Annotated in this window: 36 protein-coding genes (1 of these 36 running past the window's edge); 20 read left to right on the top strand and 16 right to left on the bottom strand. The window is 36.0% G+C overall.

Annotated elements, in window-relative coordinates:
• The 8 genes from AVL50_RS31930 to AVL50_RS31895 form a co-directional block, all read right to left on the bottom strand.
• Positions 1-1085: the 5' portion of a hypothetical protein gene (locus AVL50_RS31930; RefSeq protein ID WP_062622020.1), read on the bottom strand. The gene continues 529 nt to the left of window position 1, outside the view; 1085 of the gene's 1614 nt are visible here — the first part of the coding sequence; the start codon lies at positions 1083-1085; its stop codon lies beyond the left edge, outside the window.
• Positions 1086-1099: 14 nt separating this feature from the next.
• The gene (locus AVL50_RS31925) at positions 1100-2821 is read right to left on the bottom strand and encodes a RagB/SusD family nutrient uptake outer membrane protein (RefSeq protein ID WP_062622013.1); all 1722 of its coding nucleotides are present in this window, start codon (positions 2819-2821) and stop codon (positions 1100-1102) included.
• An 18-nt stretch (positions 2822-2839) separates the two neighbouring features.
• The gene (locus AVL50_RS31920) at positions 2840-5926 is read right to left on the bottom strand and encodes a TonB-dependent receptor (protein ID WP_062622103.1); all 3087 of its coding nucleotides are present in this window, start codon (positions 5924-5926) and stop codon (positions 2840-2842) included.
• Positions 5927-6485: 559 nt separating this feature from the next.
• Positions 6486-9731, bottom strand: a complete 3246-nt coding sequence (locus AVL50_RS31915; protein WP_062622101.1) for a glycoside hydrolase family 2 TIM barrel-domain containing protein — start codon at positions 9729-9731, stop codon at positions 6486-6488.
• A 106-nt stretch (positions 9732-9837) separates the two neighbouring features.
• Entirely contained in the window at positions 9838-11340 is a 1503-nt protein-coding gene (locus AVL50_RS31910; RefSeq protein WP_062622011.1) for a family 16 glycosylhydrolase, read from the bottom strand.
• Entirely contained in the window at positions 11324-12730 is a 1407-nt protein-coding gene (locus tag AVL50_RS31905) for a sulfatase-like hydrolase/transferase (protein WP_062622009.1), read from the bottom strand. Before AVL50_RS31905 ends, AVL50_RS31910 begins: the two co-directional genes overlap by 17 nt.
• 128 nt (positions 12731-12858) lie before the next feature.
• On the bottom strand, positions 12859-13698 hold the full coding sequence (locus AVL50_RS31900; RefSeq protein ID WP_062622007.1) for an AraC family transcriptional regulator: 840 nt from the start codon (positions 13696-13698) through the stop codon (positions 12859-12861).
• A 328-nt stretch (positions 13699-14026) separates the two neighbouring features.
• Positions 14027-18154 carry an ATP-binding protein gene (locus AVL50_RS31895; RefSeq protein ID WP_062622006.1) on the bottom strand — a complete coding sequence of 1376 codons (4128 nt, stop codon included), beginning with the start codon at positions 18152-18154 and terminating at the stop codon, positions 14027-14029.
• A 257-nt stretch (positions 18155-18411) separates the two neighbouring features.
• On the opposite strand from AVL50_RS31895, the gene AVL50_RS31890 reads away from it, so the two are divergent.
• Positions 18412-19311, top strand: a complete 900-nt coding sequence (locus AVL50_RS31890; protein ID WP_062622004.1) for a family 16 glycosylhydrolase — start codon at positions 18412-18414, stop codon at positions 19309-19311.
• A gap of 33 nt (positions 19312-19344) precedes the next feature.
• On the opposite strand, the gene AVL50_RS31885 is transcribed toward AVL50_RS31890, so the two are convergent.
• The 3 genes from AVL50_RS31885 to AVL50_RS31875 all read right to left on the bottom strand — a co-directional run bounded on the left by AVL50_RS31885 (position 19345) and on the right by AVL50_RS31875 (position 20788).
• The gene (locus AVL50_RS31885) at positions 19345-19593 is read right to left on the bottom strand and encodes a hypothetical protein (RefSeq protein WP_062622002.1); all 249 of its coding nucleotides are present in this window, start codon (positions 19591-19593) and stop codon (positions 19345-19347) included.
• Between the two features lie 221 nt (positions 19594-19814).
• Positions 19815-20249, bottom strand: a complete 435-nt coding sequence (locus AVL50_RS31880; protein WP_062622000.1) for a GNAT family N-acetyltransferase — start codon at positions 20247-20249, stop codon at positions 19815-19817.
• Positions 20250-20341: 92 nt separating this feature from the next.
• Complete coding sequence (locus tag AVL50_RS31875) at positions 20342-20788, bottom strand: hypothetical protein (protein WP_062621998.1); 447 nt, start codon at positions 20786-20788, stop codon at positions 20342-20344.
• An 871-nt stretch (positions 20789-21659) separates the two neighbouring features.
• Here AVL50_RS31875 and AVL50_RS31870 point away from each other — a divergent pair.
• The 14 genes from AVL50_RS31870 to AVL50_RS31805 all read left to right on the top strand — a co-directional run bounded on the left by AVL50_RS31870 (position 21660) and on the right by AVL50_RS31805 (position 45562).
• Positions 21660-26573 (top strand): 2-oxoacid:acceptor oxidoreductase family protein, encoded by a 4914-nt coding sequence (locus AVL50_RS31870; protein ID WP_062621997.1) that lies wholly within the window; start codon positions 21660-21662, stop codon positions 26571-26573.
• Positions 26574-26590: 17 nt separating this feature from the next.
• The gene (rsxC, locus tag AVL50_RS31865) at positions 26591-27934 is read left to right on the top strand and encodes an electron transport complex subunit RsxC (protein WP_216639116.1); all 1344 of its coding nucleotides are present in this window, start codon (positions 26591-26593) and stop codon (positions 27932-27934) included.
• The gene (locus AVL50_RS31860; RefSeq protein WP_044210841.1) at positions 27927-28943 is read left to right on the top strand and encodes an RnfABCDGE type electron transport complex subunit D; all 1017 of its coding nucleotides are present in this window, start codon (positions 27927-27929) and stop codon (positions 28941-28943) included. Before rsxC ends, AVL50_RS31860 begins: the two co-directional genes overlap by 8 nt.
• Positions 28940-29623: an FMN-binding protein gene (locus tag AVL50_RS31855; protein WP_062621993.1), complete on the top strand. Its 684-nt coding sequence runs from the start codon at positions 28940-28942 to the stop codon at positions 29621-29623. The genes AVL50_RS31860 and AVL50_RS31855 overlap by 4 nt, the downstream gene beginning before the upstream one ends.
• A 2-nt stretch (positions 29624-29625) precedes the next feature.
• Positions 29626-30264, top strand: coding sequence for an electron transport complex subunit RsxE (rsxE, locus tag AVL50_RS31850; RefSeq protein ID WP_062621991.1), 639 nt, complete (start codon positions 29626-29628; stop codon positions 30262-30264).
• On the top strand, positions 30261-30842 hold the full coding sequence (locus AVL50_RS31845) for an electron transport complex protein RnfA (protein WP_062621989.1): 582 nt from the start codon (positions 30261-30263) through the stop codon (positions 30840-30842). Before rsxE ends, AVL50_RS31845 begins: the two co-directional genes overlap by 4 nt.
• A gap of 4 nt (positions 30843-30846) precedes the next feature.
• The gene (locus tag AVL50_RS31840; RefSeq protein WP_156152505.1) at positions 30847-31041 is read left to right on the top strand and encodes a hypothetical protein; all 195 of its coding nucleotides are present in this window, start codon (positions 30847-30849) and stop codon (positions 31039-31041) included.
• Between the two features lie 18 nt (positions 31042-31059).
• Positions 31060-31917, top strand: coding sequence for a ferredoxin-NADP reductase (locus AVL50_RS31835; RefSeq protein WP_062621988.1), 858 nt, complete (start codon positions 31060-31062; stop codon positions 31915-31917).
• 303 nt (positions 31918-32220) lie between these two features.
• A complete protein-coding gene (locus AVL50_RS31830) occupies positions 32221-33087 on the top strand; it encodes an RnfABCDGE type electron transport complex subunit B (protein ID WP_062622099.1) in 867 nt (288 codons plus the stop codon).
• A 305-nt stretch (positions 33088-33392) separates the two neighbouring features.
• Positions 33393-35177 carry an ATP-binding protein gene (locus AVL50_RS31825; protein ID WP_062621985.1) on the top strand — a complete coding sequence of 595 codons (1785 nt, stop codon included), beginning with the start codon at positions 33393-33395 and terminating at the stop codon, positions 35175-35177.
• A 126-nt stretch (positions 35178-35303) separates the two neighbouring features.
• A complete protein-coding gene (locus AVL50_RS31820) occupies positions 35304-37091 on the top strand; it encodes a hypothetical protein (protein ID WP_062621983.1) in 1788 nt (595 codons plus the stop codon).
• A 172-nt stretch (positions 37092-37263) separates the two neighbouring features.
• Entirely contained in the window at positions 37264-39051 is a 1788-nt protein-coding gene (locus AVL50_RS31815) for a hypothetical protein (RefSeq protein WP_062621981.1), read from the top strand.
• Positions 39048-40796, top strand: coding sequence for a hypothetical protein (locus AVL50_RS31810; protein WP_062621979.1), 1749 nt, complete (start codon positions 39048-39050; stop codon positions 40794-40796). Before AVL50_RS31815 ends, AVL50_RS31810 begins: the two co-directional genes overlap by 4 nt.
• An 83-nt stretch (positions 40797-40879) precedes the next feature.
• The gene (locus tag AVL50_RS31805; protein ID WP_062621977.1) at positions 40880-45562 is read left to right on the top strand and encodes a caspase family protein; all 4683 of its coding nucleotides are present in this window, start codon (positions 40880-40882) and stop codon (positions 45560-45562) included.
• A gap of 199 nt (positions 45563-45761) precedes the next feature.
• On the opposite strand, the gene AVL50_RS31800 is transcribed toward AVL50_RS31805, so the two are convergent.
• The 3 genes from AVL50_RS31800 to AVL50_RS31790 form a co-directional block, all read right to left on the bottom strand.
• Complete coding sequence (locus tag AVL50_RS31800; RefSeq protein WP_062621975.1) at positions 45762-47012, bottom strand: NAD(P)/FAD-dependent oxidoreductase; 1251 nt, start codon at positions 47010-47012, stop codon at positions 45762-45764.
• On the bottom strand, positions 47013-47321 hold the full coding sequence (locus AVL50_RS31795; RefSeq protein ID WP_062621973.1) for a 2Fe-2S iron-sulfur cluster-binding protein: 309 nt from the start codon (positions 47319-47321) through the stop codon (positions 47013-47015).
• Between the two features lie 69 nt (positions 47322-47390).
• Positions 47391-48569, bottom strand: a complete 1179-nt coding sequence (locus AVL50_RS31790; RefSeq protein WP_062621970.1) for a cytochrome P450 — start codon at positions 48567-48569, stop codon at positions 47391-47393.
• A 339-nt stretch (positions 48570-48908) separates the two neighbouring features.
• Between AVL50_RS31790 and AVL50_RS31785 the strand changes: the two genes are divergently transcribed.
• Complete coding sequence (locus AVL50_RS31785) at positions 48909-49199, top strand: hypothetical protein (protein WP_157491773.1); 291 nt, start codon at positions 48909-48911, stop codon at positions 49197-49199.
• Between the two features lie 92 nt (positions 49200-49291).
• Here the strand turns inward: AVL50_RS31785 and AVL50_RS31780 are convergent, their stop codons facing one another.
• Together AVL50_RS31780 and AVL50_RS31775 are read right to left on the bottom strand one after the other, a co-directional pair.
• Complete coding sequence (locus AVL50_RS31780; RefSeq protein ID WP_062621967.1) at positions 49292-50908, bottom strand: calcineurin-like phosphoesterase family protein; 1617 nt, start codon at positions 50906-50908, stop codon at positions 49292-49294.
• 675 nt (positions 50909-51583) lie between these two features.
• Positions 51584-52426, bottom strand: a complete 843-nt coding sequence (locus tag AVL50_RS31775) for an AraC family transcriptional regulator (protein WP_062621965.1) — start codon at positions 52424-52426, stop codon at positions 51584-51586.
• 166 nt (positions 52427-52592) lie between these two features.
• Between AVL50_RS31775 and AVL50_RS31770 the strand changes: the two genes are divergently transcribed.
• From AVL50_RS31770 to AVL50_RS33240, 4 genes are all read left to right on the top strand, one after another.
• Positions 52593-53714 (top strand): Zn-dependent alcohol dehydrogenase, encoded by a 1122-nt coding sequence (locus AVL50_RS31770; protein WP_062621963.1) that lies wholly within the window; start codon positions 52593-52595, stop codon positions 53712-53714.
• The gene (locus AVL50_RS31765) at positions 53707-54522 is read left to right on the top strand and encodes an alpha/beta hydrolase family protein (protein WP_062621961.1); all 816 of its coding nucleotides are present in this window, start codon (positions 53707-53709) and stop codon (positions 54520-54522) included. The genes AVL50_RS31770 and AVL50_RS31765 overlap by 8 nt, the downstream gene beginning before the upstream one ends.
• 50 nt (positions 54523-54572) lie before the next feature.
• Positions 54573-56939 carry an FdhF/YdeP family oxidoreductase gene (locus tag AVL50_RS31760; protein ID WP_253764346.1) on the top strand — a complete coding sequence of 789 codons (2367 nt, stop codon included), beginning with the start codon at positions 54573-54575 and terminating at the stop codon, positions 56937-56939.
• Positions 56940-57489: 550 nt separating this feature from the next.
• A partial coding sequence (locus AVL50_RS33240) for a hypothetical protein (protein WP_157491771.1) occupies positions 57490-57671 on the top strand: 182 nt, incomplete at its 3' end.

Genomic DNA, 57671 nt, shown 5'->3' with positions numbered 1-57671 from the left:
TAATCATAGTTAGATGTTTTTAATAAATCTTCTTCTGATCCAGTCAATACCTCATCCGTAAATTCTGGAGCTAATGCCGCATCTTGAGATTCTAATGAATTACCTGTGTAAGTCACTGTCACTGCATCATCACTGTAAACTAACTCTTCACCAATTTCTAAAATTAAATTACTAGGGTTATCCGGGCTTACAAAAGCTGAAGTGATTTCTGGTGTTAATGTAGCACCTTTAGCAGTTTTGATTGTTACGCTGTAATCTGAAGCTTTTGGAGAGTTCGCATTCAAACCTCTTGAATACACCAAGTTGATTTTCTTGTCCTCATCTGCAGTTACCGCTTCTAATACTAATGGCTCATCTGATCTAACACATTTCACAAAGTCAACCACTACTAAAGTGTCTTGGCTCATTGGTTGTGTTCTTACGAATACTGGAGCAAAACTGTATACTTTATCCAAAGTCACGTACTTCACGTCAAACGTATTATTCACAGGATCCTCAGCTACTAATTCAGCACCGTGTAACTCACCGCGAATTTCATTTGGATTACCGATGGCATCATAAGTAAAACGTAATACACTGCCGAAAGGAATTTCTGTTGGTGTTGCTGGTTCCATAGAAACTGCTTCTCCAAGTGTTCCATCAGCCATTAAAATATTGGCTTTGATCTCTGTCAATTGTACTGCAGGAAGAACAGTTACTACAATTGTTGTATCAATTTTGTTTGTTTCTCTTGCTACAGTTTCAGAACCTACAAAAGCGTTGTTTTTAAAAACTTGACTTAAGGTTACATCATAAGAACCTGCTTTGTGGAAAGTACCTCTTACTTGAGCATCTTGAGGATTACCTTCTAATGTAACATCTTCATCAGGGAAAACCCATTGTCTGCTTTCAATACCTTGTGATACATCTGCAAAATCAATATGCTGATTGATGTTGATGGTATTTTCATTAGAAGCTTGTGAAATTCTAAGTACACTATGACTTGGTGTATTTACGGTCGGATTGTTCAACTCCTCACCACATGCCCCCATTAAAAGGGCAAGTGATGAAAGGATGAATAATTTTATATAATTCAAATTTGTCATGATTGATCTCTTTTTTAGATTGCGTCGTTAGCTTGAACTTCTGCAGCTGGAATTGGGAAGTAGTCGTGCTTGTCAGAACTATAGAAGTTCCAGTTGTTGACAAAGTCAGGACGGATTCTAGCTTCAATGTAAAGTGGTGCTACTGGAGGAGGAGCTTCTCCTAGTTCGTCACTTAATCTATCGAAGATTTCGATTCTTAAGTCCTCATCATTGTGGTGACTTGTGAACACGTCTTTGATAATACCCCATCTTACTAAGTCTCTCCATCTTGAATTTTCGAATGCCAACTCTGTTGGACGTTCTACCATACGAAGGTGAGTTCTAACGTTTTCTAAAGTAGCTGGTACAATTGTTCTTGCGCCATACAATACTTGAGAAACGTGCAATTGAGGAATACCACCGTCATTGTTGATGTACTCTTGCAATGTAACTACACCTGCACGAGATCTTACTTTGTCAATGTATTCGATCGCTGTATTGATGTTACTTTCACCTTCTAGCACTGCCTCAGCATACATTAAGTATACATCTGACAATCTCATGTGTTTGTAGTGAATTGATGATCTGTTTTCTGGATCTTCAACATCCAAATGATACCAGTTAGCGTATTTTTTCACATATGATGATTCACCAAATCCCCATCTTCTTGGAACATCCGCTTTCAATTCTGAAGCTGGCTTGTTGTAGTATAAACCTTCAGCATCTCTACCTGCTATAGTAGCCGTGTATCTTGATGAATGTGCATTAGAACCTGCAACTGAATCTGATACTAATAGTTCGTGTGCCCAGTAAGTAGGCAACATTGCTTGCCATCCTCCAAGTGAGTAAGGACCATACCAACGTGCTAGTTTTGAAGATTCACCACCGGCATTGTTAGGACCATCATCTACAATACTTGCATCTTGAGCACCTGAGTTGATTGAACCATCAAATGGCACTTCCATGATTGACTCTGAGTTATAAATTACATCATGTCTGAAGTTTTCAGCATAGTTAGAAGCTAACTGATACAAACCTGAGTCAATTACTTTTTTGAACTCTGTTGCTGCTTTTGTCCACTCTTTGTTGTACAAGTAAACTTTACCTAATAAAGTAGTTGCCATTCCCCAAGTTGCTTTACCTAACAACGTCTCAGGTCTTGTCAAAGGAAGCCGCTCAATTGCATATTCCAAATCTGGTAAAATTACTTGGCTTGTTACTTCAACAATCGTTGAGAAAGGAACATTATGATCTGTAATTTTTGAAGATGTTTTGATCACACCACCACCAAAAGTATGTGCTACTTCAAAGTAGAAGAATGCTCTTAAGAAACGTGCTTCTGCTAAGATTTCTTCTTTTCTTTCTTCAGAAAGCTGATCCATTGTTGGGATATTATCAATCACCTGATTGGCTCTGAAAATACCATTGTAACACTCAGCCCACTTGTTGAAAACTGGTAAACTGTTGTCTGGAATAATAAATTCAGTGTAAGGGAAATGTTTTACCCAGTCATTTGTTCCACCTAAATCACTTCTGATCATTTCATAAGTTAAATGACCACCACTGATTGATTGGTATTGTAAGGCAGCATACACAGTAGTTAGTGCCGCTTCAGCATCTGATTCTGTTTCCCAGAATGTTGCTTCTGTGATAGCATTAGGGTTTTTTCGATTTAAAAACTCATCATGATTACATGATGTTAGTCCAAACATCCCTGCTATCAATTGTACGATTAATATCTTCTTTAAAGCATTCATTGTAATACTTCTTTTTAATTAAAAACTAAGTTGAGCACCAATTAAGAATTGTCTTGATACAGGGTAGTTACCTCTGTCAACACCTCTCATTGAGATTCCTTCTCCACCAACTTCAGGATCGTAACCAGTGTACTTTGTGAAAGTGAATGGGTTCACTGCTGACACGTATACTCTTGCTTTAGCAATTCCTGATTTTTCGCTGATCAATCTACCCAAATCATATCCTAAAGTGATTGTTCTGATTCTGAAGTAAGTACCATCTTCTAACCATAGATCAGAGTAAGCTCTTACGTTTTCACTTTGATTATAAGTTACTAATGGAATATCAGAAGTAGGGTTTTGAGGGCTCCACATTCCTACTAGGTCTGAATGTCTACTTTCTGAGTAAGCATATAATTTTGATCCGTTAAGAATTTCAGCACCGTATGAGTAGTAACCTTGGATGAAGAAATCAAAGCCTTTGTAAGCTACTGTTGCTACAATACCTGATTCGAAGTCTGGCATACCTGATCCAGCATAAACTCTATCGTTGTCTGTAATTTCACCGTCACCATCTTGATCAATGTATCTTACATCACCTAAACGAGCACTTGGGTTCACATTTTCTTGGTAATGCTTCAATTCTTCTTCTGTTTTGATGATTCCATCAGTCTGAACTAAGAAGAAAGCACCAGCCTCATATCCTTCTGCCATGAAAGTAGTGTAATCCATTGAGTTGTTTGTCAATGATGGACGACCACCTGCATAACCTCTTGATACTCCATTCAAGTTATTTACAACGTTTTTGTTCTTCGTGAATGTCACACCAATATTGTATGATAAGCCATACTCTGTTTGGTTCTTGTAGTTCAATGCTAATTCAAGACCTGTGTTTGTCATGTCACCAGCATTCAATGTGTAAGTTCTGTAAGAAGAAATCTCACCGCCTTCTCTTGTCAAATTCACACCTGCAGACAATGGAAGTTGCTGACCTAAGATCATGTCACGCTTCTCGTTTTTATAAACGTCAGCAGTAAACTGGATTCTGTCATTCCACATTGTTACGTCAATACCGATGTTTTGTGCCACTGAAGTTTCCCATGAGATATTAGGGTTGGCAAATCTTCTTTGAGTAAGACCTGGTGTTAAGTCTTTGCTGTAACCGTATAAGTAGTTCACACCTTGCTCAATTACTGGAGAAGCAATGTATGGGTTAGCACCTACTCTGTTGTTACCTAGTTCAGCATAAGAAGCTCTTACTTTTAAACCGCTGATGAAATCTACATTCCAGAAGTTCTCTCTGTCCACGTTCCAACCTAATGAAACACCTGGGAATACATCAAATCTGTTATCAGGATTGAACTGTGAAGTACCGTCTCTTCTTAGTGAAACAGAAAGCAAGTATTTACTGTCATAGCTATATTGCAATCTACCCATCATACCAATCAGCGCTGTTTCATAAATATGACCTGTTGGATTTGAGATAGATACTGCCGCACCAGGTACTTTCACTTCGTTGTTACCATTTTCTGCAAATGACATTAAAAGACCAGTAGTTCTGTTAGTGTATTGCTCAAATGAGTATGAACCTGTAAAGTTTAAGTTGTGCTTACCGATCGACTTGTTATAAGTCAAAATATTTTCTAAAGTATATCTTTCATCCCATACGTAATCCTCATTTGATCTTGCTTGTGGTCTTGATGCTGTTGGGTTATAATTTCCGTTCGCATCAATAATAGTATATTTTGGTTGGAAACGATTTCTAGTTGAGTTTAAGAAGTTACTACCTGCTCTTACTTGGAAAGTTAAGTCTTCCAAGATCTCGTAAGAAGCATTGAATGCAAAGTTGAATCTTTTGGTATTTTGAAGGTCAGTATTTGACATAATACCAGATAAGTAACTATAAGTAATTTCATTTTGGTCTGGAATCTGAATCACATCACCGTTTGTTGGTAGATCCTCTAAAGGAGTGTTCCATGGCATTTGACGCATTGCTTGCTCATAGATTGCCCATGGCTCTCTTCTTCTGTTTTCATTTTGGAAACCAACCGAAGCAAACATTTTGAATTTCTTCTTGTTCATTGATCCCGTTAAACGAGTAGCCAATCGATCAAAACCTGAGTTGATGATGACACCCTCTTGGTTGAAGTAGTTCACGTTAGCATTCAACAATAAATCACCTTTACCTGAAGAAACGTTTAATTCGTAGTTCTGAATTGCAGCATTATCATTTTGAATTGCTCCAATAAAGTCTGTATTATTTTCTAAAGCTCTTGGGTTTGTTGCAAGTACAGATGAAGGAATACCTGTTGCGTCTGATCTTAATTGATCATAGTAGAACTGCTGGTGTGTATCCATTAATGGAGTACCTGAAGTAATATTTTGGAAACCACCCCAAGCTGTAAAATCTACTTTTACTTTTCCTGGATCACCCGTTTTTGTTGTGATCAAGATTACACCGTTTGATGCTCTTACACCGTAAATCGCTGCTGATGCACCATCTTTAAGGATATCAACTGATTTAATTTGAGAAGGAGCAATATTTGGGTTGTTTTGGTAAGGAATACCATCCACTACGTATAAAGGCTCTGTAGCACCTGAAAGTGAACCTACACCTCTAATTTGGATGTTAGCTGGAGCACCTGGAGCACCACTTGATGCTTGTACGTTTACACCTGCCACTTGTCCTTGTAATGCTGTTCCTAAATCTGGAGTAGGCATCTTCTCTAAAGCTTCAGATCCTACGTTGTTTACAGCACCTGTAACTTCCTTTTTCTTTTGAACACCATAACCTACAACTACGATCTCATCTAATAACTCAAGATCTTGTTTTAAATCAATATTAAAAGTTGTAGTTGTTCCTACTTCATGCTCTTGAGGCACATATCCGATGTAATTGAAAACTAAAACATCTTCTTTTAATACATTGATACTGAACTTACCATCAAAATCAGTAACTGTACCTTTCGTTGTACCTTTCACTATAACATTCACACCAGGTAATGGTTCTCCTTGATCCAATACTTGGCCTGCTACAACAACTTCTTGAGCAAGAGAAATAGTTGTATAAAAAATCATTAAGAAGAAGGTCATAAAACCCGCTTTTGGTATCACTTTCCGATTCATACTAAGTTTACTTAAGAATAACATAACTTTATGATTAATGAACAGATGATGAAAGAGTCTTCTGCAAGCACACTTTCTCTGAAAAAATATTAATGTAGACGAACGTTGCTATCTTACATTACAATATTACTCAAGACCACAGAGAGCTTATGTGTAATAATTACCCTTTACTTACACTTTTTTAACATCTTAAGGATTGAGGGTAAATTGGTGTTAGTTTTGGATAGGTTTGAGTTGATTTTTCAAAGAATTTAACGCTTCAAATGCAGTAAAAACAATAAAGCTTCCCCCTTCATTTTAATTAAATTAACTTTTGATGAAGGGCTAATTGGTTGGAGGTAAACGACAAACACAGTAATATATATTACTGATTTACAATATATAAGAACAATAAAAAACTCCCGAGTAAACATTACTCAGGAGTTAGTATCAATGAAATGAAATGAAATGTTACATCAAAATCTATCATAGGTACTTCAAAGGTTTTCGTCCGTTATTAAACCTTTGATACATTGGTTTTTATTTAGCTAGTTTTACACTATTTATTGTTGATTTTGAATTACTTAATCTTATTATCCAGATATTCTCCACGAATACTGAAACTCAATCTATATGTTTTTTTATCCATTCTATATTGAGGTTGTGTGACTGATAATGTCCCACCTAACCCCGCTTGTTCTGCTAGAATGTTTACTGTAAAATCTTCTTCTCCTGCTAATCCAAACTGATGCTTTGCCTTTTTGATCTTATCTGTTGCATAAGGCCAAATTGAGAAATCAAAAGTTGAATTCGCTTCAATCTTCAATTGATTGTCTTTTCCCTTCAATGCTACCCACCTTGTATCCGTTCTGTTGCCTGTTTCTTGAGGCTTGATATAAGGGAAGTATAACTCCTCCGTCTTCATTGCAAAAACGTCCACCACAGTAGCCCTTTTTCTATCAGCATAAGATTCAAATGGGCCATTTCCGTAATATGCTACATCATTATAGCTTTTCGGAATACCAAACTGAACACCGAAAGTGATAAAGTTAGGCACATCACCAAGCCTGTTTACTTCTGCTTCAACCTCTACTTTCTGATCTGAAATAGTATACGTCAAAAGTACCTCCACACTATCCTTCAACACTTTCTCAACTTCTACTTTAACCATAGTAGATCCTACCTTTTTAGACTTTACTTTTACGCTCGTCCATCTCTGATCAATGTTTTTCCAGAATTTCGTTGACTTACTGATCGGTCTTGCACTAATACCTCGTACATCATTATCAATTGATGGTCTCCAGAAGTTCAATTTCAAAGGTTTACTCAACAGGTCTTTTCCATTATATCTAAACACCTGTAAATCACCAGTCAAAGCATCTACTTTAATTGAACTTTTATCACCTTTCAATATCAATTCAGATGGTGTTTTCGTGAATTCAATCTTTGTTGATTTTGACACTTCAGTCACTGCCTTTGATCCTTCTCTTAGAAGCAACTGTTCATGCGCCACAACACTTCCTTTTTTACACCATAATTGATCCTCCGATTCCTTCATTTCTATGGTGATCCAATAATCCTTCTGATTATCCCATGTAATGTCTTTGATTGATAATGGGAATTGGATAGATGAATTAGGATTACAATTGACAGTTGGAATTTCACCTCGCTTGATCTCCTTTCCTTCTTCTTTAATTACATATTCAAAAGCGTAGCCTGAAAGGTTAGTAAACGAAAATCTATTCCTGATATCTAGTATTTGCTTTTCCTTGTCTGACCAAGTAATGGCAATGGGTTGAAATACATATTTTGCCTCGTAAGCATGAGGATTTGGGGATAAATCTGGAGCAAAAACACCATTAATACAGAAGTTCTGATCATTGGGAAGATCTCCAAAATCTCCACCGTAAGCGTAATATGTCTCACCTTTATCATTTTTATGCACTAAACCTTGATCTCTGAAATCCCAGATAAAACCTCCCATCACATTGGGTGTTGCTCTGATATAATCCCAGTACTCTCCGAGTCCGCCCATAGAGTTACCCATAGCATGCATATATTCACACAAAACGATAGGTCTTGTGATATTTTCATTTTTTGAAAGATGCACCACTTGTGCAAAATTCGGGTACATTCTACTCACTACATCCACATAAAAAGCATCTCTAGGGTTGGCCATTGATTCCCAATTTTGAGAAGTATAACCCACATTATCCCCTTCTTTGTAATCCGGGTGTGTAGGGTCTCCTTGAGCACCTTCATAATGAACGAAGCGTGTAGGATCAAAATCTTTTACCCAAGATGCTGCTGCCGCAAATGCTGGTCCAGTACCTGATTCATTACCCAATGACCAAGAGATCACACAAGGCTGATTCTTATCTCTCTCCACCATTCTTGTCACTCTACTCATCATCGAAGCCACCCATGATGGTTGATTAGGAATGTAGCTTCCCAAGTGATGACACTCAATGTTCGCTTCATCCATCACATATAAACCATACTTATTACATAATTCTAAAAAGTAAGGATCATTAGGGTAATGAGAAGTTCTTACAGCGTTAAAATTATATTGTTTTAAAAGTTGTACTTCTTCTTCCATATCAGCTCTGCTGATTGCTTTTCCTTTAGTGGGATGATGATCGTGTCTGTTCACTCCCATTATTTTCACAGGAGTTTTATTTACTAAAAGGGCATTGTTTTCATCAAACTCAATTGTTCTGAAACCTAGTGTATGTGATCTTGCTTCTACTACCTTTCCCGCTTTATCTTCAATCCATAAAACTAATTGATACAGGTTGGGCGTTTCTGCCGTCCAAAGTTTAGGGTTTTTGAAATTAGCTTCTAGTAAACCAAACTTCGGCATGTCTCTAGGAGGCCACCTTTGCTCATATACTTTTTGTAAAGAAACCTGCATTTCTTTGTTCAGCACTGCATTATTTTCCTCATCATACAGCATCCCTTTCAAAGTCATTTGGGGCAACTGTTTCACATCACCTTCTACCCATAAAGCAGGTCTAATTTTGAGTTTTACATTAGAAAGATCGTCATTGAAATCTGTTTTTACATAGAAATCATTTAGAGCAATTTTTGGTTGTGCAATCAGCATCACATCTCTGTGAATTCCACTCAAACGCCACATATCTTGATCTTCCAAGTAACTCCCATCACTATATCGGAATACTTGCACCGCCAGCTTATTTTTACCAGCTTGAACATAATCAGTAACATCAAACTCTGCAGCTAAACAACTTCCTTGGCTGTACCCTACTTTTTCACCATTAACCCATAAGTAAAAAGCTGATGTGACGCCTCCAAAATGAAGAATGATAGATTGTTCGGCTTTCCAATTTGATGGAATTTCGAATTCCTTGAGGTAAGAACCAACAGGATTGTCTCTATATATTTTTGGGGGAAGTGGAGGCTGAGGTCCTTTCCAATCATATACCAATGTTGTATCCGTAATATTTGGTGTAAAAGGATAAGTGATATTAGTATAAATTGGCTGACCATAACCTAGCATTTCCCAATTGGAAGGCACTTCTATTTGATCCCATTTGGAAGCATCAAAATCAGTTTTCATAAAGTCTTTTGAGCGTAATTCCTCTTTAGGAACAAACTCAAACTGCCATTTTCCATTTAATGAAATATATCTTGCTTTCTCTCTATCTCCTTCCAATGCTTTCTCAACAGTTGGATAGGAATAAGAAGCTACTCTTGGTCCTAATTTATTGATTTCAAATACATGTTCATTTTCCCAATCTTTTTGAGCAAAAGAAAAGTGGATCGACATGATAAAAACTGAAATCAGAATAATAATTTTATGCATAATGATAGGTCTTTTTTGCATCTAGAAGATCGAATTCAAGCCGTAAGCCTGAAGTATGATTTTGGCCTTCATCTGATAAAAGTCTGCAGGTTTTAAACTATTTCATTTATAGTTTCACAAAACGTTTCGTTGTTACAACATTATTGTGACTAACCTTTATGATATAAACACCATTCACCCAGTTGCTGATATCAATACTTTCCTGAGGTTTTACCTCTTTTTCAAGCATTACATTTCCTGAAACGCTGTGTATTGTGATGGAAGCTGTTTTTTGAATACCATTGATTTTGATTGACGCTAAAGCCGGATTAGGGAAGATTTCTATTTTGCTTCCTAGTCCTTGATCAATTGACGTCACCTCATCCACAATCTGAATATTTTTTATAGGCGTCAGCTCTACAACTGTTCCTTCCTCTTTTGAAGAAGTGAAGCTAGCATTGATTTCATAATAATGACCTGCTTCTAATTCTGCTGAATTGGATACACCTTGAAGATTAAAAAATGCTGAAGCCTGTCCTGCTGCTTTTCCGTTGATCAAAGCTTGTGATGAAGCGGCTACTTTTACCGTTTCTCCAGATGCATTCTTTTCTACCAATTCTACATTCATGACTGAAGTTGATTTGAATCCACTTCCTGCATCAAAATAGCTATTGAAAGTCAGTCCTTTATTTTTCCCAAACTCAACATTTTCATAATCACTTGCATTGGCTTGAATTTGTGGAACTGCTGTCCAAACTCTTACATATTGACAAGCCATTTCTGTAGGAAAACCAACAGTTGTAGTTGAATCTGCTACTGGATAACGTACACCATCTACATATTTCACAAATGGATTTCTCAATCCCATTGAAACAGTGATATGCATTGGCAAGTGCCAGTATAAATTTTCTTTACGTCCTCTTTCTATACCATCCACATACCAGAAAATTGAATCTACTCTACTCAATACACCATAGGTATGATAATCATCTCTTGGATCAAAATCTGCATACCATTTGTTTTGAGCAAGGTCTGGTTTACCGTGTGGTCTGATCTGAACTAACTGTCCATTTTCTCTTGCCACAGCATGTAAATTCATATCAATGGCTTCAGGACCTTCCCATTCATTATTTTCGAAATCCCACTCTTTCTGCGTCAATTCCACAACATCAATCTCACTGTACTTTGCCTGTCCATCTTCAGTTGGATCAGGTTGGTTGATACTGTACAACCAGAAAGCCGGAGATACACCAGGAAATCGATCAGCTCCTTTAATTTTTGCTTCAAAATAACCGTAAGTAATTGTCTGGTTATTTCTGATGATGCCTGATTTATAATATAATTCTTCATTCTGACCAAAGTGTGTATTACGTCTATGTGTCTCCTGAATCATTTTGATTTTCAACTCATTATTTTCCACATAAGCCAATGATGGATCCCATGACCATACTCCCCAATCGTTGGGATCATTTTCCCACTTATCAGTATCTAAAGCGTCAAATTCATCTGAATGTGTTTCCTCTTTTTCCCATACTAAATCCGGATGAGAAACGGGTGTTTGTGCTAAAGCGTTGTTTGTAAATACAGCTGCTAAAAATAACAGCTGTATTAGTTTAGTTATTTTGTTCATTACCTAGTTTATATTTGTCCATTCTGTCGTTATCGTACTTCTCAAACTGTCTCTTCAACTGCCATAAAGGTCTCTCCAACGTCAACTCCCAATCATACAATAGTTTAAAAAGTTCTTTTACCTTATCCGTTTCTTCGTAAGCAAGATTATTCAACTCTGATTCATCTTTTACGATATTATAAAGCTCAGCTGGACGATCAGAATAACGGATCAATTTCCAATCTCCACTTCTTACAGCAGCTCTTGTTTCTTTTTTCCAGAAAAGGTTCTCATGTGGTCTTCCTTTTTTATCTCCTTTGATATAAGGCATCAAATCCACACCATCCACATCTTTCAAATCTTTTACATCACCACCACCTGCAGCATAAAAAGTAGGCAACAAGTCAAACGTACTTACAGGGAAGTCAAATCTTGATTTTTTAGAGATGTGACCTTTCCATGTCATAGTGAATGGCACTCTGATACCACCTTCTAAGTGATTGGATTTTGTACCTGCTAACGGTAAATTGATAGATCCATTTTTATCAGAAGGACCTCCATTATCATTCGTAAATACAATCAAAGTATTATCGTCCAAACCTAGCTCTTCTAATTTCTGCAATACATTTCCTGAAGCTCTGTCCATTGCCCAAGTCATAGCCGCCAACTCTTTTCTTCTTCCTTCTAACTCAGGGAATAATGCTAAATCTTCCTCTGTAGTTTCAATTGGTGTGTGCACCGCGTTATAAGAAAGGAAAATAAAGAACGGCTCATCTTTGTGCTTTTCAATAAACTTGATTGTTTCTTCAGCAAAAACATCTGTGGCATATTTATTAGGCTCTTCAAAGTTGTTGAGATTTCTTTCCATTCTTTTATCTGGATGAGGGAATTTCTCATACGCAAAATAGCTTCTATCTCCACCTCTAAACCCATAAAATTCATCAAAACCACGTTTTGTAGGATGGAATTTATCTGCATCTCCTAAGTGCCATTTACCATAAAAGGCTGTAGCATACCCTAATTCTTTCATGTAATCACCCATTGTTTTAATATCAGTAGGCAATCCCATATCCACATCCAAAAGTTTTGAAGACTGACTCATATAACCTGGTACATTATTTTCTTCATAACCAAACTTCTGTTGGTACTGACCTGTAATTAAACCAGCTCTTGAAGGCCCACAAACTGATGCCGTAACATAGCCTTGTGAAAACACTAAACCAGAATTAGCCAACTTGTCCAATTGTGGTGTCTTGATTTCTTTGCTTCCTTGGAAACCAAAATCAGCATACCCTCCATCATCTGTAAAAAATAAAATGATATTAGGTTTTTTAGCTTTGTTCTTGCCTTTTTGAGCGAAAAGTTGAAAACATGGAATTAAAAAAATCAGAAGGTATACTATCCCTTTCATAACTATAGGTATTGCTTGTAAAAAATATTTTGTCTTTGAACTTAGTGTAAAATTATATCATATAAGCGTCGATTCTTTCGTTATATTTAGCCAAAGGTTACTCAAAATTACCCTACTAAATTATCCTCTTAAATGGCCATTCTAAATTCTCTTGGCGTCTTGCCAATGATCATTTTAAATTGCTTATTGAAGTTGGTAATTGAGTTGAATCCTACCTCATAGCAAACATCTGATATTTGATAATTCTCTTGTACCAAAAGTCTGCTGGCATTTCTGATTCTTACCTCGTTAAGATATTGTTTGAAAGATTTATTGGTTACTTTTTTGAAGAACCTGCAGAAAGAATTGGATGTCAAACATGCGATATCTGCAATCTCTTGAAGATCAATATCTTTCTCATAGTTATCTGAAATGTATTTTAATACTCTGTCAATTCTATCTGAACTTGTATCTCCTTGCTGTCTCATGTCTGATGTAGACAACTTCTTTACCTCTCCATCTTGCGCTAAACGATTCAACAAACTCAATAAATAAATAGATTGCTCCGCTGTTGATTTCTCAAGGCATTCCATAAGCTCTCCTTCAATTGACAAGCCCAGATCATTAGAGAATGAAACTCCGAATTTTGATTTTTCTAAAAGGTCATTGATTTTCGAGAAAATAGGTTTATCAAAAGTCCCTTGTCCCATAAAGTTTTTCTCAAACTTCATCACCAAAATGCTTACATCTCCTTGCCCTTCATCATTACGCCACAAGTGTGGCAAGTAAGGCCCCACAATCACAAGGTCACCAGCAGAAAAAGAAGATACATCATCTCCCACAAAGCGGAGACCACTTCCTTTTTGAATAAAAATAAGTTCGTACTGTTGATGATAGTGCCAAAGCGTGTCGTAACAAGGTGTCGTTTTTTGGGAAACTGTGATAGCCTTATTTTCTTTCGATTCAGTGTCTTTAAAAACCAATTTCATAAGTCAGATAATTAAATTCTCAATCAAGAGAGTCGTTAATAATTCATTTCAAACTGTACCAAGCGTAGTATTATAACAGGTACATATAGTGTAAAAAAATGTCCAATAGATAATTGTATTTGCGATAGATTAATTGTCCATTGTTGACATCGTAAAATTCACACTTATTCCATGAATATTGATTTGAAGGCGTATCAATTTTGTTGTTTTCAGTGTCATTTTGCGTCTCAAAACCACCCTGAAGGTATCAAACACGTAGTTTTACATCTATGACACTAAAAAAGACATTGATTTTTATGGGGAGTTGAGCAGTAACTTAGGACTGCCCCTAAGATGGAGTGTTTTTATTTATTTTCTCATTGGCTTCACTTGCATATTTACCTGGACTGACTCCAAAATGATCTTTGAATAATTTACTGAAATGTGTTCTATTTTTGAAGCCTGTCATGATTACCACATCATTAACGGTATTTTCTTTAATCAATAGCAGTTCTGCCGCTTTCTTTAATTTGAAAGTTCTTATTATATCATTAGGTGTAGAGTTGGTGATACTCTTTATTCTTCTGAAGAATTGACTTCGACTCATCAATAGCTCCTTGGAGAACTCCTGAAGGTCTATATTTTCATTGGAAAGGTTTTCATTAAGAAGGTTAGTAAAATCTTCTATAAACTTCTGATCGGCATCTGAGAGTTCTTTCTTTTTAATAGGCAAAGGCACTTCCATTTGGAACCTGTCTTGAAGCACTTTTCTACTCTTCAAAATATTCTCAATTGTGGCTACCACCTGTTTAATTTCAAAAGGCTTTGTCAAGTAGGCGTCCGCTCCCACATTCATTCCTTCTATTTTTTCATCACTTGAAGACTTGGACGTCAGCAAAACAATTGGCAAATGACTGGTCTTTACATTTCCCTTAACGATTTCACAAAGCTCTAAACCGTTCATCACTGGCATTAGAATATCACTTAAAATCAGATCAGGCCATTCACTTCCTAAGGCATCTACACAAGCTTGTCCATGGTCAAATGTTTTTACTTTATAATGTTGAGAAAGAATATTGGAAACAAAATTTCTCAAATCCACATTGTCCTCTACATAATATATCAAACTGTTTTTGGAATTACTCCCTTTGGTCAAGAAAGAAATATCTACCATCTCATTCAAAGTTCTCTGACGTTGTTCATGCGATTCCTCCTTGATGGTTTCTTCAACCTTAATATCGCTTAACTGCTCCTGCACTTTCACATTGATAGGTAATTCAATCGTAAACTTTGTCCCTTTCCCAATTTCACTATCAACCACAACAGACCCTCCGTGTAAATCAATGATCATTTTAGAAAGTTCGAGACCAATACCTGACCCTGCGGTATAAACATCTTTATTGTCTGATTGATAGAAACGCTTAAAAATGTTTTTCTGGTTTTCCGCTGAAATTCCTCTTCCGGTATCTTCCACACTTAGCATTAATGTTTCTCCTTTACAATCATAAGAAATTGTAATAGTATCTTCCGTTTCAGTAAACTTAAAAGCATTATTTAGAAGGTTATTGATCACAATCTCCAGCTTACCCTTGTCTGCATCTACCATCAACTGATGATCGGTACCAATCAGTTTTAAAGTCTTTTTCGATTTTTCTGCCAGCTGATCAAAATCCTTTTTAACATCAGTAATGAAGTGAGTAAAATCAAAATTTTTCTTTTTGAGCTTTAATAAATTCTGGTCTGCTTTTCTGATTTCATGCACCTGATCTACCAATTGAAGCATTTTCTTTGATTGCCGCTGTACTAAATCAATATGCTCGAATGCATCTTGATTATTCTCAAACATATTCTTTAGAAGAGCAATCGGACCATTAATAAGCGTCAGAGGTGTTCTGAATTCATGAGAAATATTCATGAACAACTTCAATCGGGCAGCATCTAAATCTTTCAGTCGGTTCTTTTCCAAATTTTCCAACTTCAGCCTATAGCTCAATGATTTAATTCGAATAATGACTACCATAATGATCGCAATTCCAATCAAGAAAAGGCATAAATAAACTACCTTTGCCCAAAAAGTCTTCCACCAAGCCTCACAAATATTAATTTTTATCTTTCTGCTTTCTGACCATTCATTTTTTGAATTAGAGGCCTGTACCTCAAATGTATATTCTCCAGCAGGCAGTAAGTTATAAGAAGCTATTTTATTATTAGAAGTAGTACTGCTCCAATTTTTTTCTTTCGGTAGTAATCTATACCTCAATCCATAAGTATTGGCATTTTCATAATGAAGAGAAATCAATTCAAAAGAAAAGGAGTTCTGATCATGTTCTAATGTAATCTCTTCCGTCTCATTCAATACTTTGGAAAGAACAGCCTCTTCCCCACTATTTACTGTAATTTTCTTATTATGAATTCTCAGTTCTCCAAATAAAAGTTCAGGCTCGTCAATTTTTGTAGAAATCTGATTAGGATCGAAATAGCATAAACCATTATTTCCTCCAAAAACCATTAATCCATTTTCCAATTTTGTAGAAACGACCTCAAATGAAGCCGGAACAATTCCATCGCTTGTGGTATAATTGACAAAGGTTTTTGTCGCCGGATCAAATTGATTGATGCCCTTATTAGTCGCTATCCAAAGCCTATTGAAAATATCAAACTCAAAAGTCATCACATCATTATCATCCAAACCGTCTTCTTCTGTAAAAGTCTCAAAACAATAACCTTCCCCTTCTTTGACTACTTTAGAAATTCCACCTTCCAATACACCAACCCACAATTCTTTATTAGGCAATCTTTTAATACACGTAATAATAGAACCCTCCAATGGACATGCCTCCGACATTTTCACCTTACAGCAATCTTCAACAGCAAGGGTATGACTTTTATTCAGAGCAACTTTGTATAATCCATTTCCATTTGTCCCAATCCAAATGCAATTTTCAAGCTCATCATAATACATTACATTTATGAGCAAATTGGTATCATACTCCAAATCATCCAATTGTCCCAATTTGTCCACTTTTAAAATTTTACCGTTCTTATCCAGACAAAACTTATACAAAGCTTCCAAACCTGCTAGCCAAATATCACCATTTCCATCTTCTACAAAGGTCTGAGCTCCTTCAATAATAAAATCGGGATCTCCCTTTATTTTCAACTGTTGCCATTCGGCGTTTATATTTTTCTTTCTGAAGATTCCTTTACGCTTACTTCCACCCCAAACACTGTTATGTCGATCAATCAACACTTTAGATATCAATTGGTTATTAATTTTTGGATGTTTGATATTTTTGATAGACAAATCATTCAAATCAAATAATTTATTATCGTTCACATTGAGTGTAACATAAACCTGATGACTAGAAAAAGGAACTATATTGATGACCTGACTTGATTTATATTCTTTGTATTTTTCTTTAAGTCCTGTATACTGAAAGAAAGGTTTGTCTGTTTTGAATTGAAAAATTCCCTGATTAAAACTCCCAATCCAACCGCCGTGCTTCCCAAATGTGATACTGCTTAAACGTGTAAAATCATTCATAAAGTTATAATACACGATATTCTGATAGATATTTTTATGATAGTTCGGCTCTGTAATCAATGCAATTGAATTATTGTTTTTCAACAACCATAATTCTCCATTTAATCCAATTTCAACTCTAGAAAAATATTCATCTTTTAGAATTGTGGTCACATGATTGACTCTATTAGTGACACTATCGTATTGAAAAATAAAAACATCTGTATAACTCAAGGCATAAATGGTTTTATGGCCATCAAAAGCTACATCTACACAATAGTTAAATTGCTGAAAGCTGTTATTTCTATACGTTTTCTTTTGAAGATCATAAGTGAGCAAACCTCTATTGGAAGCGATGAGAATTTGGTCTTCTACAAACTCAGAGATGTGAAATGCCTTAAAATTATTTCTATTTTCAGGCAAGGGATGAAACTCCCCAACAATGGTATAATTCTCTTTTTCAACAACAATCAACCATCCATTCGAAATATTACATACCACATATTGTTGTGTTTCTACTATGTCAGTAATAGAAGTTGATTCATTCCTTTTAATTACTTCTTCAGTCAAAAAAAGTGAATCAAACCGATCCAAGTTTTCTCTATATAAAGCCAAGCCTTTTTCAGTACCAATCAGAATATTGTTGTTCTTGTCTTTATGAAGAGCCGTAATTCTATTACTTAGAAGTGAAGGTGTATCTTGATAATAATAACTTTTAAACTCATAGCCATCATAAACATTCAATCCTTTAAAAGTGCCCACCCAAAGCAATCCATTTTTATCCACTTCCAGTGAAGTTACACCAAAGTGAGAAAGTCCTTCTTTATAAGTCAACTGTTTTGTGATGTTGATCTCTACATTACTGCCCCATAGTGACAGTGAATTCAGAAAACAAAAAAGAAATAATAAACAGCGGTATTGAATGGTATTAAAAAAGTGGACCTGATAGTGCATTCTATAATAAAAAAGTGTTGATGTATTGTTCCTTTACTCGAAAATAAGAATCAGAACAGAAGTTTTGAGGGATAACTACTGCTTTCTTACCCTCCAAAAAAACTACGATTATAAAGATAAGCAGTCCTGATAAATTCTGCCAATAGTTTAATGAAGAAGGTAATTAAAGGTCAAAAACTAGGTAATTTAAATGAATTAAAGAATGTTACAAGCTATTAAATTAGTGTAAAATTATCTCGAATGTATTTGTATATAACATGCAACAATCTTTTAATATAGCGGTACTACTTATTTTATTCTTTTCATGCCAAAAGCAAATACCCCAGCAACCTAATGTAGAAATAAATATTGATGATGACGAAATAATTCCATTTTCAACACACTCAAAACCAAATAATTGGAGATTAATTGAAGCACTAAGTGATGAATTTAAAAATGGAAGAATTGATACTACAAAATGGTTTGTTCAAGGAAGCAACAACAGGTATCATCTTTGGAAAGGAGATGCACCGTCACAATTTTTCAGTGACAATATAAAGTTAACTAAAGATCAGTTGATTATCTCCTCTGAATGGCAACCTCATTCTAAGTTTTCAAAGGAGAGGTATAATGGTAAGATATATGAAAATGTGACAACAGGAGGCATTGTAAGTAAACAGAAAATTGACAAAGGATATGTGGAAATAAAAGCCAAAGTGGCCAATTCCAGTATTCAAAGTAGCTTTGGTATTCGTAACTCACTTTTTGAGCTTCACCTTTTTGATATTGTGGGAAAACCCCGCTTTTATCAATACATGGAGAGAACTCCATTTCTATTCAGGTATTATTCCTTAGATTCAACTACACAGTTGAACCGTAAAAAACTGCTGAGCATACCTTTACTTAATAAAGGTAACCTCACCAATGATTTTCATGTCTACGGTTTCGAGTGGGATCAGCATTATTTAAAACTATATCTTGATGGTCAAGAGATTTATTCGATCAACAATACACAGTTTGAAGTAGCATGGCCAATTTCAAAAGACTCATTTGAAGTATGGGTAAACACTAGTTTGGCAAAGGAATATGGCTTACCGAAAGAAAATGAACTTCCCTCCAGGTTTACAATCGAATACATTCGTATTTGGGGAAAAGAAATCAATAAAAAAGCCCTGTAGTGTAATAACTAAAGGGCGATTCAAAATTCTTTTTTAATAGGCTACTTCCAATAATGTGGAAGCTTCTCTGGAACCTTTAGCGGTAAGTTCTGTTGTGGTGTTTTTGTAACCTAAACTTGTGTTCTGGATGAAACCTTCGTCTTCAAGGATGTCTACGATTTCTTTGATTTCGTCTTGATTAGAGGATAAGCCTAAATGTTGTGCAACTTCTTCGATAGTTCTTCCTTCGTTTAAGCACAGACCGATTAATAGTTTTTTGACTTTCAGATTTGAATTATACATTGGAGTAAAAGTTTTATGTGTGTGTGTACTTACATTCCCATATATGCAAGCGGAATTGTTTTTAGTAGGGGTTATTAAGTTGAAAACTTGACAAAGTCTTCATTCGTAATTGGATTTTTAAAGCTTACGCAATATATCTAAACCTTAACATTTTTTTGATGATAATCGTCATTGTTTTAAGTATTTAAACCGGTTGAAATGCATTTTAACAATAAATTCATTTAGAGAACTAAAATCATGTTCACATGCATAATGCCTGTTTTTTTAGAAGGGTAAACCTCCCCAACTTGTTGAAAGTTTCTTTTCTGATAAAATGACTGAGCAGTCAACCTTGCACTCAAACGTATTTGGGTTATATTCATTGATTTGCTCTTTATTATTAATTGATCTAAAATGATTCCTCCTATTCCTTTACCTTGATGTTCTGGTGCAATAGCCATTTGAGAAATAATGCCTGTGTCCACTTCAATATTTAATCTCCCTGTCCCCAAAACTTGATTTTCTTCATTAAGATAAATCAAATGAAAACCCTCCTTCTCAAATTGATCATGAATGAGTTGTTCTGCATTTTCAAGTCCTTCAAAGAAACATTGAATGCGAATTGCTTTTGCTTCTTGATATAAAGTATGTTCAGAAGTTATGTATTTTACGTTCATAAAGTGTTGGAAAATTTTATTCAAAAAAATATAGCAAAAAAAAACCACCTCTCTAAATCAAGGTGGTTTCCAAAAGAAATAAAAACAGTAATTTATATTCTATGTTTCTTGGTCGGCATCTTATTTTTATCTTGACGCAAACCTTTTACTAACGCTCTCGTTTTTCTTAAATTATTTTGTACGATCTTCCAATCAACAATATCATTGTGCAATAATAATTGCTCTATCTCCTCTGCATCTCCAAAGATCTTACAGCCTACCCACTCTGAAGCACATTCCAATGTAAACACTTTCCCGTCGTAATCATAAACAGGCATAGTTGACGCTGTACAATCCACATAGCTTTGCCTATCAAAATCTTGAAAAGTATCTACAAGATAATCTTCAAGGTGTATGAACAAATGCTCAAACGTAATTAACATCATACTTCTATTATAGTAAGTATCAGTTCTAAGATACTGTTCTACATTATTTTGAGCATTCTTACAGAAGCTAAGCAACTCCTGGATCTCTTTTTGGTGTGAATGTTTTTGTATCATCGGGTATTGCGTTTGTTGGTGAAGTAAGCATACTGCAATTTAAAAAGTATTATGATGAAAGCAAGGCGAAATTTCGCTATTTAGTGTATTTACGACACGTTTAATCTTATTTGTATTAATTTTAAATTAGTGTTATAACGACATTTATAATTAAATAACATAAGTCATAAAAAATAGGCTAGAAGTGTCATAAATGCATTTTTTAATCGCAAAACTGACTTTCGTCATGTTTTCTATTGAGGACGATCATATCGCAACCCATCGTGTTAACCTACATTAGTGAATGAAAAGTAATTAAGGGCATTTTCAATTGATTTTGAACATGTTCCAAGGACCAATAACCACCAATGCAATGATGATCAATTTAAAGCCACATTAGCGTTTTTATAACTCTAGATGTATACAATTGATAAAAAGTGTTCCATAAAAGGGATGTCTTAGCACTAACTTTTGAGCCGTAACCAATCCAAAATCTTCATAGAAAAGCAAAGTATGAATTGAAGATCCGTTCTTACCAACTCTTATGGCAGTCCTATTTAAATAATTGAAGTAAGCCATCTTCTGCCAATTAGAGTGCATTAATTATTAAGGTTACTCTTAAAGGATAATGAGTTATACGCCAAAGCTATTTGGCCTATTACTTACGTTAAGCCTATAAAAAACAACTACTACTTGGAACATTTTTATGTGAGAGGAATACTCTCCATTTGAACAAAGGTTCATGGAGTACAAATTCAGATGATTTAATGAAAGTGAGTTAGATACCACCAACACTTTCAATCTTTTGCTTCAAAAAAAACAGACTTTTTGAGGATGGATTTGTACACCCTAAAGAAAACGAAAAAATATAATCAAGACTAAATCAACGACGATGAAGGACCACAAATCTTCTAAAGCGAAATACCCTGGAAAGCGTGTAGCAATGGATGGTAATACAGTTGCCATCATGTGTGAAAGAGAGTCTACGGATGCAGCAGGTGCGTATCCTATTACCCCTTCTACTCAGATGGGCGAATATTGGGCAGAAGAAGCTGCCAGAGGACATTTAAACATTTCTGATAAACCTTTAATTTTTATTGAACCGGAAGGTGAACATGCCGCCGCCGCCGTTACAGCTGGTTTATCCATGACAGGTCAGCGTGCCACCAACTTCTCATCTGGTCAAGGTATTGCTTACATGCATGAATCACTTTATGCCGCTGTTGGTAAGCGATTGACTTATGTATTGAACATCGGTGCTCGTGCCATGACAAAGTCTACATTGAATGTACATGCCGGACACGATGATTACCATGCAGTAGACGATACTGGGTTCTTCCAGTTGTTTGCCAAAAAGGCACAACACGTTGCTGATTTAAATATTATTTCCCACAAAATTGCCGAACTGGCACTGACTCCTGGTATCATTGCTCAGGATGGTTTCTTGACGACTCACCTTATTGAGTCTCTGAGCCTTCCAGAAAGAGAACTGATCAAAGAGTACTTAGGTAGACCGGACGATATTATAGATACTCCTACTGAGGCACAACGCCTGATTTATGGAGATAAAAGAAGAAGAATTCCTGAAATCTGGGATGTGGATAATCCATTGATGGCAGGTTTGGTACAAAACCAAGATGCTTATATGCAGAGTGTTGCAGCACAGCGTCCATTCTTCTTTGATCATATTCAAGAAATTACAGACCAAGCATTCAAAGATTTTGCTGAACTGACGGGTCGTCTGTATGAAAGAGTAATGACTTACAAAATCGAAGATGCGGATTACTTGATCTTAGGGCAAGGTAGTGTGGTTTCTTCGGCGGAAGTGGTAGTTGATTACTTAAGAGAAACAAGAGGTCTTAAGATTGGTGTAGTTGATTTAGTGATGTTTAGACCTTTCCCTGCGGATATGCTAGGTCATATCTTGAAGGGTAGAAAAGGTGTAGTTGTATTAGAACGTTTGGATCAGCCATTGGCAGAAGATCTTCCAATCATGAGAGAGATCAGATCTGTAGTGACGAAGTGTATCGAGAATGGTGCACACCGTAAGAATGTTCCTTATCCTACGTTGGCAAGCTATACGAAGCCAGAAGATTTCCCTGTATTGTACTCAGGATCATTTGGTATGGGTAGTAGAGATTTACAACCGGAAGGAATTATCGGTGCAGTAGAAAACATGTTGCCTGACGGTGCGCAGAAGAAAATGTTCTACTTATCGATTGATTTCTTAAAGGAAAATCCACTTTCACCAAAACAAAGAGCATATCAGGAAAGCATCCAAAAGGCTTATCCAAATATTCAAGACTTGGCCGTTAGAGGTTCTGAAAATCCTAACTTAATGCCTGATGGTGCGGTAACGGTTCGTTTCCACTCCGTAGGTGGTTGGGGTGCCATTACTACAGGTAAGAACTTAGCCATGACATTATTCGATCTATTGGGTTATGATATCAAAGCCAACCCTAAATATGGATCGGAGAAAAAAGGTCAACCTACTACCTATTACTTAGCAGCAGCGCCAGAGCCAATTCGTATCAATTGCGAGTATTACTTCGTGGATGTGGTGCTTTCTCCAGACCCTAACGTATTCAAGCATACAAACGCGTTAGCAGGTTTAAAAAAAGGTGGTCATTTCATTATTCAAAGTGAAAAAGAAACACCTGAAGAGGTATGGGCTGATATTCCAAAACAGTATCAAAAACTGATCATCCAAAACGATATTCATATCTGGTATATCGATGGATTTAAGATCGCAAGAGAGGAAGCTACAGATCCAGAATTACAGCTTCGTATGCAAGGTATCGCCTTCCAAGGTGCATTCTTCTCGGCTTCTCCATTAAAAGAAAAAGCAGGTCTTACAGATGAGACTTTATTGAAAGCCATCGAGGATCAATTACAATATAAATTCGGAGCCAAAGGACAACGTGTTGTAGATGACAACATGCGTGTGGTGAAGAGAGGTTTCACTGAAATTCATGAGATCACAAACAAGGAATTAACTACAACATCTCAGAAGAAAGATGCGGGTGCTGTTACAGTACCGAAGATGTTGAAAGAACGTCCTGTCAGTGAGTCGAAATTGAGTGATGTACACCGTTTCTGGGAGCAAACAGGTAACTTCTACCAAAGAGGTATGGGTAATGATAACTTGACAGATCCATTTATCGGTCTAAGTTTGATGCCTGCTACGACTTCTCTATTCAGAGACATGACTGGTATTCGTTTTGAATATCCGGAGTGGGTGCCTGAAAATTGTACAGCTTGTGGTGACTGTTATACAGTTTGTCCTGATACAGCGCTTCCTGGTTTAGTTTCTGAGCTTTCATCGGTACTAGATACTGTAGTGAAGAGAGTGAAGAAAAATCATTTTGAAGTCACTGAACTTCCAAGAGCGATCCGTAAGATGGAAAGCCAAATCAGAGGTTTATTTAACGGAGATAATGATGAGAAAATCTCAGTGAATCAGCAAATCCATCAAGTGATTGATGAGGCAATTGCTAACCCTGATACGGAAGCGAAATTAGTGGAAGAATTAGGATGGTTCAAAGAGGAATTAGGGGACTTCAAATTTGCATTGACAAGACCTTACTACCATCTGAATGAGAAAAAACAGAAAAACAGTGGTGGTCTATTCAGTATCACATTAAACCCTGCGACTTGTAAAGGTTGTATGGAATGTGTGAAAGTTTGTAATGATGATGCCCTTAAGACGGTCATTCAAACAGAAGGTGCTGTTGCCAAACTACGCAGTGAGTGGGATCTATGGGAAGATCTTCCTACTACTCCTGAGAAGTACAACAGAATTGATGATCTGGAGGAAAAAATCGGACCTCTAGAAACATTGTTATTGAACAAGGACGCTTACGGTGCATTTGCATCAGGTGACGGTGCTTGTTTAGGTTGTTCGGAGAAAACAGTAGTTCACTTATTTACAGCGACAGTGGAATCATTAATGAATCCAAGAGTTGAGAAGCATGTGAAATACTTAGACGAGTTGATCGGTAAGATGGAAAATCATCTTCAAACGAAACTTGTCGGTACTGTCAATCTGAATGATACAGATATGATGTCGAAAATTGTCACTGAAATGCAGGACAAAGATTTGACAATGGCGGATATCACCAACCGATTTGAAGAAGAAAAAGGCAGTGAGCCAATTGATCAAGAATGGCTAAGAAATACTAGTCAGCTGATTGCTCAATTGAAGCAACTGAAATGGAAATATACGCAAGGTACAACAGGTGAAGGTCGTTCGAATATGGGTATTTGTAATGCCACAGGTTGTACATCAGTTTGGGGTAGTACTTATCCTTACAACCCTTATCCATTCCCATGGGCCAACCACTTATTCCAAGATTCTACATCACTAGCAATGGGTGTATTTGAAGGACACATGGTGAAAATGGCAGAAGGATTCAAGGCAATCCGTAAAGCGGAGTTGGAATTAAGCGGAGAGTACAATCCAGCTGAACATGACGACTTCTTCACTTACTTCAACTGGGAGCAATTCTCAGACGATGAGTGGCACCTTTGCCCTCCTGTAGTGGCACTAGGTGGTGACGGTTCTATGTACGATATCGGTTTCCAAAACCTATCAAGAATGATGGCTTCGGGTAAACCAATCAAAGTAATCGTTGTAGATACGCAAGTATACTCTAACACTGGTGGTCAAGCATGTACTTCAGGCTTTATCGGTCAAGTATCTGATATGGCACAGTACGGTAAGGTTTGGAAAGGTAAATCAGAGCCTCGTAAAGAGATCGGTTTATTGGCAATGGCACACAGAAATACGTATGTATTGCAAGGTACATTGGCGAATACGACGCAGATGATCGAAGGATTTATTGACGGTCTTCAAGCGAAACGCCCTGCCTTATTCAACTTGTATACAACATGTCAGCCAGAGCACGGTGTAGCGGATGATTTAGGAGCACACCAAGCGAAATTGGCATTAGAGTCTCGTTCTTACCCAATCTTCAAGTACAACCCTGAAATGGGTAAAACAACGGAAGAGAACTTCGACTTGACAGGTAACCCTGACATGGAGAAAAACTGGCCTTCATACACATTGAAGTACCTAGAGAATGAGCAAGAGAAGGAAATGGAATTGGATATGACATTTGCGGATTTTGCCTTGACTGAAGCTCGTTTCAGAAAGCACTTCAGACAAGTTCCTCGTGATGCTTGGAATGAGGATATGGTAGTGATCAGTGAGTACCTTGAAATGGACGCAGATGAAAGAGAAGGTAAATACCCATTCATCTGGGCTGTAGATAGAAAACAACACTTGAACAGAGTGTTAGTGGCTGATCCGATTGTGGAGTCTTGTGAAGAAAGAAGAGACTTCTGGATCATGCTGAAAGGTCTTGCAGGTGTGAAAGAACAACCTGAAGAAAATATCGAAGAGAAAATCAAAGCTGAAGTGGTTGGAAACATTGCTCAGGGTTTGATGAAATTAGCCGGTGGAGGTAATTTAAATATGGACAGTTTGGTAAACTCAACTGCCTCTTCCGACACTGCATCATCCCCTGAGTCACCAGCTGCTGAACAAAACGCGGATTATATCGCACCATGGTTAGAGACAGAAGAATGTACTTCTTGCGATGAGTGTATTAAAATCAACAGCAAAATTTTCAGCTATAATTCAGATAAAAAAGCCTTTGTCAAAAACTCTGACGGCGGTACGTACCAAGACATTGTGAAAGCAGCAGAAAAATGTACTGCTGGCGTAATTCACCCTGGTACACCGGCTAATATGTCTGAGAAAGACGTGGAAAAATGGATTAAAAGAGGAGAGAAATTTAATTAAAGATTGAACCTATGAAAATGTTGAATATTCATAAGGATACGTTCAAACATGGGGTTCATCCACCGGAGTACAAAGAAGAGACCAATCACCTGCCGATTCGTCAATTTGATTTCGCTCCGGTGCTAATTATACCCATGGCACAGCACATTGGGTCTCCTTCAGAAATTGTAGTAAGAGAGGGTCAGGAAGTGGAAAGAGGTCAACTGCTTGCAAAGTCTACGGGCTATGTATCAGTACCGATTCACGCTCCTGCAGCAGGGATCATCCGTAAGATTGCGAATGTCCCTACCATCTCAGGAAAAATGTCTCCAGGAATCTTCCTGGAGGTATTCCCTTTTTCTGGTCAAGAAGTAGCCGAAGGAATGCCCCTCGATCTAGAGACGGCAAGTGCAGATGAGATTTTGAAAGGTATTCAAGATGCAGGTATTGTTGGTTTGGGTGGAGCGGCTTTCCCGACTCACGTCAAACTGAAAGTGCCTGATGATAAGAATTGTGAAGTACTCTTGATCAACGGCATCGAATGTGAGCCTTATCTCACAACCGATCATAGAGTAATGTTAGAACAGACTGAGGATGTCATTCATGGTATTAAATACTTGATGAAAGCAACGGGTGCACCGAAAGCAATCATCGGTATTGAAGCCAACAAAATGGATGCAGCGGAACACTTGGAGCGTCATATTCCAAAAGATCTTCCTATCGAAGTGAAAGTCGTTCCTGTAAAATATCCTCAAGGTGCTGAGAAAATGTTGATCACATCCATTATGGGGGTTGAAGTCCCTTCAGGTGGATTGCCTATTGATGTAGGTGCGGTAGTGGTCAATGTGGCAACAGCTGCAGAGATTGGACGTCTTCTTCCACACGGTTGGGGCATCCAAGAAAGAGTGGTCACGATCACTGGTCCAGGAGTGAAAAATAAAGGAAATTACCTTATTCCGATGGGAACTCCTTTACGTTACGTTTTGGATCAAGTGGGAATCAGTGACAACATCAGTGAGGTGTATATGGGTGGCCCGATGATGGGTATGGCCGTTTCCAACCTTGATATTTCAATTGTAAAAGGAACTTCTGGTATCCTAGTTTTCAATGATGAAGACGTGGTTTCCAGAAATGAAGAACACCCTTGTATCAAATGTGGTGCTTGTGTGGAAGCTTGTCCTTTATCGTTGAATCCATCAAGAATGGGTCTGATGGCAAAATTCAAAGCCTATGATAGAATGGCGGAAGAACAAAACTTATTGGACTGCTTCGAGTGTGGTTCATGTTCATTCGTTTGCCCTTCATATATCCCGCTGGTGCAATATTTCAGATTGTCAAAATCAATCGTTAGAAAACGAAAATCTGCGAAACAACATGCTTAATAAAACATTACATATCAGTACTTCTCCCCACATTGTGAAGGGGAATAGTACGCAAGTGATAATGAAAAATGTTGTGTATGCCTTAATTCCGGCAGCCTTATTTTCCGTTTTCACTTTTGGTTTATCCGCTTTATTGGTCTTGGGTACCGCAGTTGCTTCTTGTCTTATCACAGAGTATGCTTTGTGTAAAGTTTCGGGAAGAAAAGTGACCACTTCGGATTATTCTGCAGTGATCACAGGTTTACTGTTGGGGATGACCCTCCCTCCTGCCTTTCCGTTGTGGATGGTAGCTTGTGGAGGCTTCATTGCTATTGGCTTAGGAAAGTTTGTTTTTGGAGGATTAGGATACAATGTCTTTAATCCAGCTTTAGTAGGACGTGCAGTTTTACAAGCGGCTTTCCCTGTAGCGATTACCACTTGGACAGATGCTTTATCCGCTGATCGTTTTACAAGCATTCCATCTTCTGTTTTGGCTTTGCCATTTATGGAACCTGTATACGATATTACATCAGGAGCGACACCATTATCCGCATTTAAATTCGATCATCATATTACCCCTTCATTCGATCTTGCCTTTGGTATGATTGGAGGTTCATTAGGCGAAACAAGTAGCTTTTTGATCCTTGCAGGTGGTGTGTATTTGATGGTGAGAAAAATGGCGAACTGGAAGATTACAGCAAGTATTCTGACTTCAGTAATCGTTCTAAGTGGTGCCTTGCATTTGTTTAATGCAGAACTCTACCCTTCTCCATTGTTTATGTTATTCTCTGGAGGATTAATGTTAGGTGCTTGCTTTATGGCAACGGACATGGTAGGATCTCCATTGACCACCAAAGGAATCATAGTTTACGGTGCTTTTATAGGAATCTTAGTCGTTGTAATCCGTATTTGGGGTGGACTCCCTGAAGGGGTAATGTACGCCATCTTACTCGGCAATGCATTGTCTCCACAATTGGATCAATGGCTAAAACCTAGAGTTTACGGTACATCTAAAAAGAAAAAGTCATGAGTGCAACTATAGAACAACAGGAGCAACCAACATCTAACAGTAAGAAGATGTTGACGGCGATGGTCGGTATAGGAGCCTTGTGTGCTTTATTGATTGTACTGACTTATGAAGGAACCGCCGAAAGAATTGCTTTCCTAAAACAAGAAGCATTACAAAATGCCATCTTCAAAGTACTTCCAGGTATTGAGAAAACAAGAGCTTTTTATTTGGATAAAGAGGGGCATTTCCAGCCTCTAGCTGAAAACCAAAAAGAAGCGACGGTAGTCTATGCAGGATTTACGGGTCAAGGTGAATTGGCAGGAATAGCAATCCAAGGAGCTGGTCAAGGGTATGCTGATGTGATCAAGGTATTGTATGGTTACAATCCTCAGAAAGAAGAGATAGTGGGTTTCTATGTACTGGAAAGTAAAGAGACGCCAGGTTTGGGAGATAAAATCGAAAAAGATGAAGTTTTCCTTTCCAACTTCGAAGCGATGGATGTAAAGCTGAATGCTGACAAATCACAGTTGGTCAACCCTGTTACCACCGTAAAAAGTGGAGAAAAGAACAACTTATGGGAAGTAGACGGCATCACGGGTGCTACTATTTCATCAAGAGCCATTGGAAACATTCTGAATGAAAGTACGTCAGAAATGCTTCCAATTATACAGCGTAATATTTCGGAATTAAAAATACAATAACGATGAGTACAGTATTGGAAAAAGAACCTCCGAAAAAGAAAGACTTATCCACGGATGAGTTTATTAAAGGATTATGGAAAGAGAACCCTGTATTCGTACAGGTCTTGGGAATGTGTCCTGTTTTGGCTGTAACCAACACGGCAAGCAATGCCCTAGCAATGGGTTTAGCGACTGCCTTTGTATTACTAATGTCGAATATTTTAATCTCCGCATTACGTAATTTTATTCCAAAACAAGTAAGAATTTCCTCTTATATATTAATTATCGCCACTTTCGTAACAATCATCGATTATGTCATCCAAGCTATCAGTGTAGAGCTACACAAAAGCTTGGGAGCGTTTATCTCTCTGATTGTAGTGAATTGCTTGATTCTGAGTAGAGCGGAAGCATTTGCCTCTAAAAATACCATCGGAAAATCCATCATGGATGCCCTGGGTATGGGAGTAGGTTTCACTTTTGGTCTATTGTGCTTGGGCGTGGTGAGAGAATTACTAGGCAGTAAAAGTCTCTTTGGTTTTCAGGTATTCCCCGATCAGTTTCAGGACTGGATCGTGATGATTCTACCTGCAGGAGGATTCTTTACACTAGCATTTTGGCTTTTGGTATTTAATATTTTTAAATCTAAAAAGACATCATCATGAACAACGAACCTTTATGGGGCATTTTCTTAAATGCCTGTCTAATCAATAATTTTGTTTTAGCGTATTTTCTTGGAATTTGTCCTTTCCTTGGAGTTTCTGGAAAGGTGGATACGGCGACAAAAATGGGGGGAGCGGTGACATTCGTTATGCTGATAAGTGCAGTTTGTGGATACGGCATTCATAGTTTACTTGTATTTATCGACGCACCCTTCCTCCAATTGATCAGCTACATTGTTGTGATTGCCTCTACGGTACAATTGGTGGAAATGATCATCAAAAAGATGAGTCCTTCACTCTTCCAAGCGTTGGGTATCTTCTTACCCTTGATCACGACAAACTGTGCCATTCTAGGTCTTGTATTATTCCAAACCAACAAAGGGTATGACCTTTTTCAAAGTGTATTCTACGCTTTAGGAGCAGGTGCTGGATTTACAATCGCCTTATTACTGATGGCCGGATTACGTGAGCAAATGGAATTTGCTGAAGTACCCAATGTGGTCAAAGGAACAGTTTTAACACTGTTGATCGGTGGTATTTTATCACTCACATTTATGGGATTTTCAGGACTAAATGGGTAATACTATGCTAATTAAATATTTCACAGCACTCTTAATTCTCGTTGTCATTTTAGTGGCATGGATCGTAGTTCAATCGCTTTGGGGACAACTTTTCAAAGAAGAACTGAACGACGAAGACGTGCTGAAGCATAGATCACAATGTGGAAGCTGTTCGTGTGGAGCAGTTTGCAAAAAGCAATTCAAAAAAGCGAATGTTTAAATTAAAAAAGATATTGATATGAGTTCATTAGCAGATTATAAAACAGAAACAACATATAAGGCGAAAGTGATTCTTAGTATTAGAGTTTCACCGTCTAAATCAGAAGAAGTTAGGGAAATTATTTTAGAAGTAGAAGACCCTACTTTTGAATGTAAAGTCAACCAAAGCTTTGGTGTTTTAGTAGAAAAAGAAGGAGATTTTGGTCAAAAATACCATCACAGATTATACAGCGTTTCTGATATTCCAGTTCGTGTAAATGGTAAGACTAGAATCACGCTTTTGGTAAAAAGATGTAACTACGTTGATGCATTCAATGGTGAGCAATACAAAGGCGTAAGTTCAAACTTCCTTTGCAGTAGAAAGGTATTGGATGAAGTAATCATCACAGGTCCTTTTGATTTGGCTTTCCAATTACCGAAAGACAAATCAGCCAATATGATTTTGATTGGTATGGGTACAGGTATTGCTCCTTTCAGAGCATTTGTAAAGCATATCTACGAAAACGTCAAAGATTGGAAAGGTGCTGTAAGATTATTCTATGGTGCTAAGAGCGGTCTAGAAATGTTGTACATGAATGAGCAAAACGACGACTTAACACAATACTACGATCAAGCAACTTTCAAAGCATTCCAAGCAGTGACATCTCACGGTCAATGGTCTGATACAATCACTTTGGATGCCACAATTGAAAGTAAAGCCGAGGAGGTATTGAAGTTGTTGAATCAAAACAATACGTATATCTACGTTGCTGGTCACGAGAAAATCAAAGAGAATTTAGATAAGGCTTTTGCTAAAATTCTTGGAAGTGAAGAAGCGTGGTTAGTTCGTAAGGCAGAGTTGATTGCCGGTCAAAAGTGGGCTGAGGTGATTTACTAGGTGCTGAGTTAGAGAAAACTTACGTGCACCATGACTGAAGTCATGGGCAAGTGATACCAACTCCAACAACACTGAAGTGTTGTCTACGTTTTTCAACCTTCAAGACTTTAGTCTTGATCAGGTTGTTTATCACTTGTCCATAGTTTTAACTATGGTACACGTAACACAAGTTTTCTTTCATCTTGGTACTTGTCCTAAAGATTTACTTTTTTTCACCTCTAAGGGGTGTACTTGGTGGTCCGTAGCGTCAGAACTTTGTTTTGGCGCTACTACATCATATTTAACTTAAAAAAAGAACAAGATATGACAATAATAACTGCACTTTTGGCTTTGGGAGGACTGACACTCCTACTCGCCATCATGCTGATTGTTGCCAACAAAAAGTTCTACGTCTATGAAGACCCAAGAATTGATGTTGTCAACGATCTACTACCGCAGGCCAATTGTGGTGCTTGTGGATTTCCAGGGTGTAAACCTTTTGCAGAAGCAGTTGTCAAAGGTGAAATATTACCTGGAAAATGTTCAGTAAATACAGAAGAAGGTCAGCAGGGTATTGCTTCTTACTTGGGTGTAGACTTGGGTAAAGAAGAAAAGCAAGTGGCTCGTCTCGCTTGTGGTGGTGGTACCAACGTTGCTGTCAATAGATCAAAATACGAAGGCCTCAAAACGTGCCAAGCTTCCTCATTGATTTCAGGAGGTGACAAAGGCTGTTTCTGGGGTTGTTTGGGTTTAGGAGATTGTGCCGTTTCATGTGATTTCGATGCGATTTCACTCAATGAACATTCTCTTCCGGTAGTTGATGTAGACAAATGTACAGCTTGTGGTGATTGTGTAGAAGCGTGTCCGAAAGGATTGTTCTCTATCCACCCGATCAGCCATCGTTTGTGGGTCAACTGTAAGAACCTTGAAAATGGTGATGCAGTGTTAGAAGAATGCCAAGTGGGTTGTTCTGCATGTGGAAAATGTGCTGTGGATGGAAAAGGCAATTTAATCCAAATGATCAACAACTTACCGGCGATTGACTACGATAAAGATCACAAGTCACAAGATGCTATTCAACGCTGTCCTACAGGGGCTATCGTTTGGTTAGATGATAAGAAAGGTATTGTAAAAGGTCCTGAAAGTAAAAAGATTATTCGCAAAGGAAAAAGAAGGCTGGAAACTTCTTAATGTTTTTTTCAAAACCAGCAATACTCTATTATTAGCACGCACGTGTATCAGGCGGGCATATTTGAAAAAATAAGCCTTGCCAGTGTACATTATCATTTGCTTTTTAAAATTAGAATAAAGCGTATCAATCTCATTTTTGAGTTATTGGTACGTTTTTTTATATTTTAAAAAATAACAACGTATACATTCATTATTATGGAAATTTATAAACAAGAAATGTAGTTTTAATAAGAAATATCTTATAATTTGACCTTCCAAGCTTACACTTATATACTATTTGTTGATCGACTCTCTTTTTTGAAAAAATGCCAAGAAAAAACACGTATTATCTCTACATTTTTCTTCTTATTTTATCTTATGCAAAATGTTATGGACAATCTGACTCAGATCATTTCACAGTACGTACCACTGAACTGTCTCCAACAACTTTGCCTGAATTTATTCCTGCCATTAATGAACACCCCTTCTTTATCAAGAGCATAAAATATGCGGAGTTGACCATTGAATCAACGGTAGAAGAAGAGCGTATTCTTTATTTTTACAGTAGCAACCTTCATGATCTTAAATTGTGGGTCGTTGCCTCAGATACTATTTCCAAGTATATTCACTATGGAGATTCACTTGTGAAAAATGAAGATGAAAAAAGCAGCGGAATCAGTATACCACTTGAATTTAAGGCAGGAGAAACAAAGAAAATTTATTATAGTATTTACGATCTAGGTTTTGCCTTCAATGACAGTTATACCTTAATCACGCCTGAAGGCTTAAAACATCTCTTCCATTTTGAGAAAAAAGTGAAAATAATCTGCAGATCTCTAATTGGTATTTTACTCTGTTTTGGGATTATTTTGGGGGTTTACTTCCGCAAAAAAGTGTTTTTCTATTACCTTTTGTGTTCTCTTACAGGTATTGCTTTTATTGAATCTGAATATGGGTTTATCCTCCATCTTTTACCTGACCATTTTAATGGTAAATTCATTCAATCTGTCATCGTTCAGTATTATCATTGTTTTTACTTTTTCTTCTATTATGCACTTGTCTTCAATAGCAAAGGCCTGAAGAATTATATCCCCAAAATAATGAAAGTCTACCTTTACATTGCTCTAGTCAATAGCATATTGATTTTTGTCGTTGAGCAGGATAATTATATCTTTTCAAATTTCAATGTATTGGTTGGGTTCACAAGTTTTTGGTGTACTTATGTATTTATCACCTACCTGCTTGTGAAGGGAATTCGATTAAAAATACCCATTGCAAAGCCAGCATTGTTTATCTTTTTGGTAAATTTTGTTGTGGTGATGATTTTCTCGGTACTTACCAATTCAGGAATCATACCAAAAGACGACCTTTCACGTTCAGTGTTCTATTATCTTTTTGCCTTCGACTCATCTTATTATATTTTTGTAATACTTTATAAATATTATTTATTTATTAATGAAAAGAAAAGCTTGTTGACTAAATACAATGATTTGCAAAGAGACTACTCGTTGGCATTGATGAAAGGACAGGAAAATGAAAAAAATAGAATTGGAAGAGAGTTGCATGATCATGTAGGGGGGAACCTGGCTTTGATTGATAAAATTGACAGTCTAATGCATTTCAACTCAAGTGAAATATTAGAAGATACCATGAATAGTTTGGAAGAGATGATTAATGGCTTTGTTCCTAAGACTCAGAAAAAAAAGTTTTTTGAACAGGAACTTCACGAATTAATTCAACAATATCAAAAATCAAATCTCAAAATACACACTTCTTTTTCTATTCATTTTCTGAAAGATGGATCTATTCAAAATCATATTTATAGAATTACTCAAGAACTGTTATCCAATGCATTAAAGCATAGCAAAGCTCAAAAAATTTATTTAAACTATTCTTTAAATATCGACAAAAATGAGCTGAATCTATACTACAGCGACGATGGAATTGGATTTGACGCCCAAAAGGATTTTGAAGGAATTGGGATTAAGAATATGAAAAACAGAACAGAGGAACTACAAGGTAAAATGATTATTAAAACGGATACTAACGGTACTAAAATTAGCTTTATCAAAATACCTTTGGGTAAAACACTCACCAAAAATTGGTCTTAAATCAGTCCAAAGAACGTTACAATTTGTAAGATTTTTCAATGAAAAAATAGAATTAAAACAGAATAATTGTATCTTAACAACTGTAAACATTGCCATCACCTACAACAAAAACATGCTTTAGTAGCCATGCTTACTAAATTATTCAGTTTTATCTCTTTTCTGATTCTTGCACTCACCCTAAAAGCAGAGAGTAAAGACCATAGCAATTCAAATCAGTTTTTTATTCAAACTTCTGAATTGAACAGCACTTTCTTACCTTCTTTTATGACTCCTTTGAAAACAGAGTCCAATGTGATCGAAAATGTAAAATATGCAGAGATTAGAATCACCGCTCAAAGCAAAGGTGAAAGAACTTTACACTTCAATGGAACTGCCTTTTATGAAATAAAAATATGGGTAGTAGAAAATGATACTATTTCAAGTGTTTTACACTATGGTAGTAACATTAAAAAATACCCTGAAAAAAGAAATGAAGGAATTAAAATACCACTTTCTTTTGAAGCCTCCGAGACCAAAAGAATTTATTATACCATCTATGATTTAGGTGTCATCTTCAATGACTCTTTTAGTTTAGAAGATAATGACAAACTTGAAAGGATAATACGCTCGGAAATTGCCATAAAAACGATTTGTCGGTCAATTCTAGGCCTGTTTTTATTTATTGGATTGTGTCTTGGTTACTTCCTCCGTAAAAAAGTATTGCTTTATTATGTCATCTTTTCTTTCACTGGCCTGCTTTACACAGAGTCACAATTTGGTATCATATTACACCACTCTCCCAGCTACTTCCATATCAAATTAGTACAATTCTTAACACTACAATTGTACTTCTACTTTTATATTTTCTTTTATTATTCCCTCTTATTCAATAGCAAAGGAGTAAACCGAAAATTTATAAAATCAATAAAGGTTTATTTCAGTCTGATGCCCATCGTTTTTTTAGCGTACGCATTAATTCCAGAGTACCTCACCAATATCAGCAATACATACCTCATCTTTGGACATATCAGTTTTTTACTAACCTATCTATTTATTGGTTTTTTGTTGATCAGAGGAATTTATCTGAAGTTGCCCATTGCAAAAGCAACTCTTTTTATTTTTCTGGTAAATCTTTTTGTGGTTTTTCTTCCTGCAATATTTTCTCAGTTTAATCTCTTTCCTAATTATAAAATCTCTCATTTTATCTTTTATTGCTTATTTGCCTTTGACTCGATTTACTATATCGTAATCATGCTTTATAAATACTATAAACTCAGACAAGAACGCAAGACACTTTTAATGAAATATAATTCTTTACAAAGAGATTACTCTTTAGCATTGATGGAGGGACAAGAAACAGAGAAAAATAGAATAGGGAGAGAATTGCATGATCATATTGGTGGTAATCTAGCCATGATTGATAAAATGGATAACATCATTCAAAATGACTCCAATGCTATTTTGAGTGATACAATTGTCAGCCTAGAAGATATGATAAAGAGTTTGTCTCCAAATGCTAAAAAGAGAAATCATTTTACAGAAGAATTGGGACAACTATTTATAAAGTATTCAAAGTCTTATTTCAACTTGCATGTTACATTGAATATTTCCACACTCAACTCTCCTTTTGTGCAAAGTCAATTATTACGTATTTCGCAAGAATTACTGATCAATGCGGTGAAACACAGTCATGCAGAAAATGTCTATTTTGATTATCAATTTAATCCCTTTACGAATAGTTTAAACCTGTATTACAAAGATGATGGAATTGGGTTTATACCCGAATTGGAAAAAGATGGAGTTGGGTTGAAAAATATGAGGTATAGGGTGGAAAAGGTAAATGGAATTATGAAAGTTGAAAGTAATGAAAATGGAGTTCAAATTGATTTCATCAATATACAACTCAATAATACAACAGAAAAAACAACTACATAACCAAGAGGTTATTTCACTTATAACGTTTGAGTTAGATATTCAAAATAATTACCATCAATAGGTTTCTCTAAGATAAATGGTAAATTGTAAAAACGCCGTTTGAAAGTTGACGATAATTCAGTTTTTAATATAATAACTCTTATGCTTTTTCAAATTATTTCATCGAGTGGGTATGCTTGCTAAAACATTAGCTAATTTCTATTTTTTACTCTGCACTCTCTTTTTATTTACAGGTTGTAATGAAGAAAAAGAAACCGATCATGTTATTCAATTTTATGAATTGAATGCTGATGCCCTGCCCTCATTTGTTCCTCCTTTTCCTCCAAAAAAATACCTGATCAAAAGTATTATATATGGAAAAATTACAATTGAACTGAAAGAGAGGAAAGATAAAACTCTGCTTTTTAACGGTGGAAATTTCCATGATTTTCAACTTTGGGTTTTAGAAGATGATACGGTCTCTAGACACTTCCATTATGGAACCTCTGTGATGCATTTCCCAAAAGATAAATCTGAAGGTATATTAATTCCACTTTCTTTTGAAAAGGGAGAAAAAAAGACATTGTATTACAGTATTCATGACTTGGGTTATGCCTACAATGATAGTTTTAGTTTAAAAGACCCAAATGAAGTCAAACACCTTCTGGTTTACGAGAAAAATGTAAAAATCATTTGTCGATCCATTATTGGTATTTTTCTATTTATAGGAATGGTATTTGGGATTTACCTTCGCAAAAAAATCTTCTTTTATTATGTCTTTTGCACCACAGCAGGTTTATTTTTTATTGAAGCTGAATATGGTTTCATTCTAAACATCATCCCCTCATCCGTCAATAGTAAGAATGTACAATTAATCTTCATACAGTTTTATCATTATTACTTCTTTTTCTTTTATTACGCCCTTATTTTTAATAGTAAAGGCATTAATAAAAGAATTATTCAAGTAATGCACGCCCTGCTTGTTATTATTTTTATCAGCCTCTTTTTATTAATTGTTTTTCCTCAAGAACTATTGATTCTCAACAATAGCAATATCATAATTGGATTTACAAGCTTTAATATTGCCTATCTGTTTACCTGCTATTTAGTCTTTAAAGGGTACCAATTAAAGAAACCAATCACCAATGCAATCATTTTTATTTTTGTGGTCAATATTGCCGTAATGATGTATTTCTCAGGGCTTGCCAACATGGGCTTAGCACAAAAACTAGAAGCATCAAGGACTGCTTTTTATTACCTTTTCGCCTTTGATTCTACTTATTATATTTTCATTATCCTATACAAATACCATCAGATAATGAACGAACGGAAAATTTTATTAATGCAGTACAATAACTTTCAGAGAGACTATTCTTTGGCTTTGATGAAAGGGAAAGAAAATGAGAAAAACCGCATCGGCAGAGAATTACATGATCATATTGGTGGAAACTTGGCTCTTATGGATAAAATGGGTGAAATTGCCAATCTGGATAAAGAAGCGATCATTAATGAAACGATCCACAGTTTAGATGAAATAACGAAGCGTCTTTCTCCAAAATTCGACCAACAAAAATCATTGGAAGAAGAAATAGAATTGCTTGTATTTCAATATCAATCTTCCTCTTTTAAAATACACTGTTCTTTTGAAGAAATACCGAAAGCACTTCTTCCTGTACTTCAGAACCAATTTATCAGAATAACACAAGAACTTCTAGTGAATGCATTAAAACACAGTCAAGCTAAGAACATCCACCTCAATTACATTTATAGCCCATCCCGCAAACACCTCAATCTTTATTACATGGACGATGGAATTGGCTTTCCATCCAATCTCAATAACAAAGGGATTGGTATCGATAATATGAAACACCGCATTGAAAAACTACAGGGTCAGATGATCATTGAAAATAGTATGAAAGGCAGTAAAATCAGCTTTATCAATGCAAAAACAGATGCTTTAAACTCCCCTACTGAATTATGAAATTGTATTATTTTTTAATGTTATTTCTTCTCATTTGTTCTTGCCAAACCAAAGAAGAAAATCATTTTACCTATCAGGTTTGCAACATTAGTAACATCGATAAAGAACGATTATACAATGATGTTGCATGCCAAGATGATATTACATACAAGTATGGAGATACTCATTATTTTAAAGTGAAAGTATACAGTGCCGTTGATCAGCATTTGATTTTACGGTTGAATAATGGAGTAGTTAAAATGCTTAACTTATGGATCATTGATGAGCATGGCAAAACAAAGACGTTAGAATACGGATGGGAGCCGCAATATATTCCTCCTAATGTCAGTTACGGTTTATGTGAGTCATTTTTGATTCAAGCCGGTCAAGAAGTTACTATTTATTGTGAAATTTATGATGAATACTGGCCCATCAATCAAAGTATAAAGTTGTATTCTACAAAAAAATATGAAGAGGTATATCAGGTAGAACATAGCATAAAAATAATTTGCCGATCGCTCATATTTATCACAATGCTGTTAGGAGTAATTTGTGCAATCTATTTAAAACAAAGAGTATTTGCGGTTTATGTTTTGTGCTCCATTTTGTATGTTACTTATCCCGAAATAGAGTATGGATTATTGGCAGATTACTTTGGGCTTCAAGCGGCTGTTTATACCAAATATGTTTTACTGATTGTCTCTAGCACTTATCATTATTTAGCACTGGAACTTTACACACACATTATTTTCCAGCAAAAAAACTATTTAGGACGTTTTGGTAAAATCCTTCAACATTCACTTCTTCCAATTGCAGTTTCCCATATTCTATTAATTTTTTTCAGTGAAAATCAACACGTCATTGAAATACAAGAACTCATCATCAGTTTTGCTTTTCTATATATTGCTCTGACTGATGTGGGGATTATAATTTTACTTTATTTGGGTATCAAAGAGAAAAGAAAAATGGTTTATTATGCATTAGGTATTTTTTCTCTTACCACCATGACCATCATTCTTTTTTCGGTTTTGCCTAATGCCAACATCACAGAAAAAGGAGAAGTGCACCGATACATTTTTCACATTATCATCACCTTTGATATGATCGCTTACCTGTCTCTGTTATTCTATCAGACGTATCTTTTTTACAAAGAGAAAATGGAACTCGAAAAAGCACAATTTGAGATTACTCAAAAGTATACTTCTGCATTTATTGATGGGCAGGAAAAAGAAAGGCAACAAATCAAAGCACAATTAGATCAAGAAGTCAACAGTAAATTGGACCATATACATCAGTCTCAAAATATCAATAGCCCTTCTATTCTTTCTTCCATCAGCTCTACAATTACCAAAATTAGGGAAATTAGCCACTATTTGGTTTCTCCTGATTTTACAAATGAAAACCTACACGAAGTCATTGAAGATTTATGTTATCAGAAGAAATATGCATCAGCTGAAATCCATCTCAATATCCCTCCAATGGATACTAATATTGACCTTCTTATAAAGAATCAAATTTACAGAATTATACAAGCCTTATTAGACTTATCTATAGAATATCCTCTGCAACAAAATATTCATATTTCACTCTTACTTGAAGAAGGCACAATTGCCATCTACTTTGAAAATGATATTTGCATCGACTCCAAGAACTCAAAAGCGCTGCAACATCTAAAAAACAGGGTCTATACCATTAATGGCACTATTGAAATCAATGCTTCTGAATTGGGAACTTATATTGGAATTGAAGGTGTGAGGGTGGTTTGAATGAAAAGGGATATTCTTTATTTATTTCTATATTTGTTCGAATCAATTTCGTTTCAACTAATCAACTTGACTAAAACAAACCGATGAAATACTTACTCCTTTTATTCTTCTTACCTAGTTGTTTCGTACAAGCACAACAGAGTATTACAAAACAACTTCCAACAGATAAAACTTACGAAATCAAGGGTACAGTTGGCAACCATTTATTACTCAGTGATTTTAAAAATATCATCCTATTGGATAATGATCTTGTGGTTAGCAATCATAACACAAAAGGTAAAGACATTAAAGATATTTTTATTCATCCACATCATCCCCATTTTGCATTCAATCACTATTCGGATAATGGATATAAGTTTGGAATCTATGACAAAGAAAATGAAAAAGACATTGATATTCCTTTTTTGATCAATAAAGACACGGACTATGAATTTATAGGCTTCCTGCCATTTAAACCATGGGCTCTGATTTTTAGCCAGTCTAAAAACAAAGGCTTTATTTACGATTACACAGCCCAAAAATTTATTTCAATCTTTTCAAGAAAAAATAAAACGCTGTCTGTTTTCGACCTATGTAAAAGTATCTCAGTTCATTTAAATGATCATGAATATCTACTATTAGATATTTTAAATAATAGTAACAATTTCAACAGACATTTAGATTATGAAGTAATAGAAGAAAATAGTAATCCTAAATATATTAAAGGAAAAAACAATAAGAAATATAGTATAGACCAAGGCAATATACTTTGCGAAAGAGATACAATTCTTCAACTTCCAAATCAGAGTGGATTTACCTTAATTTCTGATGTAGAAATAGAAAATAATAGAGTTTGGGGAAAGACTCATAACAACCTGTTTTTTTCTTTTGTACTCCCTTCACTTTCAACAAATTCTAATCAAGAATATTCCTCCTTTAATTACAGTATTAAAGGCGAAAATAATGAAGACTTTGAAATTGTTGATTTAAGAAATCAGCCAATCCCTTTCTTAAATGCTGAAAAAGAGCAACTCGCTCTAATGGACACTACATTTTTTGATCCTGAAGATCCTGAATATTTTTACATAGATGTAGATGAAAAGGAAGAACAAATACTTCTGACACAAAACTCTAATTATAGTAGTATTCCTCTAAACTATATTGGACTAAGCCTATTTAACCTTTCATCATCAACACTCCAACAAGAGTATACTCTCCTAGAAAACACATACAAATTAGCCACAGGGTTTACATTTTTAGATGGACCACGGTTGTATTTTATGCGTATGTCGTATTATAATGATAAGATTCTTGGCTATTTCTATGAAGAGAATGGTGAAGTGAAAGAAATTGCAAAAAATAACTTTGAACAGGCCTACCTAAAACAAAAAAAGGGACGTTTCATTACATATCATTTTGCAGAGAGTCTACCTGGGATGGGAAAGCTAGTACTCAATAATCTTAACTACCCTTCTAGCTTTTTAGAGCCTATAGTAAAACAAGTTAATAATGATTATCTAATCGACAATAACAGCTATCAATATGTCCCTGATGAGGAACTTTTTATTTTTACAAAAAAAACAAATAACAAGACTTCAAGTATTTATCTTTATGACCTAAATACCAAAAGAAATAATAAGGCTTCGCTTATTACAAAGATTGATTATCCTAAAAATATATTTGATTTTAAATATATAAATTCAACACTTTATCTTTCATTACAGAATGGTGTTGTTCAGAAAATGAAAATAAATGAATGGATCAATAAAAATATAAATGACACAAAAAAGTTTGATGAAAGTCAGCTTGACATTTCGATCAAAAAATGGGGAGAAAAAAATATCATTGGATTTGATTACCATAAAGAGAAAAATCTTTTAGCTAGCTTTTATGAAAATGAAGGAATAAGTATCTGGGACTTATCTACAAATCAACAGGTGAGTTACGGAAAATATGTAGGCCTAGAAAATATTAACGAAAAACCTATTACTTGGTTTGAGGTTGCACCACAATATTTTAAAGCATCCGAAAATGATAAGCTGGAAATAAATAATGATATCATTAGTACCTACACACCTTATGTCATGCCACCTCAAGAAAAGGTGAATATGATTTCAAGCCTAGAATCACATCTTAAGGGAATAAATTTCTTTGAGTCATTTTATCTGCAAGGAATCAAAAAAAGTAATGTTGATGGATGCTGCTGGGGAGATCATCCTAAAATTATATTTCAAAACTCAAGATATAAAATTGGATATAGAGAAACAGATGTTCCGTTTAAAAGTCTTGACCTAATAGATTTAAAAACGAATGAAATTACTGCAAATCTTCATCATCATCAAGCAAGGCATGGGTATTGGTATAAGACTGATTTGGGATATTTTTTAAGTGATAAAGGAAATATTTCTGAGGTCACAACTTTATATCAAGTAGATAATAAACTGTTTGTGGGGCGAAATAACCTGATTGAAAATGAAATTTCTGTTTGGAATTTAGATGCAAAATTGCTTCAGAACAACTTTAAACCATCCAGCGAAACCTCAGTCACAAAATGGGTTCATGAGTTAAAATGGCATAATAACGCTTTATATGTCACTCTAGGGGGTGGTGGATACGCTAGAAGAATTGATTTTAAAAATGAAACATTCTCAATTGATACATTAACTTCTAAAGTCTTGCCTGATTATCCAATTAGAGAAAAATTTGAAGATTATTTTATTTCAAATAATGAAATTTTTCTTATTGAAAGGCCTGCACAAACTTTAAAAAGAAAAGACTTAGTAACAGGAAATACAAGAGAAATATTTCGTCTTGGAAAAAATAGAAGGTTCTCAGAAATCTTATATCATGAAGATTCACAAACTATTTATGCCGTTGGATACGATAATATGGGATCTTTTAACAAAAAAGATTATAAAGTTTTTTTATGGCAATACGATTTAAAAAATAATAAATCTGAATTTATTAAATGGTTTGAGCACCCTCTCTATAACTTTCAATTAAAAGATAGCACTTTATTTTTCACCAAAAAGAATGAAGAACATTTTTATATATATGATATCAACAGAAAGGAAATAAACTTCTTGAAGGAGAATCAATATTCTATCCTCGAAAAAGTTGTAGTAAAGTACAATGGTCTATTCTTTAAATACCAAGTTCCTGGCATCTTTGGAATCTCTCCAATCATAATAGAAGACCATTATTTATACAAAATGAGAAGAGACTATATTCAAAAAATTGACTTGACTGGAACACCTAATAGGTTTAATAAACTACCTGTTATTGAAAATTATTTCATTGGTGACCCTCCTTCCATTATTGAAAAAATTGATGAGAAAAACTTTATTTTCGGATATCCCACAGGGGAAATTGCTTTTTATACATTGGAGAACGGTTTAACTAAAAAAGGGAGTTTGTACATAGGAGAAGAAAGTGGTTTTATGATGTTCTCACCAGACAAGTATTACTTTACTTCACCCAATATGAATAAGAGTTTTTCGGTGATGGTGGACCAGATTCCTTACAGTTCTGAACAATTTGACATTCAACTCAACCGTCCTGATAAAGTGTTGGAAAAAATCCCTTTTGTTACTCAAAAAACGGTAGACTACTATAAGGAACTACATCAAATAAGAATGAAGTGGTTAGGTATTGAGGAGACAGATTTTAAAATATCTTTACCAAAAATTGAACTCTCTTCACTTCCTGACAATGTAGATAATGACAGATTGAAGCTTTCTTTACGTGCTTCCTCTGCATCTACTTTAAACCATTTGAATATCTGGGTGAACAATGTTCCTGTTTTTGGTAGAGAAGGAAAAAAATTGAACAATCAAAAGGACTGGAATGGAAGTATTGAAATTGAGCTATCCCAAGGGAAAAACTTGATTGAAGTCTCAGTAACGGATGCTTTGAATAATGAATCACTAAGAAAATCACAAACCGTTTATGCCAATAAAAACAACTATTCCCCTAAGTATTATTTTATTGCTTTAGGCGTTTCTAAGCATCAAAACCAATTATATAATCTAAAATATGCCGATAAAGATGCTCTAGATTTTACATCTACTTTGGAAAAAGTGATAAAAAAAGATGGAGTGGAAATTATTAGCAAGACGTTTACTAATCAAGAAGTGACCACAAGTGTAGTGAACGAAGTTGAAGCCATCTTAAAAACGGCAAAAGTAGATGATCATGTTTATGTCTTCTATGCAGGACACGGTGTTTTAGAAAATCAAAAACTCTATTTATCAAGCTACCCGATTGACTTCAGCAAACCTTCTGCACAGGGACTTTCTTTTGAAGCATTAGAAGAGGTTGTGAATAACTGCCCAGCTCGACAAAAGGTAATGTTTGTTGATGCTTGTCACTCTGGAGAACTGTTCGATGAACAGTATACTTTTGCTGATTCGAGTCTTCACCCTCAAAATACGAGAGGTTTAAAGGTTTTGAACAGGAAAAACACCAAAGACAATCTGTCAAAAATCAAAGCAGTTTTCCAAGAGACAAGACGTCAAAATGGTACTTTTATTTTCTCAAGTGCGAGCGGTTTGGAATTTGCTTATGAAAATAAAAATTGGCAAAATGGTGTTTTCACCTATTCTCTTTTATCTGGAATCACATCCAAAGAAATGGACATCAACAGAGATCAAACCATCAATATGTGGGAATTGAAAGAATATCTATTCCAAAAAGTAGACCAACTGACGGAAGGAAAACAGCATCCTACTTCCCGTTCAGAGAACCTCGCCAACGATTTTATTTTTGTGGAGCTTAATCCATTATAAACTAAGAGCATGTTTGTAGTTTTTAGAAATCAGGAATTTTCTGATGAGCTTCAAAGCACTAATGATGATGATGCTTAATATTAAGTCCACAAGGCACTTAAAATGAGGTAGTAGGTAAAAAAATAAATCCCATGAAATGGATCATGGGATTTAAACAAACTTTTATCAAACGTAAAATAAAATAGATTAACGACCGCCTCTATGCATTAATTTCTGTTTGAAGTAGAATATTTTTTGGTGCCAATTTTTCCTCTGGATTTATCACTTTCTGTTTGTCCAGCTTAGCATTTTGCTGGATCATTTTCATACCTACCACATAAGCCTTTGCATTATTGATAGCGTAGACAGAGCGTATTTGATCTCCTTTAAAAAACCAAATCGACCATTTATTCTCTTCTTCTTTTCTTATAATATGATTGTCAGCATCAATCGTTAAACCTGCGATCTGAAGTTTTACATCATACTGATCTGACCAGAACCAAGGTAAGCTGTTGTACTTCTCTGGGTTTCCTGTAATGGATTTGGCAACAATTTTTGCCTGATCAACCGCATTTTGTACCGATTCCAAACGGATTGCTTGACCATAGATAGCATTATAATGTGTATTGCAGTCACCTACTGCATAAACGTTAGCCTCTGACGTTTGACAGTATTCGTTGACTGCAATTCCATTATTGTATTTCAAAGCTAATTGATCACTGATGGTTTGATTGACATAAACGCCAACTCCCATTATAATCATATCGCATTCAAAAGATGTCCCTTTATCTGTGACAATGGTTTGAACACCACCTTCTGTTGTAATTGCTGACACACTAGATTTCAACTGAATCTGTACCCCATTTTTTTGGTGTAAATCCAATAAAAATGCTGATAGTTCATCGGCATTCACCTTAGGCAATAGCTTTTCTTCTCTTTCAAAAACAGTCACTTCTAACCCTAGTTTTTTTAAAGAAGAAGCCGTCTCTAACCCAATATATCCACCGCCAATAATTGCAACTTTCTGAACACCACTCTCCAATGCTGATTGTATCCCTTTCACATCTTGGATATTACGCATCACAAAAAGATGCTGAGCCGTATCAATTCCTTTGATTGGAGGGATGATTGGTGACGCACCTGTAGCAAGTACTAGAAAATCATAAGCAATCACATCACCATTCTGAAGTTCTACAGACTGCGTTTTTTTATCCACATCCACCACTTCCTGCTCTAAGAGCAACTCAATCTCTTCGTTAAGGTAGCTTTGCTCGCCTTTAAGTGGAATATACCCGCTTTCATCTTTCACCGTAAGATAGGTCTTAGAAAGTGGCGGTCTTTGATAAGGAAGGTTAGGATCTTTATCAATCACCACAATCCTTCCTTCCCATCCTTCTTTCCTCAAGGAGAAAGCCACATTCACACCTCCGTGACTTCCTCCAATGATTACACAGCATTTATTATTACCCATTTACTTCACAACATTAAGCACCACACCATCCAATGCTTCTGTCACTTGCAACTGACAGCACAAACGGCTATACTCATTTGCATCGTCATCAAGTTCCAGCATATCCTGCTCAATCTCACTTGCCTCCCCTAACTTATCTGCAGAAGCCGGATCTACTTGTACATGGCACGTTGCACACGAACACACTCCACCACAATCTCCATCGATTCCTTTCACGTTGGCCTGTACTGCCAACTCCATCACTGAACCCGAAGTTCCTTCTACTACAATGGACTCCTGATCCTTTGTTATAAATGTTATTTTAGCCATTTTTTATTAGTGTTATATTGGATGTCTCATTTCTGGCCCACGACTTAAGTCGTGGGCCAGAAATGAGGATTAATTAAAACTTACTGTAATATTTTTGAATCCTACTTTACGGTCAAACTCTCCCCACTCTTCTATATTTTCTTTCGCTTCTTTGATATCAATAGCAGTCACTTTTTCTGCTAAAGAAGTCAATAAAATCTTCAAAATCTGACGAGCATGTGTTGCTCCTAGACAATTATGCGTACTGAAACCAAAGCTGACATGAGGGTTTACTTTACGGTCTAAAACTACTTCATTCGGATTTTCAAATGCGGCAGAATCTCTATTTGCAGAAGCCCAGCATAATGAAACTCTAGAATCGTTTTTGATGGCATGCTCACACACTTGAGTATCTTCCGTCACTACTCTTCCCATGTGAGTTAACGGTGCGAAATAACGCACTAATTCTTCTACTGCTCTACCCGTAATTTCTGGTTCTTGAGCGATTCTTTTTAAAGAATTTGGATGCTCTGCAAAGTAGGCAATTGAGTTTGTCACTGCATTAATTACTGTGTCTCTACCACCTGCAAACGTTAAGATCATCACACCTTTCACCTCTTCCTTTGTCATCTTTTTACCATCTACTTCAGCAGAAAGTAATAATGAGTAAAGGTCATCACCTGGATTCTTGCTCGCTTCCTCAATTTTTTCATCCAGATAATCAAAAAGAATATTGGCCTTACTGCCATCCAAGGAAGTTTCTTCAGAACGGAAAACGTGAACGCCCCAATCAATCCAAATTTCAGATTCTTTGTAAGGGACATTCAATAAAGTAGTCAATGCTCGTGATTGAAGCTTCAATGAAAAGTCTTCTACTACCTCAAACTGTTCCTTCGTCAACGCTTCATCAATCAACTCATCAATGATCGTCTTTAATTCTTTTTGGTATTCCTCACCTAAAGGTCTCTTGAACCAAGGCTCTACCAAATCTCTATATGATTTATGCTCTGGTGGATCCACCTCGAATGGAATCTGACGGATATCTCTAATATGAACTTCTGAAGGCACAACAATACGTCCTGGCTCAGCACCAGAAATAAACGTTTTCCAGTTATGTGCTGTCTTACGAACATCCTTCAGACGTAATAACATTGTGACAGGATCATTCTGATCATCAATTTCACCGTATCCTTTTTCGATTCTTGCTTGCTCAAATGGATCTGGGAATTCGCTTAGTTTGGTTTTCTTATCTTCTTTCAAGTGTTCCATACCTTGTGCTGTTTGAGTGTAAAAAAATCAAGCATAAGAGCACTTATCTTACCTATTTTAATTTAGAAGTTATAGGTACAAAGGCAGAAGTAAATGGGTAATTTTCGTTTACTTTTGTCTTGGTACTTTCATTGAGTTATGATTTCTAATGCTTGAGTGATACCACAAAGTAATGGAGTTGAAAAGGGCAAATCTTTCTGTTTTTTCGTTAATTAGTTATGTATTTTATCTTATTTAAATTAAAAAGTGATTTTTAGAGGTAAAAAACAGAAATAAAGGGGTTGCTTTTTGAAATTTGAGATGTATCAGCTTTATTACATTCAACTAAACAGTAGCATCATGAACTTCATATCTAAAGCAAACAAAGGGACATCGGTTTTAATCTTACTTCTAAATCTTTATTATATTCCAATGACACTGAAAATTATCATTGCAAGAGGTGGACCTTGGGGTTATGGTTTACTTGCATTACCCATTTTTTTGACTTTCAATCTATGCCTTATTTCTGCTTATCATGGGTTTCGAGGTAAGAATTCTGAAAGTTTAGGGTTATTGATGTTTAATTTGATAGCTAGTGTTGTTGGAGCTTATATTTTATATGAACTCGCATTCAAGCTTTATTTTGAATAATAAGAACTGGTGTTTTTATGGTTCCCGTGAGCCACAAAGCATTACGAACACATCCTCAGTCCACGATTTAAATCGTGGGCTGAGGATAAAGATTAATGGATATTATACCAATCCACTTCTTCATAATCACCATCAAAATTACCTTTCGTAAAAATACGATGACCTTTAAATTCCATTCCTGAAGGATCAACCGCTTTCACTTTGATAATATGACTGCCATCTTTAAAATCTTCAGGAAATTCCCCTACCCAAATATGTGAAGGTATATTCTTCGGGTAGCCAGGTCCAAGATGAGATTTTTGATTGGATATTTTTAATGAATCTCTTAAATAAATTCTTCTCGCTGTTGGATCTACTATTTTATCTCTTCGCTCCAATTTTTGCCATTCCCCACCGTCTATCTGAGCATAAGCTTCTGTATGAATCGAACCTGCCCAAATATTCGCTAAGAAGTTGTTTTCTGTCAATCCCTCTGGAATATGTATCGTTGGATCTTTCTTCGCATTTAATGGTTGATACACCCAAATCTTCATTTGCTTTTCTTTTGGTTTACCCGATGCTTTATACTCCATATTGACTTTATTACCGTTAAAATGAGCTAAGTAATACCCTTTTGGAGAGCCACATCCCATTACGCCATTCGGAATACCATCAAGATCTAACTCTCCACCCCACCATAATCCACAGACTGCACCTGTTACTACATCGTGTAGGACTTTATTATCGCCATAAGGTAAATACAAATGAGTCATAGAATGAAGATGCCCTGAAAACGATTTTACATGAGGGAAATCTTTAATCACTTCCATCAGTTCATCTCTACTTTCCTGCATCATATGTCCTAATGGAATATGCTGTAAAAAGACGATTAGTTTTTCTTTTGGCACTGTAGCTAAATCATTTTTGATCCATTCCATTCTGTTTTTAGGAATAAAATCTTTGTATTGAATGCCTTTGATTGTCGTTACATTATTGATGGCGATAAAGTGCACATCACCAATATTAAAAGAATACTGATCTGGTCCATAGTATTTTTTGAAGCCACTAAAGTCTTCTGTCAAATCTTCAATATCATAGTTTCTATCATGGTTCCCTGCCACCGGATAAACAGTGGTTGTAAATTGTTTAAAAAGCTCATTTAGAGCTGGAAAAATCATGGCATTATCATCACCCATATCCCCTAACATTACTGCACCTTTCAAATTAGGATATTGATATAATTCCTCCGCTACTTCATGAGCATAATTGACTTGATGCTGATAGCGTGCCTGAATATCACCAAGCATTGCCATTGTAAAAGCCTTAGATTCTTCAATTTTTCTTAAAGGGAAATTCAATTGCTCAGGTACTTCCGCATTTTGTGCTACGGTTGGTGCATACGATTCGGCAGTGGGTTCAGGGTAGAAATGTAAAAAATCGGCCATGGTATGATAGCTGTTCTTTCTTAATTCATAACCGCTTGGTTTACTTACAAAAATGGTTTGTTTCGGTTGAAGAGGTAATTCATAAAAACCTTTCTCGTTGGTCAACACTACTTCTAAACCATTCGATACCGCCACTCCTTTTACGAGCGGTTCGCCTTTGTCTAGTACGCCATTTTGATTGATGTCTTCGAATATATATCCGCTGACTTTGGTGGGTAGTTTTTTGGAAAATGCTTCGGTATGAAGCCAGAATAATAACGGTAGTAATACAAAAAAATGTCTCATTGTTTGTTTAAGTTAATTGTCCAAATTTATTTAGATTAAAACACAAATTCGCTTTCTGTTAGTAATTACTCCTCAAAAAATTGAGTTTTATTGAATGAGATAAAGATAGACAATTATCGGTGTTACAAGACTAAATTTTCTTATATAATTTCCTAAATTCTAAAGGGCTGTAATTGTTGTACTTTTTAAATTGCAGATAAAAATGATAGACTCTCATTACCGTCTTTAGTTCCTCGTTTTCAATAATGTAATAATATATTTTAACATGCTTGGATTAGAAAACTGTCAATAAATAAAATATTTTTGTAATACTCTGATTGAAATGAAATAAGCAACTTTAAATTTCAATTATATATCGCTCTAAAAACTCACTTATTAATTTTTTAAATATTTAAAACCTAAGAGATATATTAGAGCGTGTTTGAAATAAGAGCATGTTTGGAATAGCTCTTATTGCAAATCCACTTTTATTCAGCTCAACCTATCCATACACTACCCACCGTACACACTGTACGCTATTCACCGTACTGCTTATACACTATACACCGTACGGTCTGTACGGTGTATAGTGTATAAGCAGTACATAAATACATTGTAAACTACTATTCATGGATATTTGTGGTTTTTAGAAATCAGGAGGCTTCTAATGACCTACAAGGTTTCAATCTCTAACACTTAAATTTTCTTATACAATTTTCTAAATTCTAAAGGACTGTAATTCTTGAACTTTTTAAACTGTTGATAAAAAAACGGGAGACTTTCGTAACCGCATCTATACCCTATCTCTGCCACTTGCATATCAGTTTCCAGCAAAAGACGGCTGACTCTATTAATCCTATATTCATTGAGAAAAACAAAGAAAGGACGTTGCATTGCTTTGCTAAAAAACCGTGAGAAAGACTGTTCTGTCATATTGAGTTCTTGGGCAATTTCAGATAATCTAATTTTCCGATCATAATTTTCAGCTATAAAATTCTGCACCTTCTCTATTCTATCATTCAAAGCCGTAGACTCTTCATAAGCATAGGACGCCCCTGCCAAGTATTCTCTCTTTTCAAGGCGATTCATTTCTTTTAAAAGAGCAATTAAATTCAAATACCTTTCCAACCCATTACTCTCTATCACTACTTGCATTTTTGCTTTAATATCAAATGACGACGGGTAATGGAACAGAATGCCTCTGTTGATGTTTTTAAACAATGACTTGATTTCATCAAATTCTAAAATATTATTCACCACTTCTTTAGGCCATTGGATCACTAAAGATTCTGCATTTTCACGTTCATCAATGTCGTTTTTCCAACAGTGCGGTAAATTCGGCCCCAGCAAAACCAATTCCCCTGGTTGATAGCCAGATATATTATTCCCTACATAACGGTTTCCAACACTATTCAGAATAAAAGTCAGTTCATATTCTGGATGGACATGCCAAGGTGTATTAAACTCTTTCTGTGAGTATTTAAAAGCACGAATATTAGAAGAGTCTTGTGTAACGACCTTCTCAAAAAAAGCCTTCATAGATTAAAAAATGATGTATTTTAATCACTAAAATAACACAATAGTCATATAAAATACAAAATAGATAACTTTTCAATCAAAATAGAGAAACTCTTTCGTAAGAAAACAGAAGACATTTGCTATCAACAACACAAGTTATCTCAACTCCTCAAACATTTTTTACACTATGGGAATACAATGCAAGGCCGCTATTGGTCATGGACAAGGAACGTTTACGATCGAAAATATAGAAATAGGTGAGCCAATAGACGATGAAGTAATCATCAAAGTCATGGCGGCGTCACTGTGCCATACGGATCATGATTCACTACACTGGGGCAAAGACATTATATTAGGTCATGAAGGGGCTGGAATTGTAGTGGAAACAGGCCCAAATGTAACTAAACTAAAAAATGGAGATTCAGTCATATTAAACTGGGCTACTCCATGTATGAAATGCGATCAATGTCAAGATGGCAACCAACATATTTGTGATACCAACTCTCCGGTGGTTGCTGGCGGAAATGGTCATACTCCAGGCCACTCTCATTTAGAAGGCAACCTTTGGAACGGAAAACCTATTGAAAGATCTTTCAACTTAGGTACTTTTTCAGAATATACATTAGTAAAAGAGTCGGCTTGCGTCAAAATGGATAAGGATATTCCAATGGCTTCAGCAAGTTTGATCAGCTGTGGTGTGATGACAGGTTACGGATCTGTGGTGAATGCTACTGATATTTCTGCTGGTGATACTGCCGTGGTTTTAGGAACTGGAGGTGTAGGACTAAATGCTATTCAAGGTGCAAAAGTCTCTGGTGCTGAAAAGATTATTGCTATTGATATCAACATGGAAAGGCTTCAAATGGCCCTTCAATTTGGTGCTACTCATACTATCCTTGCTGATAAAGACGATAAAGGATTGCTGAAAGCCGCTCAAAAAGTAAAGGAAATGACAGGTGGAAGAGGTGCCGATTATGCTTTTGAATGTACGGCTATTCCGGCCTTGGGTGCCGCACCTTTGGCTATGGTCAGAAATGCAGGTACTGCTGTTCAAGTGAGTGGTATTGAGCAAGAAGTTCTGATCGACATGAGCCTTTTTGAATGGGACAAAATCTACATCAATCCATTGTACGGAAAATGCCGTCCTGAAGTAGACTTTCCGAAACTTGTAAACCTTTATAAGAAAGGTGATTTATTGCTTGACGAAATGGTTACTAGAACCTACCCTCTAGAAAAACTTGAACAAGCATTTGATGATATGTTGAAGGGTAGAAACGCTAAAGGGGTATTAATTTTCGATCATGAGTAAGTCAAAATTTAGAACAACAGAATTATCCAATCCAAAATTTGAAATGGATGGACTTCGTTTTATCACAGTAAAAACGAACAACCTCAAAGGAAGAGGTGATATATGTGTTTTTGTGCCTGAAGGTGATCATAAAGATCTGCCGATTGTCACATTGCTTCATGGTGTATACGGAAGTGCATGGATCTGGTGCATGATGGGCGGTGCTCACGTCACTGCTAACCGATTAATCAAGGAAGGAAAAATTAAACCGGTGATTTTAGCCATGCCGTCAGATGGTTTATGGGGTGATGGTTCTGCTTATAATGACCATCATGACTATAGTTTTGAGAAGTGGATTGCCGAAGATGTACCTCAAGCTGTTAGAGAAAATATTCCTCAAACCAGTGAGGCTTCTCCTTTGTTTATCTCAGGATTATCAATGGGTGGTTTTGGTGCTTTGAGAATTGGAGCAAAATATGGTCATCAATACGACGGTGTGAGCGGACATAGTTCCATTACAGAAATTCAACAGATGGAATTATTTGTGGAGGAAAAATTGGACAACTATGCTCAGGAAAACCGTGAAGATGAAGATGTATTAACTGCCGTTCTTCAACATAAAGAGAACCTACCTCCATTCCGTTTCGACTGTGGCAATACGGATGAATTAATCACTTTCAACAGAGTATTGCATCAACAACTCAATGAAAATAATATTGAGCATGTATACGAAGAGTTCGAAGGGGGACATCAATGGGAATACTGGTACGAACACTTAGAGGATACTTTATTATTTTTTGATAAAATCGAAAAAACAGTCAATAAATAGCTACTGTTTACGATTTTGATTATTTTGAATTATTACTATCGAAAAAGTCCATGAAATTTACTTCATGGACTTTTTCAAACACCCTCTATTACACTCACGACACTCAAATGGAAACCAAGAATAACAAACTCCAAACCGTTGAAGAAGCAATTGGTCCTGTTAATTTTACGGGCCTTAAGTTGACGGCACCACCCCAATATGCTGCAGGTGTGACAGCCGTAAAAGTAGCTTTGGAACATGCCATGAAAGAAATGGGTTTAGCGAAATCTATTGCTACGCTATCAAAATTAAATCAAAAAGAAGGCATTGACTGTCCAGGCTGTGCGTGGCCCGACCCTGAGCATCGATCCAACTTGGGTGAATTCTGCGAAAATGGTGTGAAAGCCATTGCAGAAGAAGCAACCAATAAAAGGGTAACTCCTGCTTTTTTTGAACAATATTCTGTCAAAGAAATGAGTCAATGGACTGATTTTAAAATTGGAAAAAGTGGAAGGATTACTCATCCCATGATTTTGAGAGAAGGTGATACACATTATTCCCCCATTGCTTGGGATGAAGCTTTCGATCTCATCGGTAAGCATCTTCACCTTTTAAAAGACCCTAATCAAGCGGTCTTTTATACGTCAGGAAGATCCAGCAATGAGGCTGCCTTTTTGTACGGGCTTTTTGCCAGAAAATTAGGCACCAACAATATGCCTGACTGTTCCAATATGTGTCATGAGTCAAGTGGAGCAGGACTTTTTCAAACGCTCGGTATTGGCAAAGGGAGTGTTACATTAGAAGATTTCCAGCATGCAGATGTAGTGATGGTAATAGGACAAAATCCTGGTACCAACCACCCACGTATGTTGACGGCATTAGAAAAATGCAGGCAGAAAGGTGGCAAAGTTGTCAGCGTTAACCCACTAAAAGAAGCGGCGCTTGTTCGCTTTAAAAACCCTCAAGAAGTAAAAGGTGTCGTCGGCAGTGGTTCGGCAATTTCAGACTATTATCTTCAAGTCAAAATCAATCAAGATGTTCCTCTTTTAAAATACATCATGAAAAGGTTATTGCAGATTGATCGAAAGAAAGGGAATGTTATTGATTGGAATTTCATTAAGAATAACACCAGTGGTTCGGAAGACCTGTTCAAAAACCTTGAAGGGTTTACCAAAAAAGATTTATTGGAGCAAACAGGTTTATCTGCTGATGAGGTAGAGCCGATTGTAGAGCTTTTAGCACAAAAGAAAAAAGTGATAATTTGCTGGGCAATGGGACTCACGCAACATAAAAATGGCGTTGATAATATTCGCGAGTGTGTCAACCTTTTATTACTTAAGGGCAGTATAGGAATTAAAGGCGGAGGTACTTGTCCTGTGAGAGGACACAGTAATGTGCAAGGAGATCGAACAGTGGGAATTACCCATCACGTTTCTGCCAAACTCAATGCTTCATTTGAAAGGACATTTAACTTCAAACCTCCAACAGAGGAAGGTCTCGATGTGGTACATTGTATTAAAGCCATGTACGAGGGAAAAGCAAAAGTGTTTATGGCACTCGGAGGCAATTTCCTTTCTGCCGCCTCTGATACCAATTACACCGCAAAAGCTCTTCAAAACTGTGACTTGACGGTTTCAGTCAGTACCAAACTCAATAGAACACACCTCATAACGGGAAAAACTTCATTGATCCTTCCAACTTTAGGACGAACTGAAAAAGATGAATCAGATGGAAAATCAAGATTTGTTACGGTTGAAAATAGTATGGGAAGGGTACACCGATCTGTAGGTAGAATCAACCCTGCCTCTGAATACTTGATGAGTGAACCGGAGATTGTCAGCAGAATTGCCAAAAGTTATTTTAAAGAAGATTTTTCTATTCCATGGAACCGCCTTGGAACAGATTATGATTTCACCAGAAGTAAAATTGCAGAAGTATTTGATGGTTTTAAAGATTATACGGAGAGAAGTAAAAAGTCGGGTTTCGATTTGCCAAACCATACACGAAGAGGTGATTTCTCGAAGTTACCCGGTGGAGTTGCCAAATTTACCGTCAATCAGCTTCCTCAACATGAACTAAATGAAAATGAGTTCTTAATGATGACTATTCGCTCTCATGATCAGTACAATACCACTATCTACGGTCTGGATGACCGCTATAGAGGTATTTTTAATGAAAGAAGGGTTGTGCTTATCAATCTTAAAGATATCAGCAATTTAGGTTTAAAAGCCAATGAAATTGTAGACTTAAAAAGTGAATACAATGGTGTGGAACGTAAAGCAGAAAACTTCATCATAGTACCTTATGATATTCCTGAAGGAAACCTTGCCTCTTACTTTCCTGAGGCAAATGTTTTGATTCCCAATGATCAGTTTGCGACAATAAGTAATACGCCTATTAGTAAATCTGTGAGGGTAAGTATTTTGAAGAAAAATTAATTGCAAAATATCGTGCACCATGACTGAAGTCACGGGCTTATGGGAAGCTATCCTTTTTTACATCTTTTGATAAAAATATTTGAACTACTCGTATTTAGATGAATTTACGATCAGGTAAACCATTGAAATATCTTAAGTTTAAAATGAAAGACGAAAAGAGGAATATCTTCCCAAAAGCCCATAATTTTAATTATGGGTCTACAAACCACCCAACTCCTTGGAACCTTGAAATTATTTACAATACACCCCATTTCACCCATCTTTAAAACACTCTTCCTTTCTGCTAAAAACTAATAACATCACACAAAAACAGTCTTTAAAATTCAAAAAACAATCCATCATACCCTTATAGGTTGTTGTATACTTTAAAATAAAGGGGGAAGATCAAAAAAGTCTATTATCATTACGGTTGAACACCCTATACTTTCCATTTCATCGGTTATGTTGTATTATGTTCAGTGCATCTAAGCAGTTGAACAGTGAACTACTTATATCCATCATTTACTCCAAATTTCAACATTCGGAAAATGATATTAACGAATCAACAGAAATGAATAAAATTAGAATTACTCTTTTGGTCTTAGTGACCTTTTTTTCGACTTCCAAAACACTCTACGCACAAAAGCAACCTAACATCCTATGGATTGTAACAGATGATCAACGCTATGATGCAATCAGTGCATTTAATAAAATAATTCATGGACAGAAAAATAGTAAGTTAGGTAGAAAGTC

The organism is Flammeovirga sp. SJP92 (assembly GCF_001583495.1).
Classification (GTDB): domain Bacteria; phylum Bacteroidota; class Bacteroidia; order Cytophagales; family Flammeovirgaceae; genus Flammeovirga.
This window is presented reverse-complemented; position numbering and strand designations above follow the sequence as displayed.

What these genes read in the sequence shown, in the direction of transcription:
- AVL50_RS31925 (WP_062622013.1), bottom strand. Translation starts at nt 2,821, where the DNA reads ATGAATGCTTTAAAGAAGATATTAATCGTACAATTGATAGCAGGGATG.
- AVL50_RS31920 (WP_062622103.1), bottom strand. Translation starts at nt 5,926, where the DNA reads ATGAATCGGAAAGTGATACCAAAAGCGGGTTTTATGACCTTCTTCTTA.
- AVL50_RS31915 (WP_062622101.1), bottom strand. Translation starts at nt 9,731, where the DNA reads ATGCATAAAATTATTATTCTGATTTCAGTTTTTATCATGTCGATCCAC.
- AVL50_RS31910 (WP_062622011.1), bottom strand. Translation starts at nt 11,340, where the DNA reads ATGAACAAAATAACTAAACTAATACAGCTGTTATTTTTAGCAGCTGTA.
- AVL50_RS31905 (WP_062622009.1), bottom strand. Translation starts at nt 12,730, where the DNA reads ATGAAAGGGATAGTATACCTTCTGATTTTTTTAATTCCATGTTTTCAA.
- AVL50_RS31900 (WP_062622007.1), bottom strand. Translation starts at nt 13,698, where the DNA reads ATGAAATTGGTTTTTAAAGACACTGAATCGAAAGAAAATAAGGCTATC.
- AVL50_RS31895 (WP_062622006.1), bottom strand. Translation starts at nt 18,154, where the DNA reads ATGCACTATCAGGTCCACTTTTTTAATACCATTCAATACCGCTGTTTA.
- AVL50_RS31890 (WP_062622004.1), top strand. Translation starts at nt 18,412, where the DNA reads ATGCAACAATCTTTTAATATAGCGGTACTACTTATTTTATTCTTTTCA.
- AVL50_RS31885 (WP_062622002.1), bottom strand. Translation starts at nt 19,593, where the DNA reads ATGTATAATTCAAATCTGAAAGTCAAAAAACTATTAATCGGTCTGTGC.
- AVL50_RS31880 (WP_062622000.1), bottom strand. Translation starts at nt 20,249, where the DNA reads ATGAACGTAAAATACATAACTTCTGAACATACTTTATATCAAGAAGCA.
- AVL50_RS31875 (WP_062621998.1), bottom strand. Translation starts at nt 20,788, where the DNA reads ATGATACAAAAACATTCACACCAAAAAGAGATCCAGGAGTTGCTTAGC.
- AVL50_RS31870 (WP_062621997.1), top strand. Translation starts at nt 21,660, where the DNA reads ATGAAGGACCACAAATCTTCTAAAGCGAAATACCCTGGAAAGCGTGTA.
- rsxC (WP_216639116.1), top strand. Translation starts at nt 26,591, where the DNA reads ATGTTGAATATTCATAAGGATACGTTCAAACATGGGGTTCATCCACCG.
- AVL50_RS31860 (WP_044210841.1), top strand. Translation starts at nt 27,927, where the DNA reads ATGCTTAATAAAACATTACATATCAGTACTTCTCCCCACATTGTGAAG.
- AVL50_RS31855 (WP_062621993.1), top strand. Translation starts at nt 28,940, where the DNA reads ATGAGTGCAACTATAGAACAACAGGAGCAACCAACATCTAACAGTAAG.
- rsxE (WP_062621991.1), top strand. Translation starts at nt 29,626, where the DNA reads ATGAGTACAGTATTGGAAAAAGAACCTCCGAAAAAGAAAGACTTATCC.
- AVL50_RS31845 (WP_062621989.1), top strand. Translation starts at nt 30,261, where the DNA reads ATGAACAACGAACCTTTATGGGGCATTTTCTTAAATGCCTGTCTAATC.
- AVL50_RS31840 (WP_156152505.1), top strand. Translation starts at nt 30,847, where the DNA reads ATGCTAATTAAATATTTCACAGCACTCTTAATTCTCGTTGTCATTTTA.
- AVL50_RS31835 (WP_062621988.1), top strand. Translation starts at nt 31,060, where the DNA reads ATGAGTTCATTAGCAGATTATAAAACAGAAACAACATATAAGGCGAAA.
- AVL50_RS31830 (WP_062622099.1), top strand. Translation starts at nt 32,221, where the DNA reads ATGACAATAATAACTGCACTTTTGGCTTTGGGAGGACTGACACTCCTA.
- AVL50_RS31825 (WP_062621985.1), top strand. Translation starts at nt 33,393, where the DNA reads ATGCCAAGAAAAAACACGTATTATCTCTACATTTTTCTTCTTATTTTA.
- AVL50_RS31820 (WP_062621983.1), top strand. Translation starts at nt 35,304, where the DNA reads ATGCTTACTAAATTATTCAGTTTTATCTCTTTTCTGATTCTTGCACTC.
- AVL50_RS31815 (WP_062621981.1), top strand. Translation starts at nt 37,264, where the DNA reads ATGCTTGCTAAAACATTAGCTAATTTCTATTTTTTACTCTGCACTCTC.
- AVL50_RS31810 (WP_062621979.1), top strand. Translation starts at nt 39,048, where the DNA reads ATGAAATTGTATTATTTTTTAATGTTATTTCTTCTCATTTGTTCTTGC.
- AVL50_RS31805 (WP_062621977.1), top strand. Translation starts at nt 40,880, where the DNA reads ATGAAATACTTACTCCTTTTATTCTTCTTACCTAGTTGTTTCGTACAA.
- AVL50_RS31800 (WP_062621975.1), bottom strand. Translation starts at nt 47,012, where the DNA reads ATGGGTAATAATAAATGCTGTGTAATCATTGGAGGAAGTCACGGAGGT.
- AVL50_RS31795 (WP_062621973.1), bottom strand. Translation starts at nt 47,321, where the DNA reads ATGGCTAAAATAACATTTATAACAAAGGATCAGGAGTCCATTGTAGTA.
- AVL50_RS31790 (WP_062621970.1), bottom strand. Translation starts at nt 48,569, where the DNA reads ATGGAACACTTGAAAGAAGATAAGAAAACCAAACTAAGCGAATTCCCA.
- AVL50_RS31785 (WP_157491773.1), top strand. Translation starts at nt 48,909, where the DNA reads ATGAACTTCATATCTAAAGCAAACAAAGGGACATCGGTTTTAATCTTA.
- AVL50_RS31780 (WP_062621967.1), bottom strand. Translation starts at nt 50,908, where the DNA reads ATGAGACATTTTTTTGTATTACTACCGTTATTATTCTGGCTTCATACC.
- AVL50_RS31775 (WP_062621965.1), bottom strand. Translation starts at nt 52,426, where the DNA reads ATGAAGGCTTTTTTTGAGAAGGTCGTTACACAAGACTCTTCTAATATT.
- AVL50_RS31770 (WP_062621963.1), top strand. Translation starts at nt 52,593, where the DNA reads ATGGGAATACAATGCAAGGCCGCTATTGGTCATGGACAAGGAACGTTT.
- AVL50_RS31765 (WP_062621961.1), top strand. Translation starts at nt 53,707, where the DNA reads ATGAGTAAGTCAAAATTTAGAACAACAGAATTATCCAATCCAAAATTT.
- AVL50_RS31760 (WP_253764346.1), top strand. Translation starts at nt 54,573, where the DNA reads ATGAAATTTACTTCATGGACTTTTTCAAACACCCTCTATTACACTCAC.